General features: G+C 53.6%; 46 protein-coding genes (2 of these 46 cut by a window edge). 21 read left to right on the plus strand and 25 right to left on the minus strand.

Annotated elements, in window-relative coordinates:
• The 6 genes from AC0L7R_RS18685 to AC0L7R_RS18710 form a co-directional block, all read left to right on the plus strand.
• Positions 1-121, plus strand: the 3' portion of a protein-coding gene (locus AC0L7R_RS18685) for an SDR family oxidoreductase (protein WP_473660806.1). It extends 641 nt beyond the left edge of the window; only the last 121 of its 762 coding nucleotides appear in the window; its start codon lies off the left edge, out of view; it ends in the stop codon at positions 119-121.
• A 218-nt stretch (positions 122-339) separates the two neighbouring features.
• The gene (locus tag AC0L7R_RS18690) at positions 340-960 is read left to right on the plus strand and encodes a glutathione S-transferase family protein (protein WP_247129574.1); all 621 of its coding nucleotides are present in this window, start codon (positions 340-342) and stop codon (positions 958-960) included.
• A 32-nt stretch (positions 961-992) separates the two neighbouring features.
• On the plus strand, positions 993-1,661 hold the full coding sequence (locus AC0L7R_RS18695) for a cupin domain-containing protein (protein ID WP_473660808.1): 669 nt from the start codon (positions 993-995) through the stop codon (positions 1,659-1,661).
• On the plus strand, positions 1,639-2,343 hold the full coding sequence (locus AC0L7R_RS18700; RefSeq protein WP_473660810.1) for an SDR family NAD(P)-dependent oxidoreductase: 705 nt from the start codon (positions 1,639-1,641) through the stop codon (positions 2,341-2,343). Before AC0L7R_RS18695 ends, AC0L7R_RS18700 begins: the two co-directional genes overlap by 23 nt.
• Before the next feature lie 3 nt (positions 2,344-2,346).
• A complete protein-coding gene (locus tag AC0L7R_RS18705) occupies positions 2,347-3,420 on the plus strand; it encodes an FAD-dependent oxidoreductase (protein WP_473660812.1) in 1,074 nt (357 codons plus the stop codon).
• Entirely contained in the window at positions 3,410-3,973 is a 564-nt protein-coding gene (locus AC0L7R_RS18710; protein ID WP_473660814.1) for a TetR family transcriptional regulator, read from the plus strand. The genes AC0L7R_RS18705 and AC0L7R_RS18710 overlap by 11 nt, the downstream gene beginning before the upstream one ends.
• Before the next feature lie 58 nt (positions 3,974-4,031).
• Here the strand turns inward: AC0L7R_RS18710 and AC0L7R_RS18715 are convergent, their stop codons facing one another.
• Positions 4,032-4,454, minus strand: coding sequence for a DUF4437 domain-containing protein (locus AC0L7R_RS18715; protein ID WP_473660816.1), 423 nt, complete (start codon positions 4,452-4,454; stop codon positions 4,032-4,034).
• 78 nt (positions 4,455-4,532) lie between these two features.
• Positions 4,533-5,366, minus strand: a complete 834-nt coding sequence (locus AC0L7R_RS18720) for a cysteine hydrolase family protein (protein ID WP_348106957.1) — start codon at positions 5,364-5,366, stop codon at positions 4,533-4,535.
• A gap of 126 nt (positions 5,367-5,492) precedes the next feature.
• Between AC0L7R_RS18720 and AC0L7R_RS18725 the strand changes: the two genes are divergently transcribed.
• Positions 5,493-6,401, plus strand: a complete 909-nt coding sequence (locus AC0L7R_RS18725; RefSeq protein ID WP_247129567.1) for a helix-turn-helix domain-containing protein — start codon at positions 5,493-5,495, stop codon at positions 6,399-6,401.
• Positions 6,402-6,562: 161 nt separating this feature from the next.
• Here the strand turns inward: AC0L7R_RS18725 and AC0L7R_RS18730 are convergent, their stop codons facing one another.
• The 3 genes from AC0L7R_RS18730 to AC0L7R_RS18740 are packed head-to-tail and all read right to left on the minus strand — an operon-like array spanning position 6,563 to position 9,515.
• Positions 6,563-7,990 carry a cytochrome c peroxidase gene (locus AC0L7R_RS18730; RefSeq protein ID WP_473660818.1) on the minus strand — a complete coding sequence of 476 codons (1,428 nt, stop codon included), beginning with the start codon at positions 7,988-7,990 and terminating at the stop codon, positions 6,563-6,565.
• Positions 7,991-8,004: 14 nt separating this feature from the next.
• Positions 8,005-8,766, minus strand: a complete 762-nt coding sequence (locus tag AC0L7R_RS18735) for a carboxypeptidase regulatory-like domain-containing protein (protein WP_247129565.1) — start codon at positions 8,764-8,766, stop codon at positions 8,005-8,007.
• A 23-nt stretch (positions 8,767-8,789) separates the two neighbouring features.
• On the minus strand, positions 8,790-9,515 hold the full coding sequence (locus tag AC0L7R_RS18740) for a c-type cytochrome (RefSeq protein WP_348106960.1): 726 nt from the start codon (positions 9,513-9,515) through the stop codon (positions 8,790-8,792).
• Positions 9,516-9,768: 253 nt separating this feature from the next.
• On the opposite strand from AC0L7R_RS18740, the gene AC0L7R_RS18745 reads away from it, so the two are divergent.
• Positions 9,769-10,344 (plus strand): TetR family transcriptional regulator, encoded by a 576-nt coding sequence (locus AC0L7R_RS18745; protein WP_473660821.1) that lies wholly within the window; start codon positions 9,769-9,771, stop codon positions 10,342-10,344.
• 16 nt (positions 10,345-10,360) lie between these two features.
• The gene (locus AC0L7R_RS18750; protein WP_473660823.1) at positions 10,361-11,215 is read left to right on the plus strand and encodes an SDR family NAD(P)-dependent oxidoreductase; all 855 of its coding nucleotides are present in this window, start codon (positions 10,361-10,363) and stop codon (positions 11,213-11,215) included.
• 1,123 nt (positions 11,216-12,338) lie between these two features.
• Here AC0L7R_RS18750 and AC0L7R_RS18755 read toward each other — a convergent pair.
• The 4 genes from AC0L7R_RS18755 to AC0L7R_RS18770 form a co-directional block, all read right to left on the minus strand.
• A complete protein-coding gene (locus AC0L7R_RS18755) occupies positions 12,339-13,700 on the minus strand; it encodes an efflux transporter outer membrane subunit (protein ID WP_473660825.1) in 1,362 nt (453 codons plus the stop codon).
• A 481-nt stretch (positions 13,701-14,181) separates the two neighbouring features.
• Positions 14,182-14,553 (minus strand): hypothetical protein, encoded by a 372-nt coding sequence (locus AC0L7R_RS18760; RefSeq protein WP_473660827.1) that lies wholly within the window; start codon positions 14,551-14,553, stop codon positions 14,182-14,184.
• Complete coding sequence (locus AC0L7R_RS18765) at positions 14,550-16,142, minus strand: FAD-dependent oxidoreductase (protein WP_473660829.1); 1,593 nt, start codon at positions 16,140-16,142, stop codon at positions 14,550-14,552. Before AC0L7R_RS18765 ends, AC0L7R_RS18760 begins: the two co-directional genes overlap by 4 nt.
• A 149-nt stretch (positions 16,143-16,291) precedes the next feature.
• Positions 16,292-17,419 (minus strand): O-antigen ligase family protein, encoded by a 1,128-nt coding sequence (locus AC0L7R_RS18770; RefSeq protein ID WP_348106968.1) that lies wholly within the window; start codon positions 17,417-17,419, stop codon positions 16,292-16,294.
• Positions 17,420-17,964: 545 nt separating this feature from the next.
• On the opposite strand from AC0L7R_RS18770, the gene AC0L7R_RS18775 reads away from it, so the two are divergent.
• Together AC0L7R_RS18775 and AC0L7R_RS18780 are read left to right on the plus strand one after the other, a co-directional pair.
• Entirely contained in the window at positions 17,965-18,603 is a 639-nt protein-coding gene (locus AC0L7R_RS18775) for a hypothetical protein (protein WP_473660830.1), read from the plus strand.
• Positions 18,600-20,120 carry an FAD-dependent oxidoreductase gene (locus AC0L7R_RS18780; protein WP_473660832.1) on the plus strand — a complete coding sequence of 507 codons (1,521 nt, stop codon included), beginning with the start codon at positions 18,600-18,602 and terminating at the stop codon, positions 20,118-20,120. The genes AC0L7R_RS18775 and AC0L7R_RS18780 overlap by 4 nt, the downstream gene beginning before the upstream one ends.
• Here the strand turns inward: AC0L7R_RS18780 and AC0L7R_RS18785 are convergent.
• The 3 genes from AC0L7R_RS18785 to AC0L7R_RS18795 are packed head-to-tail and all read right to left on the minus strand — an operon-like array spanning position 20,112 to position 23,543.
• Positions 20,112-21,005, minus strand: coding sequence for a metal-dependent hydrolase (locus tag AC0L7R_RS18785; RefSeq protein ID WP_473660834.1), 894 nt, complete (start codon positions 21,003-21,005; stop codon positions 20,112-20,114). The two genes, AC0L7R_RS18780 and AC0L7R_RS18785, sit on opposite strands and share 9 nt — an antisense overlap.
• Positions 21,006-21,048: 43 nt before the next feature.
• The gene (locus AC0L7R_RS18790) at positions 21,049-22,245 is read right to left on the minus strand and encodes a glycosyltransferase (protein WP_473660836.1); all 1,197 of its coding nucleotides are present in this window, start codon (positions 22,243-22,245) and stop codon (positions 21,049-21,051) included.
• A gap of 59 nt (positions 22,246-22,304) precedes the next feature.
• The gene (locus AC0L7R_RS18795; RefSeq protein WP_473660838.1) at positions 22,305-23,543 is read right to left on the minus strand and encodes a glycosyltransferase; all 1,239 of its coding nucleotides are present in this window, start codon (positions 23,541-23,543) and stop codon (positions 22,305-22,307) included.
• A 121-nt stretch (positions 23,544-23,664) separates the two neighbouring features.
• Here AC0L7R_RS18795 and AC0L7R_RS18800 point away from each other — a divergent pair, with 121 nt between their 5' ends.
• The 4 genes from AC0L7R_RS18800 to AC0L7R_RS18815 all read left to right on the plus strand — a co-directional run bounded on the left by AC0L7R_RS18800 (position 23,665) and on the right by AC0L7R_RS18815 (position 29,619).
• Positions 23,665-24,990 carry a polysaccharide biosynthesis/export family protein gene (locus tag AC0L7R_RS18800; RefSeq protein WP_473660840.1) on the plus strand — a complete coding sequence of 442 codons (1,326 nt, stop codon included), beginning with the start codon at positions 23,665-23,667 and terminating at the stop codon, positions 24,988-24,990.
• Positions 24,991-25,102: 112 nt separating this feature from the next.
• The gene (locus AC0L7R_RS18805; RefSeq protein ID WP_473660842.1) at positions 25,103-26,059 is read left to right on the plus strand and encodes a glycosyltransferase; all 957 of its coding nucleotides are present in this window, start codon (positions 25,103-25,105) and stop codon (positions 26,057-26,059) included.
• A gap of 25 nt (positions 26,060-26,084) precedes the next feature.
• On the plus strand, positions 26,085-27,077 hold the full coding sequence (locus tag AC0L7R_RS18810) for a glycosyltransferase (RefSeq protein ID WP_473660844.1): 993 nt from the start codon (positions 26,085-26,087) through the stop codon (positions 27,075-27,077).
• 226 nt (positions 27,078-27,303) lie between these two features.
• The gene (locus tag AC0L7R_RS18815) at positions 27,304-29,619 is read left to right on the plus strand and encodes a Wzz/FepE/Etk N-terminal domain-containing protein (protein ID WP_473660846.1); all 2,316 of its coding nucleotides are present in this window, start codon (positions 27,304-27,306) and stop codon (positions 29,617-29,619) included.
• Here AC0L7R_RS18815 and AC0L7R_RS18820 read toward each other — a convergent pair.
• From AC0L7R_RS18820 to AC0L7R_RS18835, 4 genes are all read right to left on the minus strand, one after another.
• Complete coding sequence (locus AC0L7R_RS18820) at positions 29,616-30,524, minus strand: glycosyltransferase (RefSeq protein WP_473660848.1); 909 nt, start codon at positions 30,522-30,524, stop codon at positions 29,616-29,618. The genes AC0L7R_RS18815 and AC0L7R_RS18820 overlap by 4 nt on opposite strands.
• Positions 30,521-31,549, minus strand: coding sequence for a glycosyltransferase family 2 protein (locus AC0L7R_RS18825; RefSeq protein ID WP_348107773.1), 1,029 nt, complete (start codon positions 31,547-31,549; stop codon positions 30,521-30,523). The genes AC0L7R_RS18820 and AC0L7R_RS18825 overlap by 4 nt, the downstream gene beginning before the upstream one ends.
• 164 nt (positions 31,550-31,713) lie before the next feature.
• Complete coding sequence (locus AC0L7R_RS18830) at positions 31,714-35,694, minus strand: type I secretion C-terminal target domain-containing protein (protein WP_473660850.1); 3,981 nt, start codon at positions 35,692-35,694, stop codon at positions 31,714-31,716.
• A gap of 542 nt (positions 35,695-36,236) precedes the next feature.
• The gene (locus tag AC0L7R_RS18835) at positions 36,237-37,181 is read right to left on the minus strand and encodes a glycosyltransferase (RefSeq protein ID WP_473660852.1); all 945 of its coding nucleotides are present in this window, start codon (positions 37,179-37,181) and stop codon (positions 36,237-36,239) included.
• Between the two features lie 62 nt (positions 37,182-37,243).
• Here AC0L7R_RS18835 and AC0L7R_RS18840 point away from each other — a divergent pair, with 62 nt between their 5' ends.
• The 4 genes from AC0L7R_RS18840 (at position 37,244) to AC0L7R_RS18855 (ending at position 41,168) form a co-directional block, all read left to right on the plus strand.
• Positions 37,244-38,065: a family 16 glycosylhydrolase gene (locus tag AC0L7R_RS18840; protein ID WP_473660854.1), complete on the plus strand. Its 822-nt coding sequence runs from the start codon at positions 37,244-37,246 to the stop codon at positions 38,063-38,065.
• Positions 38,058-39,020: a glycosyltransferase gene (locus tag AC0L7R_RS18845; protein WP_473660856.1), complete on the plus strand. Its 963-nt coding sequence runs from the start codon at positions 38,058-38,060 to the stop codon at positions 39,018-39,020. Before AC0L7R_RS18840 ends, AC0L7R_RS18845 begins: the two co-directional genes overlap by 8 nt.
• Positions 39,021-39,023: 3 nt before the next feature.
• Positions 39,024-40,169 carry a glycosyltransferase family protein gene (locus tag AC0L7R_RS18850; protein WP_473660858.1) on the plus strand — a complete coding sequence of 382 codons (1,146 nt, stop codon included), beginning with the start codon at positions 39,024-39,026 and terminating at the stop codon, positions 40,167-40,169.
• A gap of 78 nt (positions 40,170-40,247) precedes the next feature.
• On the plus strand, positions 40,248-41,168 hold the full coding sequence (locus AC0L7R_RS18855) for a sulfotransferase (protein ID WP_473660860.1): 921 nt from the start codon (positions 40,248-40,250) through the stop codon (positions 41,166-41,168).
• Here the strand turns inward: AC0L7R_RS18855 and AC0L7R_RS18860 are convergent.
• Entirely contained in the window at positions 41,165-47,173 is a 6,009-nt protein-coding gene (locus tag AC0L7R_RS18860) for a family 16 glycosylhydrolase (RefSeq protein WP_473660862.1), read from the minus strand. The genes AC0L7R_RS18855 and AC0L7R_RS18860 overlap by 4 nt on opposite strands.
• Before the next feature lie 128 nt (positions 47,174-47,301).
• Positions 47,302-48,777 (minus strand): oligosaccharide flippase family protein, encoded by a 1,476-nt coding sequence (locus AC0L7R_RS18865; RefSeq protein ID WP_473660864.1) that lies wholly within the window; start codon positions 48,775-48,777, stop codon positions 47,302-47,304.
• Positions 48,778-49,280: 503 nt separating this feature from the next.
• Here AC0L7R_RS18865 and AC0L7R_RS18870 point away from each other — a divergent pair.
• Positions 49,281-50,537 (plus strand): glycosyltransferase, encoded by a 1,257-nt coding sequence (locus AC0L7R_RS18870; protein WP_473660866.1) that lies wholly within the window; start codon positions 49,281-49,283, stop codon positions 50,535-50,537.
• Positions 50,521-51,294 (plus strand): methyltransferase domain-containing protein, encoded by a 774-nt coding sequence (locus AC0L7R_RS18875; protein ID WP_473660868.1) that lies wholly within the window; start codon positions 50,521-50,523, stop codon positions 51,292-51,294. Before AC0L7R_RS18870 ends, AC0L7R_RS18875 begins: the two co-directional genes overlap by 17 nt.
• Positions 51,295-51,320: 26 nt before the next feature.
• Here the strand turns inward: AC0L7R_RS18875 and AC0L7R_RS18880 are convergent, their stop codons facing one another.
• From AC0L7R_RS18880 to AC0L7R_RS18910, 7 genes are all read right to left on the minus strand, one after another.
• Positions 51,321-52,046 carry a sulfotransferase family 2 domain-containing protein gene (locus AC0L7R_RS18880; protein WP_473660870.1) on the minus strand — a complete coding sequence of 242 codons (726 nt, stop codon included), beginning with the start codon at positions 52,044-52,046 and terminating at the stop codon, positions 51,321-51,323.
• A 177-nt stretch (positions 52,047-52,223) separates the two neighbouring features.
• A complete protein-coding gene (locus tag AC0L7R_RS18885; protein WP_473660871.1) occupies positions 52,224-53,819 on the minus strand; it encodes a hypothetical protein in 1,596 nt (531 codons plus the stop codon).
• Positions 53,820-53,897: 78 nt separating this feature from the next.
• Positions 53,898-54,893 carry a flippase-like domain-containing protein gene (locus tag AC0L7R_RS18890; RefSeq protein ID WP_473660873.1) on the minus strand — a complete coding sequence of 332 codons (996 nt, stop codon included), beginning with the start codon at positions 54,891-54,893 and terminating at the stop codon, positions 53,898-53,900.
• Positions 54,890-55,654, minus strand: a complete 765-nt coding sequence (locus AC0L7R_RS18895; RefSeq protein WP_473660875.1) for a DapH/DapD/GlmU-related protein — start codon at positions 55,652-55,654, stop codon at positions 54,890-54,892. The genes AC0L7R_RS18890 and AC0L7R_RS18895 overlap by 4 nt, the downstream gene beginning before the upstream one ends.
• Positions 55,651-56,439 (minus strand): DapH/DapD/GlmU-related protein, encoded by a 789-nt coding sequence (locus AC0L7R_RS18900; protein ID WP_473660877.1) that lies wholly within the window; start codon positions 56,437-56,439, stop codon positions 55,651-55,653. The genes AC0L7R_RS18895 and AC0L7R_RS18900 overlap by 4 nt, the downstream gene beginning before the upstream one ends.
• Positions 56,436-57,173, minus strand: coding sequence for a methyltransferase domain-containing protein (locus AC0L7R_RS18905; protein ID WP_473660879.1), 738 nt, complete (start codon positions 57,171-57,173; stop codon positions 56,436-56,438). Before AC0L7R_RS18905 ends, AC0L7R_RS18900 begins: the two co-directional genes overlap by 4 nt.
• Positions 57,170-57,671, minus strand: partial view of an NAD-dependent epimerase/dehydratase family protein gene (locus AC0L7R_RS18910; protein ID WP_473660881.1) — the 3' end only. It continues 527 nt past the right edge of the window; only the last 502 of its 1,029 coding nucleotides appear in the window; its start codon lies off the right edge, out of view — the gene reads right to left on this strand; the stop codon is at positions 57,170-57,172. The genes AC0L7R_RS18905 and AC0L7R_RS18910 overlap by 4 nt, the downstream gene beginning before the upstream one ends.

Genomic DNA, 57,671 nt, shown 5'->3' on the forward strand with positions numbered 1-57,671 from the left:
TCTGCTGGCCGACGCCGTTGAGTCTGGGCGCAACCATGTGACGGTCCCGCGTTGGCCGTGGCGCGTTCTGGGCGCGGCGATGAAAATGCTGCCACTTTCATTGCTGCGACGTGTGACATAACTCCGTCTTTCGGGCGTTAGCCCAACCTTAAACGGGGCCCGTCATTGCAGGCATTTGCAGTGTTTCAATCGCTGCAAATGCGCAAATCCCAGTTCAGTCTGTAGCAGGGCATATTTCACGAAGCCGTGAGAGCCTAGATGTTGGCGAGAATTATCTTGCCAGATACCCTATCTACTAGTAGGTTCATGTATATTGAAAATGAAATGGAGACGACCACGATGAAGATTTATGACACCGAAGGCTTCCCGAACCCTGCACGTGTGCGCATCGCACTTGCCGAAAAAGGTGCAACAAACGATGTAGAATTCGTCGCGGTTGACGTCATGGGCGGCGAACATCGCACAGATGCGTTCAAAGCAAAGAACCCAGATGCGGTCGTGCCTTGTCTTGAACTGGCTGACGGCAGCCATATTTCCCAGTGCACTGCGATCACCGAATACATCGACGGCCATTTTGAAGGACCATCCTTGACAGGCGAGACCCCAAAAGAACGCGCGCAAGTGTCGATGATGAACCTACGTGCTGAAAATGGCCTGCTGAACGCGGTTGGCGCTTATTTCCATCATGCGACTCCCGGCCTTGGCCCCGATCTGGAAACCTACCAATGTGCTGAATGGGGCAACAAACAAAAGGAAGTTGCCGGTCAGACGATGAGCTATCTGAACGAAGTTTTAGCTGACAATGCCTATTTGGCCGGCAATAAATTCTCGATGGCAGACATCACTGCTTTCGCAGGTTTGGCATTTGCCGACTTTGCCAAAGTAGAAATCCCGCAAAGCCTATCAAATCTTAATGCATGGCGCGCCAAAGTTGCTGCGCGTCCAAGCATCGCGGGCTAAGCTGCCTCCACTCAGGTCGAAAGGACAAAACAATGGAACTTAACGCTGACTTTTTTCAACGCGTGGTCGTTCACTCTGATCAGCTTGAGTGGAACGCATCGCCCATGCCCGGCGTTGACCGGCGCATGCTGGATCGCATCGGCGGCGAAGTGGCCCGTGCGACAACTATCGTGCGCTATGCACCGGAAAGCAAATTTTCGGCCCATACCCATTCGGGTGGCGAAGAATTCATCGTGCTGGATGGTGTGTTTCAGGACGAACATGGTGATTTTCCAGAAGGCACCTATGTGCGCAACCCACCCACAACATCCCACACACCGGGGTCAGAGCAGGGGTGTACGATCTTTGTGAAGCTCTGGCAGTTTGACATGGAAGACCGCAATCAGTTCCGCAAAAATATGGCGGACGAATTGGCAGCGCCGGTTGATGGTGTCGCTACGGCCCAGCTGCACAGCGATGACCGTGAAAATGTTACCTTTAGCCACGTCGATGCGGGTGCTGCGTTGAACATGTCGGATGATGGTGGGATTGAGATGCTTGTCATCGCAGGATCGCTGACAGAGGGCGGTGAAACGCTTGGCAAAGGTGCATGGTTGCGCTTGCCCGAGGGGAAGGCATTGTCTGCGGTTGCTGGGGCTCAGGGCGCAAAGGTTTGGGTCAAATCCGGCCACTTGCCACATGCAAAGCCACCGGCTGTCTGATGGCTACGCAAAAAAACTGGCGCTTGTCGCCGGCGCGGGGGCTGGCCTTGGTCAGTCCCTTCTTGCGCGTTTTGAGGCAGGTGGGTTCACACCTGTTGGCCTTGGTCGCACGCAACCTGGAACCACCGTTGGCGCGTTCCATACACTTGATATGGCGGATGACACAGCCGTGCCTGACGTCATTTCAGGGATCATCGCAGAACATGGCACGCCAAGCGTCGTCATCCATAACACTGCTGAACTAGTCATTGCGCCATTTGGTGATACGACGCTTGCGGACTACCAGCGCACGTGGACATCCATGGTGCAAACGGCTGTTTTACTTGCGCAATCAACGTTGCAACCGATGGTACGGGGTGGGGGCGGTACGTTTATCGTTTCCGGTGCAACGGCGTCTTTGCGCGGTGGTGCAAAGTTTTCGGCTTTCGCGAGTGCCAAGTTCGCGCTGCGCGGGTTGACCCAATCGTTGGCGCGTGAATATCAGCCTGCGGGTGTGCATGTCTGTCATGCCATCCTTGACGGGATCATCGACACACCGCGGTCGCGCGACCTGCACAGCCTTGACCCTGCGAAGATGATGAAACCCGAAGACATCGCCGAAACCTATTGGCAATTGACCCATCAGCCCAAATCAACGTGGACGCACGAGCTGGATCTTCGTCCAGCAAGCGAAGGATTCTAGCCCATGACAACTATGATCATCGGCGGTGGTCTGTCGGGCCTTGCGTTGGCCGACATGCTGGAAACCGCAGGGCAGGATTATATGTTGCTAGAGGCGCGCGACCGATTTGGCGGGCGGATCATGACGGAACATCACGGGGCAGGGTACTTTGATATGGGGCCCGCGTGGTTTTGGCCCGGCCAACCACGGATTGCTGCCTTGATCCAACGGTTTGGTCTGGAAAAATTTGACCAATTTTCTGACGGTATTCTGACATTCGAAGATGAACGCGGGAACGTCGAACGCGGCCGCGGCTTTGCATCAATGCAGGGGTCTTGGCGCTTGAAAGGCGGATTGGCTGCGTTGACGCAGACATTGGCGGACCGCTTACCGGATGCGCGAAAACAGCTGAATGCCCAAGTGGCGTCTTTGGATAAGAACGCAGCAGGGGTCGTTGCGACGTTGACCAATGGCGATACCATCCAAGCGGACCGTGTCGTTTTGGCCTTGCCGCCACGGGTTGCAGCGGAGATCAAATTTACCCCGGCACTTCCGGATCAAACGATTGCGTCAATGCGGTCCATCGCGACGTGGATGGCAGGGCAGGCCAAGGCAGTCGCGGTCTACGACACCCCGTTCTGGCGCAACGACGGCCTATCCGGCGACGCGATGAGCAGAACCGGTCCGATGGTCGAAGTCCACGATGCGTCCCCAGCGGACGGTGGGCCTTACGCGTTGTTCGGCTTTATCGGCGTCCCGCCACAAGGACGCGCTGATGAACAAGTGTTGCGGCAACATTTGTTTGCGCAACTGGGTCGTTTGTTCGGGCCACAAGCCGCGGAACCTGCCAAGCTGTACATTAAAGATTGGGCGTTTGATCCGCAGACGTCGACCGCAGCTGACCAAGCCCCGCTTCACGCGCATCCGACCTATGGGTTAACGCGCGCGATGGTCGGGCTTTGGGATGATACATTGCTCTTTGGCGGAACCGAAGTTGCCCCGCAGTTTGGCGGCTATATCGAAGGTGCTTTAGAAGCGGCGGAAAACGTATTAGCAAAGCTTAGGGTCAACGATACGCGGGATACAAATGCCAACTGATACAAAAACCGCTTTGCTGGATTCTGCGGAACGGGCTGCGCGCACGCGCGGCTTTGACGGGTTCAGTTATGCCGATTTGGCGCAGGATGTCGGCATTCGCAAGGCCAGTATCCACCATCATTTCCCGACCAAGGCCGTCCTGTCCGCCGCTTTGATGGAACGGTATTACAACGATCTGAAAGCCGTGTGCGAAGACATCGATCTAAGCCAGAAAACGGGCGGCGCGCGGCTTACGGCACTAATCGATCGCTACAGAACGGCGCTGGATGGCGGCAAAAGCCTGTGTTTGTGTGTGTCGTTTTCAACCAGTCGCGAAAGCCTGCCCGCAGAGGTGATCGCCCAAATCGGCCGCTTTCGTGAAATGATCATCGCCTGGACAGAGACCGTTTTTGCAGCAGGCCAGACCGACGGAAGTATCGCACGTGTCACCGATCCGGCTGTCGAAGCGGCGGCAGCGCTACCGCTTCTGGAAGGCGCACAGCTTGCTGCGAGGGTGGAAGAAAACCCCGCACTATTTGACAGTGCAGTGCGCATTTTAACCCAACGCCTGTAATCATTTGATCACTGAATTTGCTCGCAAGAAACGACGCGCCCCTTGCGAGACATGCCATTTATTCCGTCGGCGCAAAGTCAAATTCGCTGTCGGAATACATGAAGAATTCGCAAGGCGTGTCAGAAACACATGCTTTGGAATGCGTTTCACCTGCGCCCACAGCCCAATACGATCCGGGACCCATAATAGGCGCATTTTCTTCGCCGTTGAACGGATTGGTCATCTGGCCCTTCAAAACAATTGCGCGGTAGCTGTGCAAATGCGTGTGTTCAGGTGTTTCAAAATTCGCAGGGAATTGGCCAAAGGTGCCATGCGGCCCAGTCGCGCGGTCGCCATAGGCGTTGGCAAAATTGATCGGGCCCATCACGTTTTGAAAGACCTTGTTTTCTTCTTGTAGAACGGCAGACGTCACCGCGTCATCAGCGATAACTGTGCTTGCTGCCATGACAAACAGGGCAGACAGAATTGGCAATGATTTCATGGGAATTACTCCTGTTGGGTTTTGTTTAGTCTCGTATTTGGGCCACCCGACATGTGTCAGGCGGCCCAAACGGGGGACTTAGGACGCAGCTTTGATTTGCGCGACGGCTTCTTCGGTGGACCAAACAGCGTTGGCCATGTAGCGGAAGTTGATCAGCGCGGCGAGGTATCCATCACCTTCGGGCAGCATGGCAGCAGCGGTCGCATCACGGACAACGGCCACTTCAAAACCGTCCTCAAGCAGCTCACGCATGTGCGATTCCGTACACAGGTTCGCGGACATACCGGCCAAGATAACCTGATCGACGCCTTGTTTGCGCAACTGAAGTGACAAGTCATTCGTGTCGTTGCCGTAAACCTTGTGCGGTGACGTGACGATTGTTTTGCCGTCGTTAATGTATTGCTTGTACTGAGGCATCCAATCTGCGCCTGATCCTTCGAACCCGTCAAGGTTCAGCGGACCCGGGCGGTCAAACATGCCAATGTTATGCATCAGCTTTTCCAGCGCGCCTTCAAATTTCCAGCCGTGATCGGTCGGATAGTAGTAGTGCGGGGATACCGCGACTGTCAGATCAGCGGCCTTAGCGGATTTGAAAAGCGTTTCGATGTTGTTGACCGTGTTATGTTCTTCGACGCTGGCACCGATCACACCCCAAGTCACTCCTTCTGGATGCAAGAAATCGACCTGTGGGTCTGTGACGACAAGAGCGGTACGGCTGAGGTCCAGCTTCATAGTAGACGGTGGCAGCGCAGGTTCGGCAGGCGGGGCGTAGGGGCTGGCAGATTGCGCTTGGGCTGCAGTTGTTGTGGCGACCGCGGCTGCTGCAGCAACGGAGCTTGCAACGCCACCGCGCAGGGCAGCCCGACGTGTCATCCGGCCGTGGTTGTGGTTTGGATCATCGCATTGGCACATAGTCTGTTCCTTTCAGTGCTTGTGTGACATCAAGCTATGGTTCCCCATGTGCCTTTACGTCTTCAAAATGTGCCTTTTCTTTGAATTGGGTGCCCTTTCGTCCAGAATGCGGTTAAGAATCTGGGCATGAGATACGATCACATATTCGATGAACTTGAGATAAAGACCGATCCGTTTGCCCTATGCGAACTTAGCGGGGCGTGCAGCCTTGGGCTGGGGCGCGATGCATCGGCGACACTGCATTATATTTTGTCCGGTGATGGGGAGATCACGTTCAAATCGCGTCCCCCATTGAAAGTCGCGCGTGGTTCTCTTGTCTTTATTCCGGCACTGCAGAAGCATACCCTGAACAACTTTGGCACCGGCGGGGACCCTATCCCCGATTGCAAACCTGCGGAGATGAATCTGTCGCGTCTGATGGCGGGAACTTGCGAAACACAAGCGGGGCAGATGACCGCGCTTTGCGCCCATGTTGGCGTCGGATTGCGCGGTGTCACCGACATCATCGACCTGATCAAAGAACCATTGGTGGAACATGTGTCGTCGTCCCACCGCATGCGGCCTACTTTGCAGATGTTGTTGCACGAACTGTCCCATCCGGGGTTGGGAAGCCGCGCGATGATCAAAGCTTTGCTGATGCAATGTATGATCGCGATGCTGCGCGAACGCCTGTCATCTCAGGATGCTGCATTTCAATGGATGGCAGCGCTTGCCGATCCGTCGGTCTGGAATGCGCTACGGCTGATGTTGGATGCGCCGGGCGATCCGCACACCGTCGAAAGCCTTGCTGACAGCGTCCGGATGAGCCGATCTGCCTTTGCCAAACGCTTTGCCGCTGCATACGGATCAGGACCGATGGAGCTACTACGCGAACTGCGTATGCGCCGTGCTGGCGTCCTACTGCGCGACACAGATCTGCCGGTGAAACGTATCGCAGAAATGGTAGGCTTCGCATCGCGCAGTGCTTTCACACGCGCTTTCGAAAGCCAAGCCGGGCTATCGCCACGGACATTCAGAACGGCACAGCAATCCTAACTCCGCCTGTCTTTGCGAACCGGCGCTCTGATGACAAGCGCCTGCACAAAGCAATTTGGGCCACCCGTTCGAGGTGGCCCAAAGTTACGTTCTTACGCGTTTGTGGGGTCGCGCGCTCAATTGATGTCGCAACTTTGTTCGCGTCCCAAGACAGCCCAAACTTATAGTTCAGGGATGACCAGAACTGTGCCAACCGCCAAATTCGACGGATCGCTGATAAGGTCTTTGTTCGCCTCATAGATATCTTGGTACCGCAGCACATCACCATATTCACGCTGCGCAATAATGCCAAGGTTATCACCAGCTTGCACGATCACTTCGCGGCGACCAGATGACGGTTCCGCAGTTGGCGCGGTTCCGCTGGACATGTCGATAACAAGTCCGGCGCTAGTGGAAGAGAAACTGCTTTCGGCTGGCGTTTCTGCGGCGGCCACCGAAGTTGCTGCCGATGCGTTTGCGGCAAAATCACCGGCACCTGCTGATGTCTTCACTGCAACCTCGACCGTTTCGTAATCGGGCAGATCAGGGTATGTTTCGACGATCTCTGTACCAGAGAGGCTTTCAAGAAACGCAACCAGATCGGATTTTTCTTGATCAGTCAGGTCAAGCGGTTCGATCATGGCAGATTTGGTACCAAAGACGTCTTCGGTGCCGCCTGCGTCGTAGAAGTTCACGACTTCGTCTAGCGTATAGAAAATGCCGTTATGCATGTAAGGGGCCGTAAAAGTCAGATACCGCAACGGCGGTGTGCGGAACTTGCCCATGTCTTCGTCATTTTGGGTCACCGCATATAGGCCTGGGTCACGATCAAGGCCTTCATAGACTTCTTTGGCCACGCCAAACCCACGCATCGCGGACCGGAATGTCACCTGAACAAGCGGATCTTCCAAGAATTCCGGATTGCGCGGTACGCTTGTGTTATGGAAATCTTCGTCAGTTGCCAAAGCACCGTTGTGGCAGGATACGCAGTTCCCTTTACCCGCGAAAATCACCTGACCACGCGCAGCTTCAGGGCTAAATCCAAAGACATCGCCAGCTGCAAAACGGTCGAATGGGCTGTCCGCAGAAACCAAGGAATGTTCGTAAGCTGCAATCGCTTGTGTGATTTGTTCGATGGTTGGGTCTTCGCCCCAAATTTCAAGAAAGCGGTTCCGGTATTCCGGAATTTGCTTCATCCGCTCTTCAGCCATTGTGACGTCAATATTGGCGGCAAAAGCCGTACCCATCGCGCCCGGAACTTGGTGCAACAACGACCCAACTGAACCGTCCCAATGCAGGCCGTTCGTCAGATAAGCCGAATTCACCAATGTTTGGGCGTTGCGCCAATGTTTCGTGCCCGGATAGCCACGGCTCAGTTCGGCACCATCGCCGTAACCGTATTCCGGGGCGTGACAGCTTGCGCAGGACGTCGAACTGTCGCCTGACAGGCGTGGATCGAAGAACAACAAGCGGCCAAGTTCAACCATGGCCTCGTCTTTTTCGGGTGTTGCACTGACTGGCAACGGCGGCAGTTTCATGATGCGGTCTGCTTCGGCAGCTGCGGAAGATGCGGCGGTCAGCGCTACTAATGTCAGGATACGTGTTAACATCTACTTTACTCCACTTACGTGAGAACGAGATCGAGCTTCAAATCCGCATTCGCGGCGACGCTCAGGTTCGCAGTCTTTTCACCCAACAGAGGGTGCCAAATTGACAGGACGTACTGGCCCGGCGGGATATCAGGAATATCGAACCGACCATCGACACTGGTCACAGACAGATACGGGCTGGTCGATGTGTAGACCCAAGCCGCCATCCAGTTGTGTGCATTGCAATCGATCATCATCAGATTACCACGCCGCAGGTTCAGATCGACGCGGTCAACCAAACCGGCCTCTGGCTGTGCGAAGTTGAACATGGACCGACGTGTCCCGTTGAATACTTCGTACGCGTGGATGTTGTGTAGGATCGGATCGAAGTTGTGGACATCGACGTAGGCGCTGCTGCGGATAATCTGCACATACGGCTGGAAGCTACAGTCAATCTGGTAGATCTTTCCGTGATTAAAAATCGGGTCCCAGTTTTTGCCTGCGGTGACGCCTTTAATTTCGACAACACAATCGCCAAGCTCGCCGTCATCCGAAACACGCAAAGCTTTCGGTTCGCGATCATCGACGCCGCAAATATCGTGATCCTTGATGACAGGAAAACTAGGGACAAATTCGCCGTTACCTGCATATTTCAGCTGACCAGAGACCCGACCCGCAGATTGCGGCGTACCAGTTTCATTGTATGCGGGGGTAGCGGCGTAGATTCCCGTGCCAAGACCGGCTGCAAAAAGTGTAGAAGCGCCGCCCTTGATAAGCGAACGTCTATTCATTTCCATCACACTAACCTCAAAAATAGTTATTAATTTTCACTCAGGGCAATGACAGCACCTGTTAGATTCCAGAGATCGTCTACGTTAACATTCTGACCGAATGATGGCATGGGTGTGCCCGGAATCCCGCGATAAAGGCGCATAAACACGTCTTGTGGATCACGCCCCCCTTTGAACGTACCCACCGTCAGGTCTGCAGGTGAGATGCTTGCGCCGCTCATGTCCTTTAGCGGTGCGGAAAGAACGCCGTCGCCTTGACCAGCCGCGCCATGGCAACTTGAACAATCAAGACTTTCGTACAACTCCATACCGCGATCGATATCAAAACTAGCAGGGACGACGATGTCCTCTATCGGTTCGCCATATGCTGTTATGTCAGCGAATTGACGGATAACTTCGGCCAGAGCCAGCCGTTCACTGAGTGTGAAATCGGTAAAGGCGGGCATGGTCCGACCGAATGACCCTTCGATCCCCGTTTCAATGATTTTTGTGATGTCTGCGCGTGCTGGAAAGTCGCCTAGGCCGGTTGTGCCAAACTTGAAAACACCGCCTGTGAAATCACGCGGGGCAGGCGCAAATTGGGCAGCCATAACACCATCGCCAGCGCCCGTTGCACCATGACAGATCGCACAATTTTCGATGTAAAGTGTCATGCCTAAGCGATGTAGTTCTGGGGTGGGGACGTTCTGATCGGCTTGGGCGCCGGAATTGATCAATAAAAACGGTAGGATGGCGAATGCCGAGATCTTCTTCATTTCTATTAACCCTTGCTCAACTCTGAATAACTACGCAGTGCGCATTAATTTACGCCTGTGCGCTGTATATCTATAAATATTGGCATAATTTTGTCCGGTCAGGGCCTTTGCAAAAAGATATTGGCAGTTGCCGGTGATGTTTGATGAGCCGCGACACGCTGTCCTCCTCAACCAAAAGAAAGGTGTAAAAATCGTCCGCCCTACTTGATAATGAATATTCATTATCCTAATTGAAGGCATGAAAGGGTGATCCATGCCAAAACCTGCCAAGCCAGCAACCAGGGCAAAAATTCGCGACGCACTTGTCGCGGAAGTGGTTGAAAAAGGGATCGCCACGGTGAACGTCGCAGGTATCGTCAAGCGTGCCAAAATTTCCGCAGGCACTGTTTACATTCATTTTGAAAACAAGGACGACATGCTGCGCCAAGTCTATATGGAACTTAAGGCGGAGTTTCACAGCACCATTACAGAAGACGGAAACGCAACAGATAGCGCACAACGCGTGCGGAACATGTGGTTCGCTATGTTCCGTTTTGTACGTGAACGTCCGCAAGATTTCTTGTTCCTCGAATACGCAAACGCCGCCAAAATTCTATCGCCCGATGAACAAGCCACCGTTGACGGTTTTGCCAAAGATATCGCCGCACGTCTCAAACGCGGGGTCGACGACGGCACTTTGGTCGATCTTGATACCGGCCTGCTTTCGCTTCTGCTGGTGGCACCGGCCATGCAGCTTGCCCGACGCGCGGTCCTGTCGGGCGAACCCATCCCTGAAAACCTGATAGCCCAGACCTTTGATCGGGTCTGGCTATCTATCGCGAAAAACTGATCGAAAGGATCAAGCCATGTCAAAAATCGTTCTTATCACGGGCACCTCTACCGGGCTTGGCATTGCCACCGCCGTTCAGGCCGCGCAAGCAGGCCACACTGTCTACGCGACGATGCGCAACACCGGAAAACGCACTGCCCTTGATGCAGCGGCGGAAGCGGCGGGCGCGTCGCTTCGCGTTTTAAAACTGGATGTACAAGACACGTCCTCGATCAACGCTGCGGTCGAAACGGTCATTACAGAACAAGGCCGCATCGATGTGCTTATTAACAACGCAGGCATGGGTTACGCCCGCAGCCTAGAACAGGCCGAAGAAGCCGACGTTCAAAAGATCTTGGACGTCAACTATATGGGCGTTGCACGCTGCACGAAGGCCGTCATGCCCTTTATGCGTAAGGCCCGTGCCGGTCATGTCATCAACATCAGCTCTGTCGGCGGATTGGTCGGCCAGCCGTTTAACGAAATCTATTGCGGCGCGAAATTTGCGGTTGAAGGCCTAACGGAATCGATGGCCAGCTATATCACGCCGTCCTTCGGCATCCATTTCACGGCTGTCGAACCGGGCGGTATCGCTTCGGAATTCGCCAATTCCGTGATGGAACAGATGGCGCAGACGGGCGGCATGTTAGAGGACGAATATCTTCCAATCCTTCAAAAATACGTCGCAGGTGCGCAAAACCGTCAGGACACAGGCATCTATCAAACCGCCGATGAAGTCGCCGCGGTCGTTATGCAAGTGATGGACGCACAGCAGCCACCAATCCGCGTCCGCACATCCGAATGGGCTGAAACCTTCACTAAGCTTAAGACAAGCCTCGACCCAGACGGCCTCAAGCAACAGGCGCAGGTTGTCGATCAATTCCTGACATAAGGTTAAGGTGCAAGACTGGGCATTTTCAGCCTTGCCCGAGCGATTGTGCGCGCACCCCGCCGCACAAACAAAACCAATAATCAGGGTTATGTGTAGTGAGCCGATACGCTGAGAATAGTGCTTAGGATATGAGCGATCTACCCCAAAGCGGTTGATCCGCGAAATTGGCTCGCTCGGCGGAACTCGCCTTCTGCAGCCGTACCATCTGCGATAAACTCAAAAGTTGGGTACTTAGTGTCAGCCACTAGAAATCCTATTCCTTCAAGAGCCACGACTTTCAGGACCTCATCGAGCTTTACCGCCTTATTTAGAAATCTAAAAAAGCGTTCACGCTAGTGTGGGCATAGAGGGCTTCGTTTGCAATTTCTGCCAAACAGCTTGATGCAGTAGCTCGGCCATTCTACGCAATGCCGTAGTCGTCTGAATATGGAGAATTGATAATCTCTAGAGATGCTTTTTTCATTATCTTGACCCTTAAATTGGGACCACAGTGCTCCGGCCACCTGTGCTATTGTAGTATTCTCAGCATGGTAGAGCGGCGATGAACGCGCAGGTTGTAGCCCTAACTCACCCTACGATGTCTGCCGAATTGGATATCTGCGTTGATGCGCGTTGGACAGGCACTTCGTCGGGAAAATTCCGTCGAAACCACCTAGACTATTATGTTGACGCAGTTGCATCTTGGCAAACATCCCTGTAGCGCTACGTTCCTAACCAATAAAGGTTTTTGGCGATAAAACCGCAGGAACTGGCGACTGGGCTGGAACCTACAATGATAGAGACAAGAATATATGCGTTTTGTGCGATCACTTGGCATTCTTGGCGGATTGATCGCTTTATCTATCGCATTAGGGCTTTATCTTGACGGATCCCTTTTGATTTGGGTGATAGGTGCTTGGATTTTGAGTGCGCCAGTAATTCTGTTGGACGCTTGGATTTTCACATCTGCGGGCAAAGATTCAGTTTCAAGCGTGAAAACCGAGTGTAAATCTACCCAGTTGAGCCCGGTTGGCACGGACCATCCCAAAGTTCGCGCCCTTTCACGCCGGCGTTCTGACGACTGATACGGACCACTCGCAGGAACGACCTGCGCGCCATTTCGGAACGCCATGAGACGCCGTTATTATTGCGTTGTCATTGCGGCGACAGCTGATGCCCCCTGCCCCGTTGCGATTTGCAAATCCATCCAAGAGACTGCGTATTCTCTTAGCGCATCCGCCACTGCCAATTGATTTGCGGCATGTTGGCGTTCGGCGTTCAGCACGTCCGTGAATGGGACAACTCCGCTTTGGTAGCTCCGCCTGCTCAGGTCCACGACTGCCTTTGACGCGTCGCGCGCGTGTTCGAGATGGGTCACCTTTTGTTCTAAATTCTGCGAGAGACTAAGCGCGATCTGCACCTCTTCGACCGCCTTGAGCACTGTTGCGCGCCATGTAAGTTCGGCGGTGCGCGCTTGCGATTCCGCGATCTGTTGGTTGGCCTGTAGGGCGCCACGGTTCAAAATTGGAATGCTGAGCTTTGGTCCAAAGCTCCATCCGTCTGTCGCCCCTGCTGACAGGGTGCCGCTTAATGATATCGACGGCAGTAATTGCGCCTCTGCGATGCCGATGGCGGCGGTGGCCGCGATCAGGTCCTGTTCGGCGGCTCGGACATCTGGCCGGTTGCGGATTAGGTCAGCGGGATGCCCCACCGGACTGGTGCCGTGTGGGCGCGGCTGGAACGCGGCGGCCTGCATTTTGGTCATTATCGGTTGTGCAGGTTCTGCCAAAAGCGTGGCGATGCGAAAGACACTCGTTTCAAATTGCGCGGACCTCGTCGGAAGCGTCGCCTCGGATGTAGCGAGCTCAGACCGCGCGCGTTGGACGTCCAATTCTGTCGCGTCCCCGACATCGCGTCTTTGCGTGATCTGTCGCAGTGTCTGTCTGCGGCTACGCACTGTCATACGTGAGATTGCGGCAGCTTCTTGATGATAGCGTGCCTGAAGATAGGCGTTGGTGATATCCGCGAGATAGGCAAGCCGGACCACGTCGACGTTCGCTTGTGCCGCACCAAGGTTTGCTTGCGCTTGCGTCTGACGGTTTTCATGTTCTCCAAACAGATCAACAACGTAGCTGCCGCTGGCACGTGAGTTGGACAGCGTCGTGGGCCCGTCATCGAAATTCTGCCGTGTGACGGCCGCCTCGACTCCGCCGGTGAGCTGCGCGTTCAAACCCACACGGCCAAGGGCCGCTTCTGCGGCATTGCTGCGTTCAATTGCAGTGCGCACATCAAGGTTTTGAGATGATCCTCGGGCAATCAGGCCCGTCAGTAATGGGTCATTCAAACGATCCCACCATGCCAGATCTGCCGCGTTTTCCAGCGTCGCAGGAGCCGCGTTGACAAAATTATTGCGTAGTTCAATCGTAGGGGCCTGATATTCTGGTCCCATGCGTTCGCACCCAGCAAATGCCGTACCGCAAATCAGCGGCAATACTAAACGATTCATAAAAAAATGCCTGTAATTATTGCATTCAACGCTAATGCACAGACGCCCAAACACAAAAAACTAGCTCTGGTACTGCGTAAATTTCCCGACAAAGGTGTGATTTTTTGGCACAACTTGATGAAAAGCGGGCAAAAAGTGTCAGAATTATGGCGGAATTGTGGCGGCCAAGCGCGGTTGCGCGCAGGTTATTTCAAACAAAGGCACTGTCGGTGCAATCATCAACCGTCTTGAATATGAATACGCTGAAGCAAACGCCCAAAGTCGTTCCGCCGTTAATCTACAGCAAGATCGTTTGTTCGTCGTGATCGTGTTAAAACGTTCAGCGGTCGTCACGCGATCCATGTCGCATTAGACGAATGATGATCGACAGACCAAGGATACAGAAAATCGCAGTGGCGGTATAAAAACTGGCCGGCACGAAAAATCGGACAAGAGTGCTCAGCAGTATAACGGTTACTACAATGACAATTATTCGGGGCACTTAACTATACCACTCTGTTGCTGGAAGTGACGCCAGCGCATACAGGCGCGCTTCTGTCCGGCTGAGGGTCCAGCCGTCTACGTAAACTGTGTCGGCGTTCGCGAAGTCGTTTCGGATCTGCTGCATCCAACGGCGACAGATCAGGTCCTGCGGTTGCTCGTTGCTGATCTGCAAGGCGCTGCGCAGGTCAAATGCGTTCCTTTCGACAACACCCGCACGTATGATTACCTTTCCGATGGTAGATGCTGGACCCACATAATTATTGGGCTCTTTGTCGATCATTGCTGCTGATGCGGCCTGACCGTTCAGCGCGAAACCAGCGAGCGCACAGATAAATCCGCGGCGATTGAGCAGGCTGTGGGTCGATGTCATAATCTGCCCTCCGCAGCGGCGTCCTTGAAATAGTCGGCCATCCTGATCGCCAATGCCCCGATGGTCAGTGTCGGGTTCGCGTAGCCCATCGTCGGAAACACTGAACAGCTGCATATATGCAGATTTGACATGCCATGGACGCGGCAGTCTGCATCTACAACGCCTGTTTTGGGATCAGCAGACATGCGGGTTGTACCGCAATGGTGTTTGCCCCGTCCGACGTATGCGGGCCAAGTATAATCATCCCTCAAAACTTCGGTCCATGCGCGGCCGATACCCAGCCGACCAATTTCCTGTATCAAAAGCTCTGAGGCGCGTTTGACTGTTTGCATTTCCATATCCGTCAATTGCCAGTCCAATGCGACGCGATGCTGCCCAAACATATCTTTTTCGGCAACAAGATGAACGGAACTGTCCGGATTTGGCACACATTCAAAAGTCAGCCAAGGTGCGAACCAAGGCCGTTCTATGAACGTATCGGTTTCGGCATCGAATTTGCGAATGATCCGATTGGTTGCGCCGTCCAGATCGGTCAGGACATTCATCAGTTCAGATGAAAGATATGGCGGCGCTTCGTTCTCTCGCAAACCACCTATTAGCCTGCTGAGTGACATGTCACCCGGCGAACGGTTCGTTTCGAACAAGTGGAACACGAAACCGGGCATTTTTTCGCGACGCTGCAAGGCTTCTGATGGGATAACAGCAGGTTGGACGCCGCCGACCTCAAAGAAATGCTGCTGGGCATAAAGCGCCAAATCGTCTTGCTGATCTTGCGCAAAAAACGTCATTGCGGGGCGCAATGCCCCGTGATCGCCGAAAAACTTGCCGACAAGTTCGTAATCGTTTCCGAGACCTGCAGTGGCAGTGGAATTTGATAGCAACATTAGTCTGGGAATTTCGATACCTCCTTGCGCAAGCACGAAACGGGTGGCGCGCACACGGAACCGTGGCCCGTCGATACAGGCGACTTGCACCTCCTTCACGGTTGTTGCTGTGTCGTTGGTGAGCACGTCCAATACATTTGCGTAAAGATAAGTCGATATATTGGGGGACTGTTTTAGCGCCGCTTCGTATGTGTAACCGAATGCCGTAGGTGGACTTTCGTTGATCGGAAGGTTGACGAAAATTTCAGGATCGAACTTTATTGGATCTAGCCCAATCTCTTTCGCCCAATATTCCATGTCGTATGGGCGTTCGGTCTGGAGTTCAAAATACGGTTGGGCGCGTTCATAAAATGGCGCGAGATCATCATAGCTTATCGGCCAGCCAGAGTGCGGAATTTCATCGCGTTTTTCAAAATCAATTGGCGCCAGCGGCATACAGTTTCCAGCCCAGTGATTTGAAGAGCCACCCAGCATCCGCAGTCGCGAGTCGTCGAGCGGATCGTACTGAAATCCCAAAATGGGGCCCGCGGCAAGCGACTGCGTTTCCGGATCGTAGTTCATACCGCCGCTTTCCAGCAGGATAACGTCTAAACCGGTCCCAGAAAGCTCGAGCGCGAGGGTAATGCCCGCAACGCCGCCACCGACAATACAGATATCAGCCTCAAGTTCTTCACCATCTGGAAGTTGTCTTGCATCTAAAATCATTAATCAAACCTGTGTGAATAAAAAATATATTGCCCAGTTTTAATAGCCAGCGCGATCTAGCTGCATAGTCAGACGTCGGTTCGTAACAAATGGTCATGACCAAGGGCTAATTTGAAGGGCGCGAAATCCAGACCCCGACCTGTTTCAATCTACCAACCAACCAATCTTGGGCGGCGCGACCAGAAAAATCCATTGTTCCTCGCGTTTGTGTTGGAGAGGCTTTGTTCGTAAATTCTTTTCTCGCGTTGTTGTTCGCGAATTTGGCGCATTATCGACAATCCCCCTATCCAAAGAAGCATGTGGAAAAGGATAAAGGGTTTGTAAAAATCAGCTTCGGCAAAGATGCGTGTGGTGACAGCCGCACTTTGACTGAGAAAGAAGATCGCAGGCATTGATCCAAGCGTCATCGCCCCGCGCAGTGTCCATCCCAGCGCCCAAGTCAGTGCCAGAACCGTCATGCCAAGTCCGATAAGGCCCTGATGGACCGCTATTTCGTAAAAGCTGTTATGGAAATTGAACGTCGTGTTCCGGCCCTTGTAAAAATCGGCATGGATTTTGCGAACAAGAGGCGATTCATCGTATCGCCAGAAACCGCCAGATCCGACACCCAGAAAAGGGTGTTCGCGAATTTGATCTTCGGCATACATCCAAAGAACGGTACGACCCGTCAACGACCTATCTTTGCCGAGCGCGTCAAGCACTGGCCCAATAACGTCGCCCAGCGGTTCAGCAAGAACCCATGCCGCAAGCGCAAAGCACGCCGCCAATGCGATACAAATTGCCCCTAGTCTCAACGGGCGCAACCATGTGCCCAGTAGAACCAGCCCCGCGATAATCACGCCGCCCCCCGTTGCGATAGCGAGCAAAAGAGCAGTTGCTGATTGGCTTTCAACGATAAGAAATAGGCTTAAGAAAACGAATGATATCCCGAAACAGCGAATCCAGCGCAGCGCGCCTTTGTCCAGTGTTATGGCGACAGCAACGGTCCACAGGATCACCATATTGGTCCCGAGCATGTTTTTATGCGGGAACAGACCGGGGACCATTCGTCCGGTTCCCAATCCATATACCAAATTGAGCACGGCGACCGTGCCTGTCGCGGCGAGCACGGCGTATAAAATTTGTCGCGGTTGCAGTGTAAGGACGATGACATAACAGATCACCATGGTAAGCATCAGATAGATCGATGTTTTGAAAGCTATCATCGGCTCCACTGCCCAAAGCGGCGAAATCAAGCACCAGAATGGCAACAGCAAAATAATAAGTGAACGCGACATCAACCACGTCATTTCGTCGCGTCTTTGCCAAGCACGTAGGGCGAAATAAAGCGCCAGCGGATAGAGCAAGAGTTCGTCACGCCGAAACTGTATAAACGTGACAAGAAACCAAAGCGTAATGGCCACCGAATCACAGTGTTTCACCGTAAACCTGAGAACCAAACCTTGGGATTCAGACACAGTGGTTCTGGAATTTTCATAATTTCCAGGTGCGGTCGTCATAAAATGCTTTCAATAAAAAATGGTCCGGAAGGTAAATAGCGACACGGCTCATATTCGTTGTATACCTTAAATCAGGAAATTTTTCTATCTGTTCGCGCGACTATGTTTTTAATCCCGCGCAAAAATTTATTTGAAGGTATAAGCGTGGTGATAATGCGGTCATTTTGCTCATTTGCTTTGCTGTCGTGTACCCGATGCTGATCGACAGCCACGTTCATATGTATAGCGGCGTCGACCGAAACGCATTTTTGCATGCCGCCTTCAATAATTTGACACAGGCTGGGCGTCGCGCTGGACTGTCTGACAAGCAATGCGTGCTGATTATGACAGAAACACCTTTGGAAACAGGAATTGATGATTTAATCTCAGGGTGCAACTTGCCGTCCGATTGGACTGTGACATTGCTGCCCGGTGATCCACTTGCCGTTCAATTGAACGGCCCCGCTTCGCAAACCCTACTTCTTCTGGCGGGCCGTCAAATAAACACTGCGGAACGAATCGAAGTGCTCGCAATCGGATATCGCGAGAAGGAATTAGACGGTGAACCCATTGATCATGTGCTCGGTGCATTGCGCGCCGCAAAGCGACCAGCCATCCTGCCTTGGGGTGCAGGGAAATGGATAGGGCCACGCGGTGCAAAAATAGCAGCGTGGGTTGAAAATGGGCTCCCGCAGGGCGTTTTCCTAGGTGATAATGGCGGGCGGCCTATTGGCTTTCCCCAGCCAACTGCTTTCGCAAAAGCCGCTGTTGTGATGCCTGGCAGTGATCCACTGCCTGTTTCTGGTTGCTGGCGCGACGTCGGTCGATATGGCTTCCATTTGCCCGCCACCATTGACCCTGCGCGTCCTGCGCAATCCATCATTTCCGCATTGTGGGACTTAGGTACTCAACCAAAGGTGATTGGCCGAAGGGTCGGCTTTTTTACGTTCCTTATCCGTCAAATCCGGCTGCGTTTATCATGAATGGACTGCAACGCGCGACGCTCGATTCCCTTACCGCAGAGCCATACGACGTTCTCATCGTTGGCGGTGGAATCTACGGCGCAATGGCTGCGCGCGAGGCAGGAATGCGCGGCTACAGGACAGCATTGGTCGAACAAGCTGATTTTGGCGGGGGCGCATCGCACAATTCGCTTAAGATTGTACACGGCGGTATTCGCTATGTGCAAAATCTTGACGTTATGCGTTTGCGGGCCTCGGTGCGCGAACGGGCGTTCTGGCGCCATGTTGCGCCAGAACTTGTAAAACCATTAGATTTTACAATCCCGCTGACCGGATATGGCGTCAAAGGTCCGATAGTATTTCGCGCGGCTGCGATGCTTTATCAGGCTTTGGAATTGGGTTTGCGCGGTCCAGATTTTGGGGGTGCAGGTGTCGTCAACGCCGCTGTAGCACGGCAACAGTTGGGGCAATTGGCACCCAAAGACCTTACCGGCGGTGGCGTTTGGCGTGATGGGCAGATGTTAGATACCGGTCGGCTGCAGATCGCTGCCCTGTCTGCGGCCGCAAGATACGGTGTGCACATCGCCAATTACATGGCGGTTGACGCACTAGCGCACAGCGATGGACGGGTTGGTGGCGCAAGAGTGACCGACCTGACAAACGGCGGCACCGGTAAAATTTCGGCGCGTGTTGTTTTGTCCTGTACAGGCGGATCTGCAAAATCGCTGGCGTCAAAAGTGATTTATCCAGAGGCACAAGACAGATTTCCTACGTTCGCACGCGCGCTCAACATCGTTGTTGATCGTCAGATAGGTGACCGAGCAATGGGAATTGTAGGAACGGAAAAGTCGGATGCAATTGTAGATCGCGGCGGGCGCATGTATTTTCTGACGCCATGGTCGGGTTTGACGATCATTGGCACCCACGAAGCCCCTGCATGCAGCCATGGGACTGACACGGCCGTTGACGATTTTCTCGATATCCTGAATCGCGCAGCACCCGCTCTTGACCTGAAGTCGACGGATGTTTTGCATACTTTTGACGGAATGATCCCCGCCGACGTGGATGATGGCAGGACCGGTACGGTGCGTCGTCAGACCGCTGGAACGCTGCTGGATCATACCTCTGATGGTGCGGCGGGCTTGATTAGTGTCATTGGGGTCAAATATACCACGGCGCGTGCAATTGCCGCGCGCGCAATGGATGTCGCGGCATTACAGCTTGGCGGCGTTCCTGCCTGCAAAGAAACGCAACGGCAAAGTCTGACAGAGAAGCTGCCGAATGCTGCCCATCTGCCTGTTGATCTTGACGACATTGAAGCGCTGACTGCGCGCATGGACCATGCCATGCAACACGAAATGGCTTTGACTCTGGATGACGCAGTGAAACGCCGCATGCCTCTCGCTGAAGCAGGCGCCTTTTCTGGATCGGAAGGTGCTAAACGGTACGCGCAGCTCAAAAATATTGCGTTGGAAATTGGACTATCGCCTGAGCAATTTCCGCACCGGAAGGCCCTGAAAAAAACCGGCTTAATCTGACTTGGATCGGATACAACGGATCCACCAAAATGCGATGAACAAGAGGCCGAATTGCGAGAATATGGCGCGCCAGCTGGGTGTGTGGACAAAAATTTCTTCGATTATGACTGTGTCTGCCGCAATGAAACTGCCACGCACCGAAACAACCTCTGCGCTGTCTTCTACGACGCCTTGCAAATTGAACCATTCACCAGTCCATGCCTGCAATTGCACAACATTATCATGATCGCGCTGTACAACCGCACGGTCAAATTCTATCGCAGTCCCTAGCCTGTTCGACCCCGGGGAAAGCGTTGCCGTGTAATGTAAATCGGCGTTGTACGCCGTTGACATAAGCGGGAATGGCAGGAGCAGGTAGATGAAAGCTAACATCGCGGATGCAGCAGGTCGCGTAATTGGGCGATGTACTGGACGACCAGGCGTTGCGGGGATTTTCACAAGCGCAAAAACCATCACACCCACGCCAGTCATCGACATTGCTATGCTCAAAACACTTTCCGGCCAATAAAGACCGAGGTTGAATAAATCCCACGAGAAAGGCGCGAACAGCAGGACCCCGTTGGCCCATTTCGTCTGCATTGCATCAAGCAGCAAATGTAACACAACACCGAAGGCCAGCAGCGCAAATGTTCGCCACGGCCTACGAGACACGAGCGCGAGGCCAGCCGCGAGAACCAGAGTTACAAAGAGACTGCTTTGAATGGCCGCATATAGACGCAGTTGGATCGCCGAAATATCCATGGCGAGCCCCATAACAATGCGCTGCAAAATCCATGGGATGTCGGATAGGATGCAGCCAACAAGGATCCATTTAAAATCGGAGTCTCGCAGTATGCCCCGCGTGACAAGCGTATGAACTGCAATATGCGCAATTGTGTTTGGCATGGCCGTTTTGTTGTGCCTTTTGTCGCAATTTGGGTGATGGTGCTTAACTAGATGCGAGGGGTTGTTGCACTGCGGCCCTTATTTCTGCGCAAGTTTGCTGGAACTCTGCATTTGGGCGGGCCAATAAGTCTTGCCTTTTTTTCGCGATTTCTTGCGGGTCCAAACTCATAATGAGATCGCATAAATCATCGGCTGACGGTGTCGGGATTGTCCAACCAAGCCCTTCCTCGACGCGGCTGCCCGTCTCTGTGTGTGCCACTGCGATCGAAGGGCAGCCATAGTATCCGGCTTCATAGATACGATTGGGAAGCAGCCATGTGGAATTTGTGCCCAATTGCCAAAGATCCTGGCTCCAGACTAGATCGCAGTTAGTGTAAATGTCAGCCAATCCGTCCGGATATGAATAAGGGCCAAGATATTGTAAATTGGCGGTTTTAGCGAGGGTCGCATCAAAATCCGGTAGCGCGTGACGATGAATGATCCCGTGCATACATATCTCGATCCGGTCGCCAAGCCGGCGCGCGGTTTCCGCTAGAATTTCTAGGCTATGTGCGCAGCGCAATGTGCCGACCCACCCGATGCTGATAGGTCCTTCTTTGGCCTGCAAGTTGGTCTTGTCGGGCGCGGGGCGGTCGGCGAAATTAGACCCCAACCACAACTTGTTCTCTAACAATGTGACGGGCCCTGCCCAGCCCTGCACAGGCTTAAAATAGTCATTTACAAACGCAGGCGACGACACGATGAGCGCTGATGTGCGTTTTAGCAACATGCGTTCGAACGCGCGCACAAGGCGCCCTTTGCGCCCCTGATCCGTCATGAGCCCGTGTATGTCGAGACATTCGTAAATTAAGGGTGGCGCTGGTCGTATCATGGTGCGCGCGGCGACTGCGATCGCAAGCATATCGAGGTTGCGTGCGACGATCACATCAAAGTTTTGAAGCTGTTTGCGGTGTTTAGGTAAGGTTGCGATGGCGCGTGCAATAGCGCAAAGGCGCTGACCCATGGCGGCATGGTGCGTTGTGCCAAGGTGGATGTTGTCCCAAAAAACCGCAGGCCCATCATCATTACCATCGACGTCCCGCCGCATAGTCACGGCCCGCAAATCAAGACCACAGTCTAGAAAGGAACGGATTCTGCGAATGTGCGACGGTTCTGATGAATCGAACCCAAAAAAAAGCAGGCGAGTGCGATGGCCAGCTTCACCATCATCAGCGGCGGGTGCTGTAAGCGACTGGGTCATGGAATTCTCCTTGCCATGACAAATACCGCGCGCAAAGCGTTACGGTGTTCTAAAATTAATCATGACGTGGCTGTTGCGTCTAATAGGACGCCTTTTTCGTTGGCCACATCATACGGATCGGTTCGTTCAATTGCAGAAATCATGGGTGTTTCGGTCGATTTGTTGTGTCCACGGGATAAGGCGATCGCCAGTTGCGTAATTTTCATTGCGTCGCCAAAATTCTTTGCGCGAATGGCATCCCGCAAACGCCAGCGAAGCCCACGACGCAAAGACCGTGCGATGGCTGTTCCAGAAATGTTTGATTGTGCAAGATCGGATAATGTGGCCCGTGTTTCGGGGGTTGTTGCGCGGTAAATGCCATGTTTGCCTGCCATGGCGCGTCGGCAAATTGCTGTTTCAACCGTCGACAGCGGGCAATCTGGCGCAATGTTTGCAGCAGCGTCGAAATCCGCACAGGCCAGCCCCCAATCGGTGCGACGCGCATAGATACAGGCCCGTTGCAATAAAGCGGCGCGGTGACTTGCCTGTGGCGTGCCACCATACATTGTCGCATAGCGCGACAGCGGAATACTGTCGTAGAAAGGTTTGAACACGGCGCGATCCGCTGCCTCCCAAACCTCGTCTGACCGTGCGGCGGAATGGCGGGCAGCTGCCGGGCCTCTTTCTCCGTCGTGTTTGCGCTGCAAGAACAACGGCGTATCCGTCACTACCACAGGTTTGTGCAAAGCAAGACGGACTATCATATCGTAATCAATGGAACGCGGCAGATCTTCCTTGAAAGCACCCACTGCGTGGTAGGCCGTGCGTCGCACCAAAGTTGCGTTTTGAAACAGAAAAATATCTTCAAGGAGGTGTCGCAGTACAGATCCTTGCGACAGATCCGGCCAGTACCCCGGACCCTGTTCAATACGGTCACCGGATGCAGGGTCGGTATGGAAGCGGCGATAACCACCCCCTGAGGCACCCGCATCAGGGTTTTTCGCGAGTAGTCCTACCAAAGTTTCAACAGCATGGGGCAAAGCGATGTCATCATCGTCGCATATCCAGATTAAATCACCTGTCGCTTTGGCCATTGCAGCGTTGAGCGCGCGCGATTTGCCGCCGTTTTCTGCTCTGAAATACCGGATTGGACCATTTGCAGCACGCACTACGGATTCGGTTTCATCAGTCGATCCGTCGTCCCAAACAATTACTTCATCTACCTGACATGATTGATTAAAAATAGCCGCAAGCGCCTCCGATAAAAACGCCGCTCGGTTGTACGTTGGTACAATCGCGGTAATTTTTTGGGACGTCATTTGCATTTATCCTTCGACGGACGCATTAATTTTGTGTTAATTGTCGTATTATTCAATAGCCGAAACTTGGTCAGCTTGTCAGCTATTTAGGTATCGGCAAAATTTATTTTTGGAATTTTCCATGCTGGCACGTGTGAATATGACGCCACTGTTATGTCTTGCGCTATCTGTTTTGTTTTGTCTCGGTAAATTGCTGCCGGCGCATGCGCAGCCTACCGATGAATTGCTATCGACACCTTCTGCCGAAATCGCAGGACAACTTAGCGATTCTATTTACGATTTTGGCCCTTTGGATGAAATTCGATTACGCGTTGTCACATGGGACAATACGGCATTGGCTTTCCGCAATCTGGATGTTGTTAGCGGCACTTATGTGATCAGCACAGACGGTCGCGTGATGTTGCCAATTATTGGCGGAGTTGATGCCGTTGGGAAAGGCGCCACTGCCCTTTCAAACGATATCGCAGCCGCGTTGAAGGACCGCCTTGGATTGAACGAACTTCCAAGTGTCACTATCGAAACTGCGGTTTTTCGACCGGTGTTTGTTTTGGGTGATGTTGCGCGGCCCGGCGCGTACGAATTCCGGCCCGGAATGCGTGCGGTGCATCTATTGGCGCAAGCAGGCGGGTATTATCGGGCATCTGATGTGGATGGTGGCAGGTTAGAATTGGAAACCTTACGTGTTGTGGGAAACCTGCGCGAGATTGAACTTAACCTTGCAATATTGCGCATTCGAAAGGCACGTCTAGAGGCAGAAGCAGCAAGCGACGCATCCTTTGAATTGCCAGATAATTTAATGCATCCGGACGGCGCTGCTGCACTAAACGCGATCCTTGTGCGCGAACGCGAAATTTTTCAGACACAACGCGAATCTCATGCGTTGGAAGTCGAATCGCTCGAATCTTCTCGGGCGTTGCTAGAACGTGAAGTAACTGTTCTGAAACAAAAGCTGGAAGGTATCGCCGTTCAGGTTGGTATTATGGCTGATGCGGTCGGAAATCTAGAATCGTTGTTAGACCGTGGCCTTACCCGATCGCCCGCTTTGCTGAATTCCCAGCGCGCCCTCTTCGAGCTCGAAGCGCGGCACTTAGACGCCGAAAACCAAATTTTCCGTGCCAGCCAGTCGTTGAAAGAGGTCGAGCGTGACTTGATCGAAACGGTGCAGCGCAAAATTCGTGAAAACCTGACCCAATTGCAGTCTATCAATTCTGAAATCGACCAATTGACGTCACGCCGAGAGACTCAGCGCGGCGTATTGGCTGTTACAAATCAAGCTGCGACGCTCATAGACGAAGCAGAGACGAACGTACCGCAACCCGTCTTCAGAATCGCACGTGATGTTGGTGGGGCCTTTATCAGCGAAACAGTGACGCCGGACGTCATATTGCGCCCTCTGGATACGCTTGAGATCAGTTTGTCGCAGAAGGAGGCCCTACCATCGAACTAGTAGTAAACGACCAGTTTCGGCAGCTTATTTGTCGGCCATCCGATCGCACGTGCCAGCGGTGCAGCTATCCTGCAACTGCTGGACCGTCTGTAGGGGAGAGAGGTCTGGTATCATGTTAGATGTAAACGAATTTTGGACGTCTGAAGAGTTACTAAACCGCCCCGATGTATCGGTAATTGTGCCTCTACATAACGAAGAGGAAAGCGTTAGGCCGCTTCACGCGGCGATCATCGCGGCGCTAGAACCAACCGGTCTCGCGTTCGAAATTCTGCTTGTCGATGACGGCAGTCGAGATGACACTCGTTTGCGTGCCGCTGCTATTGCAGCTGATGATGACCGGGTCGCGGTATTGGAGTTCCGGCGTAATTTTGGCCAAACAGCGGCCATGCGCGCTGGTATCGAATACGCGCGTGGTCGCTTCTTGATCACGATGGACGGCGACCTGCAAAACGATCCTGCAGACATTCCGATGATGCTTAACAAGATGCACGAGGGATATGATCTTGTCGTCGGCTGGCGCATCAATCGAAAAGATAAGGCGTTGTCGCGTAAGTTACCGTCCAAAGTTGCCAATTGGCTAATCGGTAAAGTCACCGGATTGCCGATCCGCGACAACGGGTGTTCGCTGAAAGTTTATCGCGCCGAAGTCATTAAAGCAGTGCCGCTCTATTCCGACATGCACAGGTTCATTCCCGCCATGACAATCCCGATGGGTGCGCGAATTGCACAAGTTGGCGTTCGTCACCACGCCCGCCAATTCGGCGAATCCAATTACGGATTATCGCGTGTATTCAAGGTTTTGCTAGATCTTATTTCAATCAAGTCGTTACTGTACTTTGGCCGTCGCCCACTGTCTGCGTTCACGTTTTCGGGGGGGGTATTTGCGCTTCTTTCGCTTACGTCATTGATCTTTCTGGGTGCGACCGCCGACGGCTCGCAGGTCGTGCGCATGACGTTAACTGGGCTCTTTGGTGTTACGTCGGTATTTTTATTGTTGTGTGGCGTTCTCGTAATGCTGGCTTTTCGCAACTCCGCCACTTTGGATGGCGAAGACGAAAACCGGACATGAAGCGTCAAATGGAGGTTATCTAATTATGAATAATGCTTTTAACGCGGAAATACCGCAAACGCCCGAGTTGGATTCGACACTCGATTTATCAGTTGTCATCGCAGTTGACGGCGCGCCTGATTTACCCGGTACGGTGAGTTCTTATCGTTCGATGCTAGACGCACTTAACATGACGTATGAAGTCATTTGCGTCATCAATGATACCGATGATGCCCTGCGCAGGTCGCTGGATAACTTGACCGATAGCTGGGACGAACTGGCCATAATCGGTCAGCGCGCGTGGAACGATGAAGACGCGGCCCTGCTAAGAGCAGTGAACCGCTGTCGCGGTGACTATGTGCTGACCGTGGCTGGTTGGCCTGAACTTGATCCGGCGTCGCTTCCGGCTTTGATTGAAGCTGTACGCGACAAAGATATGGTAGTGGCAGCACGCGAAGGGCGGCAGGCGTCGCACCGTAACCGGGTTTTACAGTGGATATTCTCAAAATACTTCGGAAATTCGGTATCTGACATTTTCTGTCGTACGCGCATTGTTCGCCGCGAGGTTCTTGAAGAAATCTGTGGTTTTGGCGTTCGCCAGCACTTTCTACCTGCCATCGCGAGTGAACTTGGCTATTCAGTCACAGAACTTACTTTGCCTCAGGCTGATAGCGACGCGCCGGGAACTGCGAAGTTTGTGTTTAAACCCTTTGCACATGTGCGTGCGCTTTTCGATGCACTGATGTTGTATGTTGTTCTCAAATTCTTGCGCCGCCCGCTGCGTTTTTTTGGTGCGATCGGAATGCCGATCCTGCTGGTCGGATTTATCATAACGCTGGTCTATCTCATCGGCCGTATATTTGGCATGATGTCTCTTGCCGATAGGCCGGGGTTGATTTTTGCAGTCCTGATGGTCGTTTTGGGAATTCAGATTATTGCGCTGGGGCTAGTCGGAGAGATTATTGTCTTTGCCAAAAGTCGGAAACAAAAACAATACGCGGTAAAGGCATTGATCCGGCGTGGTCCAAATGACTCGTGATCAACGCACTACAAAACGAATCGAGAGTACACTTTTTCGCGTGTTTAAAACGCATCGCTTGAGACAATGCGATGCGCCTGTTAACCTGAAAGGATAGATTTGTCGCACGATGCTTGTTTAGATAGTATGACGATCATAGTTTTTTGATTTATTTATGTAAGTTCCGCTTTTCCCATTATATTATTTTCTTCGGGATTTGCGGACATTGTGAAGACACAGGTTTCGGATGAACAACGTGGCGGATGATGGACTTCGACGGACGGCCCTCGGCCGTAACAATGACCATCGCGATGTCGCCGAAGACGCTTCTTTTACCCTCAACTTAGGCGAAATAGCACGCATACTTTGGCGCAACGTTTGGGTCATTGCGCTATGCACGGTCATTGGTGGTGCAGTCGCGACCTACAACGTATTACGGATCACGCCGACCTATGTTGCGACTGCACAGATCCTATTGGGTCAAGAAAATCAGGCTGACAATGCATTGGGTTCGTTGTTTCAACAACTCGAGCGCGACAATAACGAGATTTACGGTGAAATCTCGATCATGACCTCGGGTCGTTTCCTATCACGCGTGTCAGAGGCATTGTCGTTAGAAGACCTGCCAGAATTCAACCCCGCCTTACTACCGACGCCCCAAGAACCGTCATTGATTGAAAACGCGACGTCCACGATTAAGTCGATGGTCAAATCCGTTCTCAGTGCGGAAGACAGCGATCCGGACCCTGCCCCACCACAAGATACTGACGCGACTTCGATGGACGACGATAGTGCGGCGGCCAATTTGCGGCTTGCCGCGTCAGCCGAACGGACTGTGCGTGGTGATCAAGCCGTTTTTGTCGATACGCTGGCAAGGCGACTGGTTGTGCGCCAGCAAGGCAGCTCTTCGGTGCTTGATATTCGTTTTACATCACCTGATCCAATTGTTGCAGCTGCAGTCGCCAATACAGTCGCTGATCAATACATTGCCTTCCAGCTTGAGGATAAGCTAGCGTCTATCAAGCGTCTGACCGACGGGCTCGATGAACGCATTCTGGATATGCGCAGCCGACTTGAAGCGTCTGAACGCAATGTGATCGCATTCCGTAGTCAAAGCCTTGATGGCGACAGCGGCGGGACTGGCTGGATGGAACAGCAGCTTGGCGAATTGTCGCGTCGTCTGGTGAATGCGACTGCACAACGATCAGAATTGGAAGCTGAACGTGGGCAGATTAGCACTCTGATAGAACAACAAGGTTTCGCCGCCGCTGCTGGTGTACTCGATTCCGACCTTATTCGTCGCTTGCAGCAAGAACGGGCCGAACTAGAGTTGCGTGCAGCACAACTGCGAGACAGGTTCGGTAGTTCTGGCGGTCGGATTGAAGATATTGGACAGCAAGTTACGGCCATCGACCAAGCCATTGAAAATGAAGTTCTGCGCATTCTGGCGGAGAAAGAGAACGAGGTCGCCGTCGCTGCCGCGCGTGAAGCATCCGTTCGTCAGCAGTTCAAAGACCTGAAAGAAACGTATTTGGAATGGGAACGCGAACAGATTGCGCTTTCCGAACTGGAACGCGAACGCGATGCTAACCGTCTTGTCTACGAAACATTTTTGACGACATACAGCCAAAGCACGGAAACGGTTGCTTTGCAGGCCGCCGATGCGCGGGTCGTCAATTACGCAGAACCGCCGCGCAATCCAGCTGCACCACGCAAGAAGGTCAGCGTCGCATTGGGTCTGATCGCAGGTCTTTGTGCCGGTCTCGGGCTTGCCTTTTTACGAACATTCCTTGATCGTTCTGTTGACGGATTGGTGAAATTACGACGTCTTTTGAAAGGGATCCCGATCTTTGCAACAATACCTGTCGCACGCGGATTCCTTGGTCGTGTTGACCCGTTAAAAGCGATCGGTCAGCCGCGGAACGCTGCGCTAACGGAATCCGTACGGACACTACGCAATATGTTGATCATCGGGCGTAAGTCATCGGGCATGAAGATTGCTGTCATGTCAGCGCTGTCCAACGAAGGCAAAACAACAACAAGTTTGCTTCTTGCCCATGCTGCGGTGCAGGCGGGTAAAAGCGTTGTGGTTGTTGAAACCGACCTGCGGCGCAGTTCGATAGCGCGTGTATTGAATGCTCCTGATCGGCCTAACCTCGATGATCTGTTAAACGATCAAAGCACCGCACCTTTACGCAGTATCCTGCGAAAGGATGAATTGACCGGTGCCTACATTCTGCCAGCGCAACAAGGGTCCGGCGATCCTGGTAGTGTGCTTTTGTCAAATCGAATGTCAGCATTGATCAACCGTCTCGAAGCTGAATTCGACATCATTGTGTTCGACACTCCACCAATGCTGTCCGTGTCTGATGCACTACCCATTTTGCGCAAGGCCGACGAAATCGTCCTTGCCGTTCGCTGGAAGAAAAGTTCGGCTGATGCTTTGGAGGATTGTTTGCGACAGTTGCGTGTCGCCGATATTACGCCAACTTGCGCTGTGATGACGATGGTTGGACGCAGTGAACCGCAAAACTATGCGGCTGGTGATTACGCCGTTTACTAAGGCGATCCGCCATAATGTTCGCTTTGGCGCAACGACAAGCAGCCAGCACACACTCCAACGTGCAGCGTGCCGCGCAACAACCAGCGGAAACGTCGCGCGCGAATAGGCGCGTTAAAAACGGCCATTATTCCGCAATATCCTGCCTTTAAACATGCGGAAAGCGCGAGCTTCGCCCGAGCAACGTTAGTTGTGGCAGAAGCTGCGTAGCTTTGCCCCATACGATAGCGTCGCCGTGCAAGCCACGCGAGGCTGAGCCTTGCATCAGGGACGCTTTCCCACGCGCGGGCGGCATCGCAGATTTCAAAATGTGCGCCGGCACGGCGCAGACGAAAGAAGAATTCGGTGTCTTCACCGCCAGAGCGTCCCCGCGCGAGATCAAATCGTTCGTTCTTCCACGGTACGTTAGCACCCCATCGCAAAAGCACATTTCCGCTAATGCCTGTTTCGACTTGGCCGTTCCGTCGCACTGGATAACTAGAATGGTAGTCACCCGCTTTGATCCAGCTTGGCGCGGTGTCGTCGTAGGATGCAATGACTGGCCCAAAAACTGCATCTGCTTCTGTGTGATTGGCCGTCGCTAAAAGCTGCGTCAACCAATCGGGTACGACCCATTCATCATCGTCCAAAAAGCAAATAAAATCCGCGTCCGCATCAACAGCATCAAGACAAGCGTTGCGCGCAATCGAAATATTGCGGGCCGGTGCATGAAGGTAGTGAACAGGCCACGGCAGATCGTCGGTGACAGCCGCCACGACATCCCGCGCACTTGGGGTGTCGTCATTGTCTGCAATTACGACGCGAACTAAGACGTCGGCCGCCAAATCCATAGTCGCTAAAGATTCAAGTGTGCGCACGACCTCTGGTCGGCGGAAAGTGCAAAGGAGGATATTCACTAATGTATTCATCGTTTCACGCGATTGCCTAAGATCATTTGCCACAAGAATCCGGCACCCCAGGCATTGTGCATCGCACCAAGAGCAGCGCCGGCCCAAAGCCCGCAAAACGTTCTCAGGCGCACCGTGGCGATCGCTGAAACGGCGACGAGTAAAACAAGGTAAGCTGCTGGAAAGAACAACAACAGCGGAAAAACAGGCGTCGCAATAAGCGAAAGCGCCAAAACGGCAAGGTTCACTGCAGGAATAAGCTGGCGAATTCGTGGCCGCATGCGATGTTTGGTGACAGTACGTGCGCGGCCACGACCGTAAAACCAGTATTGCTTGGTGAGTTTAAGCAGCGTCGGCCGCATACTGTAGTCGAGCCGAATGTCGGCATCCAATCTGATCCGACCTCCGGCCTGCGTCAGTCGACGATCAAATTCCGCGTCTTCGTTATGACTGAAGCTTTCATCGTAACCGCCGATCCGCCGGAACCAGTCGATACGGAAACCGGCATGATGACCATGATCAACCCAACCGCTGCGTTGTCCGCCCCGATGAGCGGACCCACCCGATCCAAGTGGCGTGTCGGCAACCCACGCAGCTGCGCGTTGAAAACAACTTATTCCCACGGCATCCATTGGTGTGACGATCGATGCCGCCTCAGGTAAATCGCTCAGGGCTTGCGCCACCCGCGCTACATAGCGCTGCGGATAGATCGCGTGGGCATCACAACGAATGACAAATTCGGTGTTTTGATCTGAACATTCCCGCACAATCTTGTTAATAGCTGCTGCCTGTAAACGAGCGGGATTTTGGACAAGAGATAGCGCTGCATGATCCGCAATCATTGCGGTCACAATGGCACACGTATCGTCCGTGCTGCCGCCATCTGCTACGACGACACGGGTGCCAGCGATCCAAGGATCAGAAAGCAATGATTCAAGGCATTCGCGAATGTGGGACGCTTCGTTAAGGGCGGGGATCGCCACCAGAACTTTTTCGGCGGGAACACAAGTTTCAGTCGCTCCTGAACCCCGGTTACTATGGGTCATAGACCGGTTGTTAAGGGCTGTTTGGGCGTTGAAATCAAGGGTGCTCATAACGTCTTAAGCATGCCGCATTGCGGGCAATCCAGCAAATCAAAAAGCGTTAGTGCATATAAAAAAGAAAAACGCCGATCTCTGGAAAGAGACCGGCGCAATCAATAGGAAATTGTTTAGAAAACTAGAGCATCAGCCTCGATAAGATCGGTCAATGTCAGCCCATTGGTGTCGCGCAATTCTGCAACTTCGATGAAGCTGTCTTTCCCGCCGTCGGTATCAATCGACAGTACAGAAGACGTGCCGCTCGTATTCAATTGCATGAAATCGTCCACCATCTCTGCACTGATACCCAGCAACACATCTGAAAAGTCCAGCTTATCACCCTCGTTTACGGAAAAATCCTGAATGTCATCGCGGCCATTGCCGACATCTTCTGACATGAACAGGAACGTATCCGCACCATCGCCACCCGATAGTTCGTCCGCACCCAAACCACCAACGATAACGTCATCGCCATCACCAGTATTCACAACATCATTACCTGCACGAGCAAACACGATATCGTTAGCCTGAGTTCCGTTGAGTATTTCCGCTTGGTTAGTCCCAACGATGCTGTTTGACGAAGTTTCGTCGGCCACAAGTCGTAACGTACCCGCTGCGACCGAGATTTGTTCGGGCGTCATGTTCCGCAGTTCAGCAACAGACTCGGTGCCTTTGCCAGGAATTGTAATCGAGACAATAACGCCAAGATAACTATCCGCGACCGATACAGCTGCTTCCGCCTCTGCGGCGGTCCAGCCGTAAGCTTTGGAAATCTCTGTGAAATCAATGACGTCACCCTCTTCAGGAGAAAAATCTTCGATCCGGTCACGTTTGTCAGTAATGTCGTCTGGTCCCCAAGCAAAGATATCTGCGCCTGATCCACCGCCAAGATTGTCTGAACCTGGACCACCTTTAAGGATGTCGTTGCCGTCCTCACCGCGAAGGCGATCATTATCATCGCCCCCGATCATCAAGTCATTTCCAGCAGTGCCAGTCATCCAGTCAGCTTTGGATGACCCCATAATCGTGTTTTCCGGCTCTGGTGTCGGTGCAACGTCAACAACAACGGGTTCGGGTTGAACAACGACTGGATCAGGGGTGTCGATTTCTGTTGGGGTGTCGTCGATAGGCGTGACCGGCTCCTCCAAAACGTCATCCACTCCAGTGGGTCCTTCTTCGAACAGTCGCAGGGTGCCGGCAGAGACAGAAATCTGATCAGGTGTTATGTCCCGCAGTTCGGCAATCGCCACAAACTCATCGAAAATCTTGAGCGAAATCGTAGTGCCAAGGAAACTGACTGTAACTTTCAGTACTTTCGACAAAGTTGCTTCGTCCCAGCCTAGCGCTGCTACAATTTTTGTAAGATCGATGACATCACCGTCTTCAGGCGAGAAATCTTCGATGCGGTCGCGACCGGTCCCCAGACTGTCCATTCCCCAAACAAAAACATCCGCGCCGGACCCGCCGCCGATATTGTCTTTACCTGCACCACCATCGAGCACGTCATCGCCGTCTTCACCACGCAGTCGGTCACGGCCATCATCGCCATAGATGTAATCGTCTTCCGGCGTCCCAATCATCCAGTCGTCATCTTTATCACCGATGATCGGATTGTCGGACGTAGGATCCGTGGTTGGGACATCGTTGACCGGTTCGCTAATTGTGTCCGCGGGGTCTTCAACAGGCGGTTCGACTACAGGATCATTGCCTGTCGTAGGTTCTTCTTCAGGATCGTTATCGACAGCGGGCTCTTCAACGACCGGTTCATCAACAGGATCGTTAGTGTGATCCACAGGGTCGTGTACGGGATCCGTTGGATCAGAAGTATCGTGACCGTCGTGATCAGCATCTGAATGTTCATCCGTCCTTCCAAACCCGATATCATAATCAGGATTGCCGATTTCCGGCGGAACGAAGTTGTGAAGATTGTACTTTTCCATCAGGCTAGTGTCGAAACCGCGCAGTTCGATTTCGATGACAACGGGATGATGTTCTGCTGTCAGACGGTCAGTGATCCAGTTAACCACTGGCGAATACCAAGTGCCATCGGCGCGTTGGACCGCGCCGTGCAAATCGAGGAATTCTTCCAACGTGAATTCTGAATGATAGGTCTTGTTGCCACCGTCGAGTTCGGCATCGATACCCGAAATCTGCCGATAATAGGGCAATTCAAAGTATTCGTTGAAGACACGTGTGCCAAGGCTATCGCGCGTCGTACCATGAATGCTCAGGCTTAGATCGTCTGGTGTGACTGTCAGATCGGCGCTTGAATACGGGGTGAAAGTCACGTGATCGATTGGCGTGATGTCACTACTATCGACGATAATCGGCTTGGTATATTGGTCACCGATATCCGTTAGATGGCTCGTCGAGATAAGCTTGTCGACATTTTTGGTAGTGACATCAATCATCATGCCTTCATGGGCCAGACCTTGCACACCGTAGACAGTGCTATAGTTGGCCACTTCGACGTTATTCATAATGCCCGCCGACGTTTTCACGCCTGTCACGAATGCAGTCTTGGCGCCATCAGCCCCAATAAGCAGTGAATCCTTTAGCAGGTAATTCGACGTGTAATTCATCATATCGAACGCGGTGCCAGACATTTCCCAAGCAGTGAAATCGTCAATGACGCTTTGCAGGTCACTATCGTGGGAAAAAGCGCGGTGATAAATGCGGATACCGGTTTCAGCAGCAAGGACTGTGTTGCCCGAAAAGCTTGTAATCGCTGGTTCTTGGTGGTCGAGAGCAACATCAAAAGGAGACGGGTCAAATTGGACTTCATCCCGTTCGAACATCTTGCGATGCATGCCGTCACCCGAACTGGTGCCAACATCAAAAATTTCGCGTCCGATGAAACTCCACCCGACTTTTACGTTCGCGGCGATGTTATCGTATTGTTCGATAACGCGAGAATTGTTCTCGTAACCTAGACCATCCTGGTTGTCCTTGCCGCGTTCGTTGTGACCTACGACCTTCGATACAAGATTGTTGGCCCAGATGCCCTGTTCATTGCCGGTTTCAGACACAATGCCCGCGCCAAAAAGATCATAAACGACGTTGCTGTCGATGATCGCATTTGATTCATGCTGGGTGATGCCCCAACCCTTACCACCGTTGACCGAATTGCCAATGATCTCAGAGACGGGTTCTCCTGCACCCGCACCTATCTGGTGCAAGTGAATTGAATAACGGCCCAATGGGTTACTATCATCGTTATCGATGGAGAAATCGGTACGCCCCATGTCACGGAATTCTGCGTATGCGACGATGTTCGCGACATCATCCGGCCCGTCCGTGTCCCCGTTGTGCATCATCATATGGCCGCGAACGCCCTCAGGGTTCTCGGACGCGAACACAATATTACGGGACAAGTTTGCGACATAAGTGTCGAGATCAGCGTAGCCATCAGGTGGCATATGATCATGGGAAAGCGGGCTATCGAACGTGATCGTGTTGCCGTTGATCGCGGTGATGACACGCTCTTCGTCTTGGGTTTGGAGAACTTTGTCGGTCCAGTTGTTGATACCTTCGTAAGACGTCCCAACGAACAGCAGCGTGTCGCCGACGTTCCAGTTCGTTGTGTCACCGGTCACTGTGACAGACGTTGATCCAGCGGAAACACCATCCATCGTCAGATAGCTTTCCTTACTGGCGCCGTAGATGTCTACCTCACCGAAAGCCACAAGCCCGTGGCCAAGCTGACCCGGATCAGATGCCACATCAATCGGCGTATCACGGAAAATGACGACAGCATCGACACCCGGCATGACAGGGCTGTCTTCGGTCCCAATTTCGAAGCGAGATCCGTGCCCCGTAACGATGGTTTCTACAACCATTTTAGTATCTTGTGTCTTTGCCCAAGACAACGTACCGTCCACACGTATGGTATCTAGCGGATCGTCCGAACGTGCGTTGTAAGTGATTTCTAAGTCGGCGGGAATGTAAACGCGGGCTTCTGCACCCGGTACGCGGCCGCCGCTCCAGGTCGCTGGGTCTGTCCAGTCACCTGAGCTAATGGCGGTGTGCGTTGCATTTTCCGGCGCGAGCAAGCCGTTTGCCTGCATCGCGTGCATTTCATGCATCGCGTCCGCTTCATGGTTCATTTCCATCGTTTCGTTTCTCCTATCGAGCTACCGCGGTTTTTCTCGCGCGGAGCTAGCAAATTCATAGTGTCCGGTGGCGCGGCAAAAACTTGCAAACCTGTGTTTGCTGTCGAAGTGTTTCCGGCGCCCGGATCGGCGATTTTCACTGTTTAGGAACGCGTACTACAAACAGCTCTGCAGCATTGACTGACGCCCGCGACAGGCCATCAATGCCACCTGATGAATTCACGACACGGCAATCGCCACGTCGATTAGAGCAAAATGATTAAATCGGTCTTACTGCTTCTCTCGGACCTCTTTCAGGCCAGGGGCTGGCTAACCCAGCGGTAAAAGTTAGACAACGCCTTGGAACAGGTTGCCTGCGGTTGAGCTAATAGTGAGAGAATTGCTGCCTAAATTGAGAGGAAGTGAGGCGTGTTCATGCTCATTTTTAGGCAAAGTTGTGCTTCTGACGTAAAGTCAGCTTATGGGCGAATGGGCGGTTTTAAGTATTTTCGATGAATCTTACAGAGCGATTTGCAGTGAGAAACGACCCTGAAATGTGTCTTTCATCGGCGACGCAAACGATTCGTCACGGCTTGCGCAAGTTGCCGAAGAAACCTTCCAGTTGCACGCGGCCGTCGCCAAAGCACTCTTGCTGCCCTCAAAGGACGACGATCACGTAAGGCCGCCAGCGCCTGTTCCGCACTTGAAAGGTCTAGGGTACTTTGCGCCCGCTTTTGCATCATCGCTATGCAATGAGGGTCAAGGTCTTCAGCATGTCGCGCAGCGAACGCCAAATCGGCGCGGGCCAGCGCCGTGGCATGATCCGCATTCAGTCGGCGTGAGATAGACTCGTGTCCGACGGAATAGACGTACCCGGGTTCGGCGCGAAAACGTATCGCCGCGCCATTCGTCAATGCATCAAGGATAAAATGAAAGTCTTCGCCATTGCGAAGATTTTCGTCGTAGCGCAACCTATGCTTCGTGATGAACGAACGGCGCATCACCGGCTTGAGGTATCCCAAGCTTAAGCCGGGCGTGCCGTGCATGTTACCCGCGATATATTCAGCAACGGTCCAATTGTCGTTTTGCGGGTCCCCTGCAAAGGCCAGCGTTGCAGTTTGGTGGAAATCATTCGCCGCATCGCGGGTCATTATCCCGTCACAGACAATATCGGCGTCAACACTGTCGGCAAAATCGATCATCGCGGCAAGCCTGCCGGAAACGAAAGTATCGTCGGCATCCAAAACTGCGACCCATTCACCTTTCGCCTCTGCAAGAGCGGCATTGCGCGCCACTGCCGGTCCGCCATTGCGCTGTTGTGACAGCACGCGCACTTGCGGATGGGCAAGGGCCAAGTCCTGCGCAACAATGAGGGTTTTGTCCGTCGAACAGTCATCAACCACGATGACCTCAAGTGACACTTCTGTTTGTGCTAAAGCGCTTTCGACACTCGCACAAAGGCTATCTTCACTGTTCCATGCCGCAATGATGACAGTTGCTTGAATCATGTTTCAGTCCTACACTTGTCTTCGTGGACGTGTAAACGTCAGTGTACACCGGGATGGGTGACATGAAGTTCATGGTAAGTCTTCTGCTTGTTTGCTGCGGTAGCGTTGAAAGCCTTCATGCCGATACGACAGAAGTCGCGAATGCTAATTCACTATTTTGGCGCTCCGCTAATTTGCAAACCATAGACGCCGATAGCAACGTGCCCTCGCCCTACCAGGACGACGATTGGTATCGCTCGGATTTTGAGATCCAACGCAACTGGATTGGTACAGCATGGCGTGCGGAAAACGCTGTTTTCGCACAAGACGTACTGACGCTACACCTTGCACCTGTCGCTGATGACAGCACGCAGAAGTCCTTTTTGGGGGCTGAAGTACAAAGCAATGATGTCCACGGTTTTGGCCGCTACGAAGTCGTCATGCGACCATCGCCTGCACACGGCGTGATATCGTCGTTTTTTACCTATACTGGCCCTCATTTCGATGATCCCCACGACGAGATCGACATCGAATTTCTTGGCCGCGATACGACACGGATGTGGGTTCTGGCTTATTCTGACGGCAAGAAACTCCCTGGGAAATGGCTAGAGCTTGGGTTTGACGCTGCAGATGCCGCACATCTTTACGCTTTTGATTGGACTGCCGACCGCATCGTGTGGTTTGTCGATGGTAAGGAGGTTTTTCGCGTCAATTCCCAGAACCCACCTGCCCCACATCATGCGGGCAAGATTTATATGAACATTTGGGCTGGCGGTCCGAGCCAACGTAATTGGTCCGGTGAAGCCCCAGCCGATACGCAAGCTGAGGCACAATATTACTGTGTTTCTTACCAACCCTCAGGTGTGAAGACACCGCAGTGTTCGGATACTTTTTCAATTGAATGAGCAAAATTTCGTTGCGACCATCATCATTTCTGCGTTCAACGCCGAAAAAACTATAAATGCCGCCGTTGCCAGTGCGCTCGATCAAACGGCAGCGGTAGAGGTCGTCGTCGTTGACGATGCGTCCAAAGACTCAACTGCGCAGTTGGTTCTCACGGCTGCTGATAACGTGCCTAACCTGCGCTTGCTGCGGCAAGCTGTGAACACAGGTCCGGCGGAGGCACGAAACCTCGCCCTTTCCAACAGCACAGCGCCTTGGGTTTCGGTGCTGGACGCGGATGACATCATGGCCGCGGACCGGATCGCGAAACTCGTGAAGCGGGCAACAGACGAAAACCTGGATTTCTTGGCCGACGACATTGAAAAATGCTATCCTGGTCAGGACGCTATGCATCGCACACGGGTCTGGTCGGATACAACGATTGGACTACGCCACATCGATGCCGCGCACTTTATCCGCTCCAATCTCGCCAGCGGGCGCGGGGAACGTCGCGAGATGGGATTTCTGAAACCCATAATGCGGCGCAACTTTTTGGATCGGCACAAATTGCAGTACGGCCCTCTCCGGTTGGGGGAAGATTATGACCTTTACGCGCGCGCATTGATATGCGGGGCGCGATTTGGGTTGTGTGATCCCTGCGGCTATATCGCCTTTATCCACGACGATTCATTGTCAGGCACCCATCCGACATTTGTGCATGCGGATCTGATGGCCGCCGATGACCGAATGCTCGCTTTGCCAAATCTGACTGAAGAGACGCGCCGTGCTTTGCTTGATCATAAGTTGGAGCATCATAAAAAATGGGTCTGGCGGCGTCTGATTGACGCGGTTCGCGAACGGCAACCGCTGGAAGCGATCAATTGTTTTCGTGCGCCTGTTCCGGTCGCGTTGTCCCTTTCGCGCAAACTGGGCGCTGAAAGCATGCGACGGTTAGGCCGCCGCCTGCGGGGCGGCTAAGGTATGGCGAAACGGTTTGATATCCTCGTCGTAGGCGATGCAAGGTTTCAGGGCGGCACGACGGCCGCAATGGCAACCGACGTGGCTGGATTTTCGGCCCTTGGACTTAAGGTCGGGCTGCTGTTTGTAAGATCTGCTTATTTGCATGATAGCCGCGATCCGGCCAATCCTGACGCGCTGGCGCTGGCTGATTTGCCGGGCGTCACCTTGCTTTCCCCGGGAACGCCCGCGCATGCAGACATCGCTTTTCTGCATCATCCTTTGGTGTTTTTCCGCGGGATTGAAGAACGATCGATGCTTACAGCTGATTGCGCTATGCTTGTCGCGCACCACGCGCCATTTCGGGCAGACGGGTCATTGGAATATGATCCGATCGCGACTTTGCGCAAAATAAAGACCCGTCTAGGCCTTAACGCACGTATCGCGCCCGTATCTGGTGCTGTGCGGCGGCAATTGCAGTCATTTGCGCCAATAGTGCGGCTGACGAGTGAGGATTGGCCAAACGTTTTTGACACCGATGCGTGGCCGATCGGGCCAGAAATCCTATCAGACACCTCGATCACAATCGGGCGCCACGGGCGAGTTGACGCGCTGAAATGGCCGAAATCTGGCAAAGAGATCATGGCGGCGTTACCCGTCAGTCCTGACATCGAAGTGCGGGTATTGGGCTGTCCGCAATCCGACCTGGAAAACCTGAACGCTGACCTGTCACAATGGGACATCCTAGCCTTTGGGGCAGAAACCCCTCTTGCATTTCTGCATAGTCTCGATGTCTTCATTTATCACTATCACCCGGATTTGGTTGAGGCGTTCGGACGAACCGTCGCCGAAGCTGCGCTGACCGGTCGCTATTGCTTGCTCGATCCACGACTTCGTACAAACTTTGGCGACGTTTTCGATTACTGCGAACCTAGTGATGTCGCAAAAGTTCTAGCACAATTGTGCGCTAACCCAGTGCAGGCCCGCCAACGTGCGAAAACGGCGGCGGATGAAATGCGCGCGCGTTATAGTCTTGATAGTATTGGACCGCGTCTTGATCGTTTAGCGAAGGATCCAGGCACAGTATCGCGTCGCGGTGCGGACACCTCTGTTTCGCGTGTTTTGCGCAAACTTGCAGGCCTCTACCGCCGAGATTGGCGCGGTGCTTAACATGACGGCTATGGTTAGGTTTGCTTCACACATCGACGCTCCAAATGCGATCTACCAAATCTACGAACGGAACGTGCCATGCAGATGAAAAGCCGCCGCAAACGTCTGATGATCGCCGCCAGTCTTGCTACGCTGCGTCTGCAGCGCCCACTATCGAATGCCCCCCCGCCAATTTTTATTATTGGATCTGGTCGGTCGGGAAATACGCTCGTGCGTCGTGTGCTGATGGCTTCCGGTGCAATTTATATTCCGCCCGAGACATATGTATTGGGCGAAGTCATCGAAATCTGGCCGCGCACGACGGTGTTACCATGGCGTGAACGTGTTTGGTTGTTTTGCGCCTATTTCGAAAAACATCCGGAATTTTCGACTTTTGGCCTCGTCAATCTCAATGAATTCGCAGCACAAGCGTCTGCACTGCCAAGAAACGACCGAAATCTTCGCAATCTGATCAACGCCTTCTATCGCTTCCTTAGCAACGCACAGGGTATCTCGACTGACCGCTGGGGCGATAAGACCCCCTATAACACGCATCACTTGCCAGCGATTGCTGCGCTTTATCCCAACGCCAAATTTCTTTGGCTGGTCCGGGACGGACGCGATGTGGCGCTGTCATATGTTGAGGCGGACCTGTATCCCAGCTTGGCGACGGCTGCTGACCGATGGACAAATGCAAATGCAGCTTGCATGGCATTTGCTAAGCGCGGTCTCGACGTCCGGCAGCAGACTTATGAAAACCTTGTGTCTCGCCCAGAAAAAGAATTCGCTGAAATCTTTGCATGGGCTGATCTCGCATTTACCCCCGATATGCTCACAGCCCTGCCCGGTCCTATGGGTGATGTCGAACAACGACGCCACCACGAGAAAGTGCGCAAACCAATCTCGGCCGCATCTGCTGGTCGATGGCGCGATCAACTTGGGCAGGCGGAATTGTCCGCCTTACCGAAGGATTTTTGGCAAATGATGCGCGCCTTAAATTACAAAAACGACGATACCTAGACGAACAGGATGTCCGTTGCTTCCGAAACATCGGAAAGCGCCAGACCTTGCAGATGCGCCAGAACGAAATCAACACCGTCCGGATCGGTCAAACGCAATTCGACACCGCTATCGATCCCGTTGAGATTGTAACCGAGCTCAGCTGTACTTTCGGTTGTCCAACCAAAGTGCTGCGAAATCCCACTGACATCCAACTTGTCGCCCTCAAGCGCGGAAAAATCGAGGATTCGATCAGTTACGCCCGCTTCGATAGTATCGATATTGAACACAAACGTGTCCGCACCTCCACGACCCTCGATCAAGTCCGATCCGGCGGCACCGTCGATGATATTGTCACCAGATGTTCCTGAAATCCGATCGCCCGCGCGCCCGCCGATCACATCTACCAATCCGGATGGTGTCCCCTGCCAGTCAAGGCCTGTGCCGCTAAATAATCCGGTTTCAGCTTCAACAAAGGCAAAGAGATCGCTTGCATATTCAGTATATGCGGCGTCCGAATAATGAACATCGTCGACCGACAAATGATCAGTGCCTTCAGCCGGTGTAGACGGGACCTGGGCATGAGGATTGTCGAAAAGAAGAAGCGTCGCGTGAGTCGCTTGAAGATCTTCAACCTTTGCACGCAAACCACTCACATAGGTGCCATTGCCGACATCGCCGACCACCTCTTCACCATCAACGATACTATAACCTTCGTTGACAAAATGTGCATATTCCATTGGCACATCATGGGTCAGTTTTGGCGCAATCGTCGATATCACTAGATACTTCTCCGCTGAATCGGGCTGCTGGTAAAACTGCGTAACGGCTTTGTCGATATTGTTAACAATGTTAGGCAGATGTATCGGAAAGAAGTTTCCAGAGCGGAATTCGATATCATTCGTACCCGCCATCAAAAGCGTTAGATCAGGCGCAAGCGCTGCAAGATTATCTGACAGGTCAGAATCCTTCCCGCTGCCAACGATTTGACGCAACGCGACAGACGGTTCACCACTGTGATCGCGATCTAGCATTGTGTCAGGACCGTTGTTGAAAACACCGACGTAATCGACCCAGCCGCCCGCAGCGATGATCGAATCTAGCAAATCGCCACGATACCCGTCGCGGATTGCGGCCACTTCGGTTCCATCCACAACACCTTGTGTAATTGAATCGCCGATTGGGAGGACCTTCGGGGCCAACGCATATTGGCCAGCTTCCAGATCGATCAGCAAGCCCTCAGTCATGACCGCGAAAATCTGATCGTCCGATCCAGCGATTGATATGAATAATTCAGGCCCGTTGAGTGTTGTTGTGTTGCCTTCTGCGTCTGTTGCGGTGACGCGGGTTGTGGCTGTGCCGTCGGCCAGTGCACTGACGTCGAGCGTGGCTGTGCCGTCTGCGGCCAGCGGGGCTGAAACAGACCCGCCCGCCCCGTCAAGGATCGTTACCGTTGCGGTGGCATCTGCATCCAGACCGGTCAGATCAAGCGTCACGGCGGTCTCTTCGCCCGGTGCAATTGTGGCATCGGTCATGCCAGCACCCAAAGCCAGCGCCATGTTCCCATCGTCATCCGCAGATCCCGGAGGAGGCCCCGCCACCAACCGCAACGTCCCCGCTGCAACCGAAATCTCAGCCGGCGTAACATCGCGTAGTTCGGCCACGCCCACTTCACCGGTGCCGGGTACATTCACCGCGATGATCACACCTAGATAGCTGTCGATCACCGAAACCGCAGCCTCTGCGGCGGCCGCGTCCCAGCCATAAGCTGCGGAAATTGCAGACAGGTCGATGACATCGCCCTCGCCGGGGGTGAAATCTTCGATACGGTCCCGCCCGCCGATCAGCGCGTCCGGTGCGTAGGCAAAGATGTCTGCGCCTGTGCCGCCGCCAAGGTTGTCCTTGCCCGCGCCGCCTTCAATCGTGTCATTGCCGCCTTCGCCGCGCAGCCGGTCACGTCCGTCGCCGCCCAAGATCAGGTCGTCGCCCGAGGTGCCGTTCAACCAGTCATCGCCGGCCGTGCCGGTGATCGCGTTTTGCGGCACGGGATCGGAAACGGTGTCGAGCGTCAACGTCGGACCAGCAATGGCTGGCGTCACGTTGCTACTGGTATCTGTGGCAGTGATGGACGTGGTCAGTGGCCCGTCGGTCAGGCCCGACAGGTCCAGCACGGTTGACGCAGCGCCGGGGGTCAGCACGCCCGACACCACGCTCGTCACGCCATCGGTAACCGTGATCACAGCCGTTGCATCAGCGTCCAGACCTGTGGCTGTCAGCGTCACAGCTGCAACTTCGGTGGCATCAATCGCCAGATCGGGTGCCGTGATCCCAAGATTGCCGTCTTCATCCGCAGATGTATCCGGTGCAAAATCAAGCAGCAAAGCAGGCCCGTTGAGTGTTGTTGTGTTGCCTTCTGCGTCTGTTGCGGTGACGCGGGTTGTGGCTGTGCCGTCGGCCAGTGCACTGACGTCGAGCGTGGCTGTGCCGTCTGCGGCCAGCGGGGCTGAAACAGACCCGCCCGCCCCGTCAAGGATCGTTACCGTTGCGGTGGCATCTGCATCCAGACCGGTCAGATCAAGCGTCACGGCGGTCTCTTCGCCCGGTGCAATTGTGGCATCGGTCATGCCAGCACCCAAAGCCAGCGCCATGTTCCCATCGTCATCCGCAGATCCCGGAGGAGGCCCCGCCACCAACCGCAACGTCCCCGCTGCAACCGAAATCTCAGCCGGCGTAACATCGCGTAGTTCGGCCACGCCCACTTCACCGGTGCCGGGTACATTCACCGCGATGATCACACCTAGATAGCTGTCGATCACCGAAACCGCAGCCTCTGCGGCGGCCGCGTCCCAGCCATAAGCTGCGGAAATTGCAGACAGGTCGATGACATCGCCCTCGCCGGGGGTGAAATCTTCGATACGGTCCCGCCCGCCGATCAGCGCGTCCGGTGCGTAGGCAAAGATGTCTGCGCCTGTGCCGCCGCCAAGGTTGTCCTTGCCCGCGCCGCCTTCAATCGTGTCATTGCCGCCTTCGCCGCGCAGCCGGTCACGTCCGTCGCCGCCTAAGATCAGGTCGTCGCCCGAGGTGCCGTTCAACCAGTCATCGCCGGCCGTGCCGGTGATCGCGTTTTGCGGCACGGGATCGGAAACGGTGTCGAGCGTCAACGTCGGACCAGCAATGGCTGGCGTCACGTTGCTACTGGTATCTGTGGCAGTGATGGACGTGGTCAGTGGCCCGTCGGTCAGGCCCGACAGGTCCAGCACGGTTGACGCAGCGCCGGGGGTCAGCACGCCCGACACCACGCTCGTCACGCCATCGGTAACCGTGATCACAGCCGTTGCATCAGCGTCCAGACCTGTGGCTGTCAGCGTCACAGCTGCAACTTCGGTGGCATCAATCGCCAGATCGGGTGCCGTGATCCCAAGATTGCCGTCTTCATCCGCAGATGTATCCGGTGCAAAATCAAGCAGCAAAGCAGGCCCGTTGAGTGTTGTTGTGTTGCCTTCTGCGTCTGTTGCGGTGACGCGGGTTGTGGCTGTGCCGTCGGCCAGTGCACTGACGTCGAGCGTGGCTGTGCCGTCTGCGGCCAACGGGGCTGAAACAGACCCGCCCGCCCCGTCAAGGATCGTTACCGTTGCGGTGGCATCTGCATCCAGACCGGTCAGATCAAGCGTCACGGCGGTCTCTTCGCCCGGTGCAATTGTGGCATCGGTCATGCCAGCACCCAGAGCCAGCGCCATGTTCCCATCGTCATCCGCAGATCCCGGAGGAGGCCCCGCCACCAACCGCAACGTCCCCGCTGCAACCGAAATCTCAGCCGGCGTAACATCGCGTAGTTCGGCCACGCCCACTTCACCGGTGCCGGGTACATTCACCGCGATGATCACACCTAGATAGCTGTCGATCACCGAAACCGCAGCCTCTGCGGCGGCCGCGTCCCAGCCATAAGCTGCGGAAATTGCAGACAGGTCGATGACATCGCCCTCGCCGGGGGTGAAATCTTCGATACGGTCCCGCCCGCCGATCAGCGCGTCCGGTGCGTAGGCAAAGATGTCTGCGCCTGTGCCGCCGCCAAGGTTGTCCTTGCCCGCGCCGCCTTCAATCGTGTCATTGCCGCCTTCGCCGCGCAGCCGGTCACGTCCGTCGCCGCCCAAGATCAGGTCGTCGCCCGAGGTGCCGTTCAACCAGTCATCGCCGGCCGTGCCGGTGATCGCGTTTTGCGGCACGGGATCGGAAACGGTGTCGAGCGTCAACGTCGGACCAGCAATGGCTGGCGTCACGTTGCTACTGGTATCTGTGGCAGTGATGGACGTGGTCAGTGGCCCGTCGGTCAGGCCCGACAGGTCCAGCACGGTTGACGCAGCGCCGGGGGTCAGCACGCCCGACACCACGCTCGTCACGCCATCGGTAACCGTGATCACAGCCGTTGCATCAGCGTCCAGACCTGTGGCTGTCAGCGTCACAGCTGCAACTTCGGTGGCATCAATCGCCAGATCGGGTGCCGTGATCCCAAGATTGCCGTCTTCATCCGCAGATGTATCCGGTGCAAAATCAAGCAGCAAAGCAGGCCCGTTGAGTGTTGTTGTGTTGCCTTCTGCGTCTGTTGCGGTGACGCGGGTTGTGGCTGTGCCGTCGGCCAGTGCACTGACGTCGAGCGTGGCTGTGCCGTCTGCGGCCAACGGGGCTGAAACAGACCCGCCCGCCCCGTCAAGGATCGTTACCGTTGCGGTGGCATCTGCATCCAGACCGGTCAGATCAAGCGTCACGGCGGTCTCTTCGCCCGGTGCAATTGTGGCATCGGTCATGCCAGCACCCAGAGCCAGCGCCATGTTCCCATCGTCATCCGCAGATCCCGGAGGAGGCCCCGCCACCAACCGCAACGTCCCCGCCGCAACCGAAATCTCAGCCGGCGTAACATCGCGTAGTTCTACAAGCGGGAGCAATCCCATGTCAGGCACTTCAATATTGATTTTGGTCCCGCGCGAGCTGACCAAAACCGTAATCGCAGCTTCTGCGGCCGCAGCATCCCAGCCGTAAGCTGCGGAAATCGCAGAGATATCGATCACATCACCTTCAGATGGGGTGAAATCATCGATGCGGTCCCGCCAGTCCCCAAGCGAAGCGACGTCCCACTGAAAAACATCCGCACCTGTACCACCACCAAGAACATCTTGGCCCTCACCGCCGTCCAGCACGTCATTTCCGCCATGCCCCATGATCCAGTCGCGGCCTGTACCGCCATAGACGAAGTCGTCGGTGTCTCCGCCCTGCAATCCATCGTCACCGCCATAGCCGTGCATGATCGTAGGCATAAACGGAACGGCTTTCAGTCGATCTTTTCCTTCAGTACCCTCAACCGGGGCCAAAACAGGCGTATAACTGACGGAATCGTAGCGTGCCGTCCCGGTAGCGTCTGGTGCAACAGGCCCGTGCCAATTTTCCAAATCGGCACCGCCGCTCCAGATGTTCATGAACATTTTCATGCCTTCATCTGGAATTGGGACAGGCGCAGTCGCCGCCGCAACATTGAAAATCAGCGCATCATCGACGTACCAAGAGATGCCGTCGGGCATCCAATCAATACGATATGCATGGAGTTCAGCCGCCGCATCAAACCCTAGGTCGACGACAACAGTCTGTGTCGCGCCGAGACGTTGATCATCGTAGTAATAGTTGAGGTGAATTTGCGTCGTGTCATCACCCAAGAATTCAATGTCGATTTCGTTGTGCTGTGAACCGCCGAAGAACGTATTGTTATATAGAAAAAAAGACGACACGACGCCGGAGGTATCCGATGGTGCCATGACAATTTCATAAGAGCCGTAGCCAAAGAATTGCTGCGATTGCAACTCGGCTCCGGTAAAATCTTTTGTACCGGAATCGGCTCCGTCGAAATTCAGGCTCACTTCACCTTGGGACAGCTGTAAGTAATCGGCATTCCATGCAGTGTGGTTCCAGCTGGCATCGACAGAAAAGTCGGAAACGGACCAAAAATTGGAATCCAGCGAATCTAGAGTGTCTATGAACACAACTTACCTCCTAAAGGCGTTTACAAAAATAAATTAGTCTTAAAGAAATCGAAAAAATTAGACTCACATGATACTTTTAGTTTCGCAATACGGCAAGTTTTACGGATCCGTATAGACGGCTAACAATTTCAGGTTGAATCTTTAACTTGTGAGACGGTGCCTTCGTCTTTGCGAAATAATGCGATTGCACCTCGCAATTCGCTTAATTGGGGCAGTGCAGCAAGCACCCAACCAATTGCCGTCATTCCAATAGCGAGAGCAAACAAAAATACGGCAGTTTGGTTTTCAAGCAACGAAACGAGCATTGCTGATATCAGCCAAATTAAAATGCCTGATAGAACCGGCCAAGCAATTGCACTTAATGCTTTTTTTCGCGAAAATGGGGCTATTCGTCCGGCATACCACCACAGCCGTGGCGTATAGATTATTGCGAAGAGTGACAGCGCAAACGCCACAGCATTAATGCCGAATGGCACCGCAATTGCGATCGTCGCGATCTGCAGGATTGCGCGTTCGGTTGCCATCCGCAATCTCAGCGTCGTCTGCCCCGCTGCCAGAAAGGCCATACCTGCCATCGATGTCGTCGATTCGAGCGCAAAAGCTGGTGCTGCCAGCGCGAAGATAAGCGCAACGTTCCCCCACCGATCGGTCAGCAAGAGCGGAATCAATTCGGGCGCAAACCCCGCGAGACAGAACATGCCCGGTACAATGACTAAAGCAAGCAGGCGGAGTGCCGCGAGGTAGAGGGCACCAATGCCTGCAGGGTCCGAGGATCGCCGCGCCATCCGCACAAACACGACCTGTGAAGCCGGTCCGGCCAGACCGAGTTCGGGCAATCGCAGCAACCGCAGTGCCATCGAATAAAGCCCAAGCGGCCCTGCTCCCAATACAAAACCAAGCATCATGATTGGCGCCTGTCGCTGCAGTGTAAACACGAGCGAAGTTCCGACCGTATCGCGCGCAAACCGCAGATGCCCCCTGAACCACTTGGGTCTGAGCCGTAACCGTGGACGAAATGGGCTTGCGATCACTGCGCCGATGGCAAGTGTTGTGAAGAGCACGATTTGCTGCATGACAAGGCTCCACGCGCCGAAACCGTTCGTCGCAAGCCCAATTGCAGCACCAAGGCTGAGTATGACGGAAACGATACGTAAGCCACCCAACAACACGAAGCGATCGTCGCGCTCTAGTGCCGCATTGAAGACAGCCGAAAGCGATTGGATCATGGGAATAATAGAAAGGACCCTTATCAACTCGGTCAGACCGGGCATCGCAAACAATGCCTCCCACAGCGGTGCGGTCATGAATAGAACGGCGCTCAGCAAAGTGCCGATTCCAGCCAACAGCCAAAACACGCTATCCCATTCTTCCGCAACATAATCTGGTCGCCGTACCAAGGATTTACCTAGACCCCCGTCGCTTAGCAATTGGGCCAGAACGACTATGCCCATAGCCAGCGCCACAGCGCCAAATTCGGATGTCGTGAGATAGCGCGCAATAATCGGCAGAATCAGGATTTGGGCGACAATCGACAAAACTCGGCCACCCGCCATGGCGCTGACGTTCGCAAAGAATGTCGGCCGTGAAGCTGATTTTCGCTTCAAATTAACATGTCCTAAACTGATGCAGGCACAAAATTACAAAGTCAAAACAATGGGCTTTAGACAGACCATGCAGGCCTAAATCCGCTGCTTGATCTGCACAGATTGGCGCTAACCCTGCATCGATATTCTGCATTCTTTTCTCCGCTCAGGCTATCCATCAAGCATCGCCGACATGCCTAAACTGCGCAATGGTTTGACTAAAACAATACAATACCTGAAAAGATTCAATCGAATTAGTGCATATTTTTTCATCATGAATGAAGCAGCTGATAGCCTAGATCATGTTTTTCTTGCCGTAATGCCTCGAACGCGCAATAATCATGTTGGGCAAGTTATTGTCGCCCACGTATTATTTTTGAGCGAGTGATTTTTAGCATGATGTCCCTGCGACACGTGAGCGGCCAATTTTTCTGGCGCAAGAATAAATCCATATGCACATGCTATTCGGAGCATTTGTATTCAGGGTTTTTCGGCTCGATTGCTGCTCTTTCGAGGGGATTTTGATGGATGTACTGATACTTGCGCCACAGCCCTTTTTCATCGAACGCGGAACGCCTATTGCCGTGCGCAATTTAGCGACCGCATTGGCCAAGCAAGGCCACCACATTGATTTACTAGTGTTCCCCGGCGGAAAGAAGTTGGATATCAGCGGCGTCAATGTTCATCGCATTCCTCATTTGGGTTTCCTCTCAGACATTGGCCCTGGGTTTTCCATTCGGAAACTAATTGCCGATATCGTCATGCTGCCAAAAGCTGCCACTCTACTCAGGCGGGGACGGCACGATCTTGTGATTGCTGTCGAAGAGTCGGCATATATTGCGCTGATCCTACGCCGCTTTTTTGGAGTTCCTTATATCTGCGATATCGATAGCTCTATTCCAGAGCAGTTAGATGACAAATTCAATTTACCGAGTTGGCTTGTACGGCTATTCGAACGCGCCGAAGGCCGCGCTGCCCGCGGAGCAATTGGCGCGATCACCTGTTGCCGTGCGCTTTCCGATATAACGCGCGCCCATGCGCCCGACCTTCCCATCCAGACACTCGAAGACATTCCACTGACCGATGATGCCCCGTCCTTGCCGGTGCCCGAGGATTGTCAGTTTGATGTTCCAGTCATCATGTATGTCGGCAATTTGGAAGCTTATCAGGGCGTGGATCTGTTGTTAGACGGCTTTGCCGCCGCAGTTGCGAAGGGTGCTATCGCACAGCTGGTCATTATCGGCGGAGCGCCGGCGCATGTATCCGCGCTACGCGAACGCGCCCAAAAACTAGGCATAACCGCACAAGTTTCAGTCCTTGGCCCCCGTCCTGTCGCGCAAATTGGACGGTATCTCGCGCAGGCAACCATCGTGGCGTCGCCGCGCACCAAAGGGCGCAATACGCCGATGAAAGTTTACAGCTATCTCGATTCAGGTCGCCCCCTATTGGCGACACGACTACCGACGCACACGCAGGTACTGGATGACGATATTGCAATGTTGGTCGACCCCGACGCGGCCAGCATGGCCCGCGGGATCACTGCTTTGATTGACGATCCGTCACTGCGGTCGCGGCTCGCAAATGCTGCACAAATCAGGGTGCAAAGCGAATTCAGTCGTCCTGCATTTGAACGCAAGTTATCGCGCTTTATCACCGAAAAAATTATGCCTCAGATTGGCATGGCACAACCAAACACCCGTCGGAACTTTGAACAACGTCCTGCCGCCCCGGATTTGCATCGCGACACATGGGAGAAACCTTCAATTGAAAACAATAAATAAGATTGGCGTGCAAGCCGTCACGCAATTGGCGTCCCGCATGTCGCAATATCGTCGTGAACGCGTAATCAAAGAATTTGTCGAAAAGTCTCGTCCGGCCGGTGAACAGCAATCCTACGAATGTTCTCTTTGCGGATATGAGGGACATTTCGATCCCATATTCGGTTCTAATGCGATCCGCTTTGATGGCCAGTGCCCTGACTGCCATTCCCGAGAACGACATCGATTTATCAAGAACTGGCTCGATGGGTCGGCACCCCAGGACGGCTTTGGTAGCTTTTTGCATTTTGCGCCAGAGGCTTGTCTAGAAACAGAATTGCGTGCGCGCAGTACGCAATATCGGACTGCGGATATTACGCCGGGCCGCGCTGATCTGGTGTTGGACATGGAGAATATTGAACTGCCAGACGCGTCAGTGGACACCGTAATGGCGAACCATGTGCTAGAACATGTGAACGATAGTAAAGCGCTGCCCGAACTGCGGCGCGTTCTACGCCCAGGTGGTCTAGCGATGCTGACAACTCCAGTCATCCATTCGTGGCCCAAGAGCTATGAAGATGCGTCAATTATGACTCCAGACGCGCGACATCGCCACTTTGGGCAGGCGGACCACGTTCTGTTCTTCGGGAGTGATATCGAAGACCGCATTCGCGCGGCAGGATTTGATCTGGAACTGGTCGTCGCCGATGGTGCTCAGGCCGCGCGTTATGCCCTGACACGGGGCGACACAATCTATCTGGCGCGACGTCCTACTGGTTAAAAAACAGAGCCGCATGACGTGTCGCGTCAGGCGATCGCGCCAACCGGTAATTCGTGCCACCCCGCCGGAGCGTTGAGGTGATCGGGGATCACATGTGTTGGTGTGCTGCTTTCCGAATACCCGAAGGTTTCGATATCAAGACTGTAGGCCTCGCGGACCATATCATACGTCTTGTCATCGTAATACGACCGCCAGTCACGTTTGCGCTTGGATGCATTCACGTGGGGTAGGCTTTCCGTAAGTCCAAGTTCCGCACATATCCGGGTGAAATCATCGCTCAATGCTTCAAACCGTCCGACATGTTGCACCAAACGCTTCCCGGTTTTGTCATAGATGAACGAACATTGCAGACGCGTGTCATTTTCACACTTGTGTCGGATATACGTTTCGAAGTCACCAAAACCAAGCACCTGATCATGATGGGGGTGTGCCGATGATTGACGTGCATAAGAATATTCCGACACCTGCCAATCCCAAGGATTGCGCACGAAGGCAAATTTAGTCGCAGCATCAAACAAATGGGTTGGCATCACATGACGGATTTGTTCAGCGGTCATGTGTTGGCGGTTCACCAACGCCGCACGCCAATCCATGACAGGCTGTGCGGCGACCGGAAATATCTGAACAGATTTACGAATATAGCGATTGCGTTGATATATAGGACAATATTTGCGCAGCGCTGCCATGACCGACTCTCCGCCGGTTTTGTATATATGGACGTAAATAAACTGATGCGACGGCGAATAGAGCATGGCAGACAATCCTGCATATATTTGTAAAATAGTTGAATCTTCGAAATGATTACGCGGCGTACAAAAAAATCTTACGGCTAATGAAGGTCAGTTAAATCCAAACCTATCTGTGATAGTAACGGTTGATGAAATATTTTCTACTCTTTCCCGGTAACAAATCGCAAACAACCAAACAGGTTAATAATATAAGTCAGGGACACCTTCACATTGCGGCGTTTTTTGTAAAACCGTCTGCCAGTGAACCGCGACAAGCATGCCTGCAGCTATAACATCGAAAGAAACATCCTGCGCCGCAGCGGCACGACGAAATGGTTCACCAATACGCTCTCCTTGCCAGACATTATTAACGGTGATCATTACGCCGGACTGTACGCAGCCTAATAGCATTTCCAAACCCGCCTCTCCCCTGACGGCATAGCGCCCCGTGCGCGGATCAAGTCCAAAGATAGCGTTCGGATCGAATTCGGCTTCCCATCCCGCTTGCTGACGGACATCAATGTTATAGCCACCGGTTTCCACAACCATGTGCAATTCGTGAGTAGTGGCTACGAAAATGTCGTCATCCAATGATGCCAGCAGGTCGGACACGCCCGAGAAATCTTGTCGAAATCGTGCGTCATACCCGCCCCCCAATACCATTTTTGCTGAAGATATCACAAAACCATTCGACGCCATAAGGAAGCCAGTGCAGCCCAACATTGCAACCGAAGATAAATATGGGCGGCAAACCCGCATAATTTGCACCGCCGCCATTCCCCAAATCGTAAAAAAGAACGGCATCGCACCGGAAATATATCTATCCGCTTTCATCGCCCCAAACGACTGCACCACCAGCACCGTGCTAAAGATAGCAACGCAATACCAAGTCAGCCGTGCATTCAGGCGTAACGCGAATAGGGCAGCCACCGGGAAAAGCGGCCAGAAGGTTTCATAGGCGCGACGCAGGCTGTTGTGGTAGTACGCGGCATAATCACGCGTTGCGATCGCGTGATCAGGTGAAAACCGGTATAACGCCCAGGCCTGATCAAGCGCCCCGGCCGGCCAAACAGTAACGAGCGCAACCACGATCAGAACGAGACTACCGATCCCCCAGACCCAGCGTCTGGATGGATGCAATCGCAACAGCACATGCCCGACCAAAAAAACGACAATTCCACCGCAGGCAACGAATGTCGTAATCTGTAAGGCCATCGCTGCCCCTAAAAATCCAATTGCAGCAACGGCCTGAACCCACCGCAGCGGTCCTTGTTCTATGACAGCGGCATAAACCGAGATTGCACCGGCAAAGAAGAGCAAGACATGAAGCGAGTAGAACCGCAGCAACTGCGATTCCAAAATGCCTTGAGGCCACAAAATAGCGAAGGCTGTTGCAATGACTGCAGCGGTTTCACCCACATGCGCACGAACCCACCAGAACAATACCAAAGGTAAAAGCAGCCCGGGAAGCAGCGAAACAAGGCGCGCTGCAAACAGACTATTCTGACCCGTCACGTCAAGAAATCGTGCAACAGCTAATGTATAGGCCGACGCCCGCGTGTAACTGCCATCAAGGATGCGCAGTTCGCCAGTTTCCGGCCACCCAAGTGCTGGGATATAGTGATAAAATTCGTCAAATTCGGCAGGGGCGCCCAGCAGACCCACCCGTGTCACCAATGCCGCCAGAATAATCCCGATCGAAATCCAAACCCGCCGCATATTGCCCCTGTTGGTCAAATCTTCTGATCGAGCAAGCATTTCGTGCGATCCCGTCAACCTTTCTTCAAGCTCTGACATGCGCAATCTCACTGTGACATCGCAATGCTGCCAAAGGTTGCGCGTGGTGGTATCGTTGGATTGGTGAGCCTGTACACATCATAATCTGACCGCCGCATGCTTTGATCGTTTGCGCCGCAGCGCAAAAACGATCCCACCAACGACAGCTTGCAAGAGCACCATGGCAAACGCGACCCAAGCAAGTGAAACAGCAAGTTCTGCCGCCAAACCAAATTGCCCGAACAAAAATATGAAAGCCTGTTCGCGAATACCGATCCCGTTCACTGACGCCGGTATCATCATAAGAAAAAGGGAAACCGGAATGATGGCGAAATAAACTGCGAGCGGCAGGTCAATACCAAGTGATTCACCAATCAACCAGTAGTGAAGCACTACATTGGCCTGAAAGATAACCGAAATTCCGATACAACCATAGATGACGCGCATCCGCGCGGCAAACAGCATCGACGTCTCGTTTATCTTTTCGACGATCCCTTTCATCCATCCAAGGCCGCGAAGACGGCTCATCCGTGAAGCCACGGCACGCATCTGACCGCTTAGAAAAATGGCGGTCAACGCGCAAAGGATGCCAGCGACGGCCAGTAGTATCCAGCCAATTCCTGTTTCTGATACCACATCCCAGCCAATCAGCGGCATCGCAATAATAGCCAGAAGTAGCAGACCAAACATTCCCGTCAGCCGTTCAACAAACAGAATGAGGAACGACCTTGTATAAGACGGCACCCGATCTGAAATATCCAGTGCACGCATCAAATCGCCGCTCATGACGCCCGGAAGAAATGAGTTGAAAAATATACCGATCGTATAGGCGCGGATGAGTTCAATCAGTGGCGCTGCAAACTGTTGCGCACGTAACAAGAGCTGCCAACGCCAAGAACACATCAAATAGCCGATAACGTTCAAAGAAAACGCCACAAACAGTAGATATGGGTCCGCTTGTGACACTGCGCGGCGGATATCACTAACGTTTTCAATTTGGATAAAGAGCAGATATGCGATCAAACCAAGGCTGACAGCGATCTTGATCATTAACGGCACATAAGTGCGCAGCGTGCCTTTCGTGGTCGCGGTCATGAAGGGGCCGCCTGTCCGTTGGCGGAAATGGGGCCCTCTCCCCGCTTGCGCAAGAAACGTGCCGGGACGCCTGCCATGATGCTCAGGGGCGGAACGTCACGGTTAACCACAGCGCCAGCGGATATAATACTTCCGCGTCCTATTGTGATGCCGTCTAAAACTTTTACACCAGCACCCAGCCAGACATCATCTTCAATCGTGATACCTTGGCTGTCAATGCCTTGGGCAGTGATCGGGACACTGGGATCTTCAAATCGGTGGTTACCGGCGACGATATGACAATGGCCAGCAATCAGCACGTTATTCCCGATTTTTATGCCGCCATGTCCGTTCAGAATGGCAAATGCCCCGATAAAACAATCATCGCCAAGCGTAATATTGCCTTCGTATCCAGTCTCAAAATGAACTGCGTGCATGATTTGGTTGCGCGCACCCAATGCCAGCGATGCTTCGCTGCTCTTGATATCGAAAAAGACACGGTCGTCGATCATCGTGCCATCACCCACCGACAAACGGCTGGGGCAGCGCAAGACGATGCCGCGCGAAAATGCAACGCCGCGGCCGCAATCACCAATGAGCAACGGAAAGAATAATCGCCGTAGGGCCAATCCCAATGCGCCCGGTATTGGTGACACAAACATTGTCACTGCTTCGTGCAGGATAAGCCGGCCTATATTTTCGCTGCCCACAACGCGCAAAAGATACTTTTTCAGCGGCCCACCGCGCTGGCACGTCAACTTCTCGGGCAAATTCGCGGTCACTTGAGCACCTCTGCGCTAGGCTTGCGACTGGAGATGTAGCGCGCCGGGATACCGCCGTAGATTTCGTTTGCAGGTACGTCGCAATTGACGACAGCCCCTGCTGCAATGATGGCTCCGTCGCCAATTCGCGCCCCATCAAGGATCCGTGCCCCGGCACCAATCCAGACGTCATTGCCGATCACCACTTCGCCGCGCGTCTCAAGACCCTGTAGGACCATTGGACCAGCATCAAGATCAGTGCGGTAGCGCCCGCCTCCAATGTAGCATTGACCGGCTATAATGACGTGATCGCCGATCCGTATTCCTGACACCGCCGACAGCGTGGTTTGACTGCCAATCGAACCACTCTTTCCGATTATCAGGTGGTTCTGTTTCACCACCGCTATCACATCGCGTGCAAGGAGCGTGTTGTCACCTATCGACAATCCCCCTTCTTGTGCGGCACCCCGTGCGTCCAATGTGCAATTATCGTCGATCGCCACACCACCGCCAAGGTTTATGCGCGGCGGGCAGCGCAGAATGATATTGCGCCCGAAGTTGACACCCCGACCAGTCTTACCAAACAATCCGGGGTACAATGCCTTTCGCAACGCATAGCCAGCAGCTCCAGGAAAGCCTCCCGCCAAAGACGTTGCGAATTCGTATCGCAAAAATGGCCAAAAACCGGGTTTGCCAACAAAGAAGGTTTGGTATTTTGCCAAAGCAGATCCTTCTTCTTGAAGTTGCTCAAGCACTCGGTCCTTGTCCAGCGCGGCATTGGAATTGCTGTTCTCGATTCGTGTCATGGCATGCGATCCGCGCGCAAAACCACCGGCGTCCCCGTGACACGGTCCAATCCAATCGCTCGAAGCGCGGCCTCGGTGGTTCGCGAAACAAATGGTGATTTCATGGTCCGGTGGACCACCATCGGCATGACAAATTGCCCCACCTCACCTTTGATACCAAAACCGCGCCCGTTAAGGTGCTTATGCACATCGCGCCTAGCCATTGTTGCGTAGTCGCGGGTGTTCCCCTCTGCCCGTTTCTTCGCCCACAAAAGCGCTGGTTTTGCCAAGTTAGCCCCGCCAGGCAGCGGGAAATCGATGATCACCGCACGCCGCGAGACCCGGGTCATTTCGTCCAAAAGTTGCTGCCAATTGCCAACATGGGCCATCATGCGAAAGGCCAGTACCACGTCATAACTTTTGTCGGCAAAGGGCAATTCCAATAGCGGGCCTACCGTTCGTTCAAGTTCGGGGTGGTCAAGGTCGGCGATCTGACCCCACGCCGCACGACTGCTCGACATGACTGTGACTTTGTGTCCCGCTGCCAATAGCGGACGTGCGGATTGTCCGTGACCTCCGCCGATATCGAGGACAGCCGCGTTTGACATATCCTTGAGAAGATCAAGCAACGCTTCTGTCTGACGTGACAGCAAATATTCCCCCACCGGACCGGCAAAACGCTGGGCATACCTATCGCCTGAAGGGTCCAAGTCGGCATCAGGCGACCCGATATCTGGAATCACAGATGCAGTCATGCTGCACGCTTTGGCTTAGCAGGAGGCAGTTTGCCGGTGTCGCGGTACCACTCTGCAGTTAGACGCAATCCATCAGAAAGGCTCGTCTGCGGCTGAAATCCGATCATTAGTTTGGCTTTATCCACCGAAAATGCGCGGGCTTTCGTGAAGAAGGACACGCGCCGTCGGTGCAGAGGTGGGTCAATGCCAAAAGGCTTACAAATTGCTTCGCAAACAACGGCGGCTGCCATCAGCGGTGCAACGGGCAAATGACCGCGTGGTGGCGCAACATCGAGAACGCGTGCAACTTCGGCGACCAAACGATTGAGAGTGGTATAGTTTTCATCCCCGATTAGGAACACTTCACCAATCGCGGCAGGATGTTCGGCTGCTAGAATTAGGCCCTGCACAATATCGTCGATGTACGTCATATGGTACGCGATGTCACCGTCACCAAACATTCGAAATGTCCCGTTTTCGACGGTGCGAAACAATTTTAGAAATCGCAGATCACCGGGA

The sequence above is a fragment of the Yoonia sp. D2-7 genome (assembly GCF_055809435.1).

Coding starts and splice junctions, on each gene's coding strand:
- AC0L7R_RS18690 (WP_247129574.1), top strand. CDS start 340: ATGAAGATTTATGACACCGAAGGCTTCCCGAACCCTGCACGTGTGCGC.
- AC0L7R_RS18695 (WP_473660808.1), top strand. CDS start 993: ATGGAACTTAACGCTGACTTTTTTCAACGCGTGGTCGTTCACTCTGAT.
- AC0L7R_RS18700 (WP_473660810.1), top strand. CDS start 1,639: ATGCAAAGCCACCGGCTGTCTGATGGCTACGCAAAAAAACTGGCGCTT.
- AC0L7R_RS18705 (WP_473660812.1), top strand. CDS start 2,347: ATGACAACTATGATCATCGGCGGTGGTCTGTCGGGCCTTGCGTTGGCC.
- AC0L7R_RS18710 (WP_473660814.1), top strand. CDS start 3,410: ATGCCAACTGATACAAAAACCGCTTTGCTGGATTCTGCGGAACGGGCT.
- AC0L7R_RS18715 (WP_473660816.1), bottom strand. CDS start 4,454: ATGAAATCATTGCCAATTCTGTCTGCCCTGTTTGTCATGGCAGCAAGC.
- AC0L7R_RS18720 (WP_348106957.1), bottom strand. CDS start 5,366: ATGTGCCAATGCGATGATCCAAACCACAACCACGGCCGGATGACACGT.
- AC0L7R_RS18725 (WP_247129567.1), top strand. CDS start 5,493: ATGAGATACGATCACATATTCGATGAACTTGAGATAAAGACCGATCCG.
- AC0L7R_RS18730 (WP_473660818.1), bottom strand. CDS start 7,990: ATGTTAACACGTATCCTGACATTAGTAGCGCTGACCGCCGCATCTTCC.
- AC0L7R_RS18735 (WP_247129565.1), bottom strand. CDS start 8,766: ATGGAAATGAATAGACGTTCGCTTATCAAGGGCGGCGCTTCTACACTT.
- AC0L7R_RS18740 (WP_348106960.1), bottom strand. CDS start 9,515: ATGAAGAAGATCTCGGCATTCGCCATCCTACCGTTTTTATTGATCAAT.
- AC0L7R_RS18745 (WP_473660821.1), top strand. CDS start 9,769: ATGCCAAAACCTGCCAAGCCAGCAACCAGGGCAAAAATTCGCGACGCA.
- AC0L7R_RS18750 (WP_473660823.1), top strand. CDS start 10,361: ATGTCAAAAATCGTTCTTATCACGGGCACCTCTACCGGGCTTGGCATT.
- AC0L7R_RS18755 (WP_473660825.1), bottom strand. CDS start 13,700: ATGAATCGTTTAGTATTGCCGCTGATTTGCGGTACGGCATTTGCTGGG.
- AC0L7R_RS18760 (WP_473660827.1), bottom strand. CDS start 14,553: ATGACATCGACCCACAGCCTGCTCAATCGCCGCGGATTTATCTGTGCG.
- AC0L7R_RS18765 (WP_473660829.1), bottom strand. CDS start 16,142: ATGATTTTAGATGCAAGACAACTTCCAGATGGTGAAGAACTTGAGGCT.
- AC0L7R_RS18770 (WP_348106968.1), bottom strand. CDS start 17,419: ATGTCGCGTTCACTTATTATTTTGCTGTTGCCATTCTGGTGCTTGATT.
- AC0L7R_RS18775 (WP_473660830.1), top strand. CDS start 17,965: ATGACAGAAACACCTTTGGAAACAGGAATTGATGATTTAATCTCAGGG.
- AC0L7R_RS18780 (WP_473660832.1), top strand. CDS start 18,600: ATGAATGGACTGCAACGCGCGACGCTCGATTCCCTTACCGCAGAGCCA.
- AC0L7R_RS18785 (WP_473660834.1), bottom strand. CDS start 21,005: ATGCCAAACACAATTGCGCATATTGCAGTTCATACGCTTGTCACGCGG.
- AC0L7R_RS18790 (WP_473660836.1), bottom strand. CDS start 22,245: ATGACCCAGTCGCTTACAGCACCCGCCGCTGATGATGGTGAAGCTGGC.
- AC0L7R_RS18795 (WP_473660838.1), bottom strand. CDS start 23,543: ATGACGTCCCAAAAAATTACCGCGATTGTACCAACGTACAACCGAGCG.
- AC0L7R_RS18800 (WP_473660840.1), top strand. CDS start 23,665: ATGCTGGCACGTGTGAATATGACGCCACTGTTATGTCTTGCGCTATCT.
- AC0L7R_RS18805 (WP_473660842.1), top strand. CDS start 25,103: ATGTTAGATGTAAACGAATTTTGGACGTCTGAAGAGTTACTAAACCGC.
- AC0L7R_RS18810 (WP_473660844.1), top strand. CDS start 26,085: ATGAATAATGCTTTTAACGCGGAAATACCGCAAACGCCCGAGTTGGAT.
- AC0L7R_RS18815 (WP_473660846.1), top strand. CDS start 27,304: ATGAACAACGTGGCGGATGATGGACTTCGACGGACGGCCCTCGGCCGT.
- AC0L7R_RS18820 (WP_473660848.1), bottom strand. CDS start 30,524: ATGAATACATTAGTGAATATCCTCCTTTGCACTTTCCGCCGACCAGAG.
- AC0L7R_RS18825 (WP_348107773.1), bottom strand. CDS start 31,549: ATGACCCATAGTAACCGGGGTTCAGGAGCGACTGAAACTTGTGTTCCC.
- AC0L7R_RS18830 (WP_473660850.1), bottom strand. CDS start 35,694: ATGGAAATGAACCATGAAGCGGACGCGATGCATGAAATGCACGCGATG.
- AC0L7R_RS18835 (WP_473660852.1), bottom strand. CDS start 37,181: ATGATTCAAGCAACTGTCATCATTGCGGCATGGAACAGTGAAGATAGC.
- AC0L7R_RS18840 (WP_473660854.1), top strand. CDS start 37,244: ATGAAGTTCATGGTAAGTCTTCTGCTTGTTTGCTGCGGTAGCGTTGAA.
- AC0L7R_RS18850 (WP_473660858.1), top strand. CDS start 39,024: ATGGCGAAACGGTTTGATATCCTCGTCGTAGGCGATGCAAGGTTTCAG.
- AC0L7R_RS18855 (WP_473660860.1), top strand. CDS start 40,248: ATGCAGATGAAAAGCCGCCGCAAACGTCTGATGATCGCCGCCAGTCTT.
- AC0L7R_RS18870 (WP_473660866.1), top strand. CDS start 49,281: ATGGATGTACTGATACTTGCGCCACAGCCCTTTTTCATCGAACGCGGA.
- AC0L7R_RS18880 (WP_473660870.1), bottom strand. CDS start 52,046: ATGCTCTATTCGCCGTCGCATCAGTTTATTTACGTCCATATATACAAA.
- AC0L7R_RS18885 (WP_473660871.1), bottom strand. CDS start 53,819: ATGTCAGAGCTTGAAGAAAGGTTGACGGGATCGCACGAAATGCTTGCT.
- AC0L7R_RS18890 (WP_473660873.1), bottom strand. CDS start 54,893: ATGACCGCGACCACGAAAGGCACGCTGCGCACTTATGTGCCGTTAATG.
- AC0L7R_RS18900 (WP_473660877.1), bottom strand. CDS start 56,439: ATGACACGAATCGAGAACAGCAATTCCAATGCCGCGCTGGACAAGGAC.
- AC0L7R_RS18905 (WP_473660879.1), bottom strand. CDS start 57,173: ATGACTGCATCTGTGATTCCAGATATCGGGTCGCCTGATGCCGACTTG.